Source organism: Phaeobacter sp. S60 (assembly GCF_000826845.1).
Classification (GTDB): Bacteria; Pseudomonadota; Alphaproteobacteria; order Rhodobacterales; family Rhodobacteraceae; genus Phaeobacter; species Phaeobacter piscinae.
The window spans coordinates 225,575-283,245 of the sequence record NZ_JSWJ01000003.1 but is presented as its reverse complement, the minus strand read 5'-3'; the positions used below and the strand labels follow the sequence as shown (position 1 = coordinate 283,245).

The following is a 57,671-nucleotide window of genomic DNA, read 5'->3' as shown; positions in this document are numbered from 1 at the left end:
GCCAGCCCAGCCCCATCGTCTGGCTAAAAATATCCCCACCGGAGGCGCGGCCCCTCAGGGCCGTCTCCAGCGGGCAGCACGCCTTAGACCATTGGCTGCATCAACTCCACCTCTTCGCCATCGCGAATGGCGGTGTAGAAACAGCTGCGCCGGTTGGTGTGGCAGGCCGCCCCGGTCTGACGCACCACCGCCAACAGGCAATCGCGGTCGCAATCCACCCGCAGATCAACCAGCTCCTGCACATGGCCGGAGCTTTCCCCTTTGATCCAGAACGCCTGACGGGATCGTGACCAATAGGTGACCCGGCGGCTCTCCAGCGTTTTCATCACCGCATCAGCATTCATCCAGGCCATCATCAGGACCTCGCCGCTGTCTTCCTCCTGTGCAATGCAGGGGATCAGACCGGCCTCATTATACTTTAGGCTAAGAGGATCAAACGACATGGCAAAAACCTTTTGCATCTGGGAACTGGCCCCCTATGTATTGGGAACAGCGCATAAGGGAAAGCCCGAGGTACCCCATGTCCGGCGAGACTGATCTGATAAAACTCTACTCCGCACGGATCCTGGCGCTGGCCGCCGATATTCCGCATCTGGACCGGCTCGACGCCCCGGATGTGACGGTGAAAAAACGCTCCCCCCTCTGTGGCTCGACCGTGACGGTGGATCTTCAGATCAAGGAGGGCGCCATCGCCGCCTTTGGACAGGATGTGAAAGCCTGCGCGCTGGGTCAGGCCTCCGCCGCAGTTGTGGGTGAGGTCATCCTTGGCCGCACCCTGCCTGAGGTCGCGCAGGCCCGCCAGCAGCTGAAGGCGATGCTGACCGAGGACGGGCCAGTCCCGGATGCACCTTTTGACGGGTTTGAGGTGCTGATCCCGGCGCGGGAGTTCAAGAACCGCCACGCCTCGATCCTGCTGGCGCTGGATGCCACCTTTGAGGCGATGCAGACCCATCAGGAACAGACCTGCGCCTAAGCGGTCTGCGCTCAAGCCTGACCACTGGCCTGCAAGTGCAAACGCGGCGTAGCGCCGACGGCCCTGACATCCGCGCGTAGCTGTCGTCGGATCCATATTCCACGAACCACACGAAAAAACCGCCGCACACCCGAACGGGTGGCGGCGGCAGTATGCTCTCTCATGCGGGACCCGAACGGGACCTGTTGACCTGAGGCAGGTCGGCCAGACCGGCAGGCAAACCGGGCAGGCTTGGGACAGGCGGCCCCGTCCGGCATAAAGAGTGCGATCAGGAAATCTAAAACCTCACAGCTGGCCGGTCGGTCGCATCACAGCAGGCCGGGCAGGTGCAAACCCGCCACCAGCATCACAACCAGCGCTGCCGCGCCGATGGCGTCCTGCAGCAGTGTCGATTGGGCATTCTGAACAGTCGTCTTGATTTGGGTCATCATGGTACGTCCTCCTGTCTGTCTTGCTATCGCTCTCTGGCGTCTTGTTGCCTATTTGTTCTCATATTCAGCAGAACCTGTAAAGAACTTTATGAGAACATTTGCGAACACGAAAGAACATGGAACAGGAACAGCGACAGAAACGCCGACAACGGATGCCGCGTTTTCTGTACTCCCTCGACGCTGAGACGAGATTAACCCACAGAAATCAAACGAATTGCTTGGTCCTGCTTCATCAGCCACAGAAGAACCCGCGCCGCCTGCCCTCGTGGGCTGGACAGATCAGGATCAGAGGCCAGCAAGGCCCGTGCATCACTTTGCGCCACTGCCATCAGGCCAGCCTGCCGATCCAGATCGGCGATACGGAATCGCGGCAAACCCGATTGCGCGGTGCCGATGACATCCCCCGCACCCCGCATCTCCAGATCGGTCTCGGCAATGCGAAAGCCATCCTCGGTTTCGCGCAGGATCTCCAGACGTTTCTGTCCGCCCTTGCTGAGCGGCGCTTGGTACAGCAGAAGGCAGGTCGAGGCCGCCTCCCCTCGCCCGACACGTCCACGCAGCTGGTGCAGCTGCGCCAGGCCAAAGATCTCTGCCCGCTCAATCACCATGATCGAGGCATTGGGCACGTTGACGCCCACCTCAATCACCGTGGTCGCCACCAGTACCTTGGTCTCCCCGGCTTGAAACGCCGCCATCGCCGCGTCTTTCTCTGCGGGTGGCATCTGCCCGTGGACCAGCCCAACCACATCGTCCCCCAACACGGCGCGCAGTTGCTTGAACCGCTCTTCGGCGGCAGTGAGGTCCATCACTTCGGATTCTTCGACCAGAGGGCAGACCCAATAGCATTGCCGCCCTTCGTCGATGGCCCGGCGCAGGTGGCTGACCACCTCCTGCATGCGCTCCGTGCTGATGACGGCGGTTTTCACCGGCTTGCGCCCGGGTGGTTTTTCATCCAGCACCGACACATCCATGTCGCCGTACTGCGTCAGCGCCAACGACCGCGGGATCGGCGTTGCGGTCATCACCAGAACATCGGCACCCTTGCCCTTTTCCGCCAGTTCCATGCGCTGGCGCACACCAAACCGGTGCTGTTCATCGACAATCGCCAGACGCAGATCCCGGAACGCCACATCCGCCTGAAACACCGCATGGGTGCCCACCAGAATCTGGATATCCCCCCGCGCCAGCGCCGCGCATTTCGCAGCCCGTTCCCGGCCTTTGTCACGGCCGGTCAGAATCTCCAGCACCACGCCAGCAGTTTCCGCAAGCGGGCGCAGCGCCTCCAGATGCTGACGGGCCAAAATCTCGGTTGGCGCCATCATCACGCCCTGCCCGCCCGCTTCAACTGCGACAAGCAAGGCCATGAAAGCAACCAGAGTTTTCCCGGCGCCGACATCGCCCTGCAGCAGGCGGTTCATGCGCGCATCCCGCGCCATGTCGGCGGTGATTTCATCAATGGCGCGGGCCTGCGCGCTGGTCGGACGATACGGTAAGGCCGCCAGCACCCGCGATTGCAAACTGCCATTGGCCAGACTGCTGCGCCCAGGCAGTCCACGATCCCGCAGCCGCGCCAGCGCCAACGTCAACTGATGGGCAAACAGCTCATCATAGGCCAGCCGTGTCCGCCCCGGCGATTCTGCCGCCAGCGCATCCATACCATCCGGCGTATGGGCGGCAATCAGCGCCTCCTGCCAGGTCGGCCACTCCTCCTGTCGGATCTGCGAGGGATCCGCCCATTCCTGAAGATCCGGCAGCCGAGACAGCGCGCTTTGCGCTGCCTTGAACATCGTCTTTTGCGAGACCCCATGGGTCAGATGATAGACTGGCTCAAACTCCGGGATATCACCCGCCTCTGCCACCGGCACCATGTGATCGGGATGCACCATCTGTGCCATCCCATCAAACAGCTCCAGCTTGCCCGACACCACCCGGCGCGCGCCCTCCGGCAGCTGCGCCTCCAGATAGCGGCTGCGCCCATGGAAAAACACCAGCTGGAACTCTTCCTCCGCATCGCTCACATGGATGCGGTAGGCGCCGCCCTTGTTGCGCGCAGGCCGATGGGCACCGATGGTGACCTCCACCGTGGCAACCGTCGGGTAATCAAGCCCGCGAATACTGTCGCGACGGCGGCGATCCACAATCGAATAAGGCAGCGAATACAACAGGTCACGCGGCGTCTCTATATCGATCTGCGCGAAATGTTGCGCCGTCTTCGGGCCGATCCCCTGTAGCGTTTCCAAGCCGGCAAACAGCGGAAACAGGATCTCTGGTCTGCCGCTCATACGCCTGCAATCAGCTCCAGCCAGCCGTCCTCATCCAGGATTCGCACCCCCAAATCGCGGGCTTTCTGCTCCTTGGACCCGGCACCGGGGCCTGCGACCAGAATATCGGTTTTCTTTGATACCGAGCCCGCCACTTTGGCACCCAGACCTTCAGCGCGGGCCTTGGCCTCTGCGCGGGTCATCTTCTCCAATGTGCCGGTGAACACCACTGTCAGCCCGGTGACGGGACTGTCATTCTGGGGCGCCTCTGGCGGAATGATGTCCAGATGGCCGCGCAGCGCATCAAAAGCCGCCCGCTCTTCCGTATTGGCAAAGGCATCGGACAGCGACAGCCCAAGCGTGGCGCCAATTCCGTCAATTCCTGTCAGGTCGTCCCATGCCGCGCGAGCCTCGGACGGCACGTTCAGCGCGGCGATGGCGCGGTCGCGTGCTTCCTTGATCCGGGCGCGGCGGCCCTCCTGCGCGGCCGCGATCCGTTCACGGTCCTCCGCCTCATCCGCCGCCCGCTGCGCCAGGGCGGCTGGACGCGCTATATCCACCGCCGCAGCCATCGCGTCCCAGTCACCATAATGCAGTGCCAGATCGCGCGCGCCGACCTCGCCCACATGACGGATCCCAAGGCCAAAGATCAGCCGTGCCAGCTCGATCCTGCGCTTTTCCTCAATCGCGGCAAAGAGATTCGCGGCCGAGGTCTCACCCCAGCCATCGCGGTTTTTCAACTTGGCGAGCGTCTTTGCATCCCGCGCCTGAAGGGTAAAGATATCGGCAGGCGTTTTGATCGCCAGCACCTCGTCACCGTAGAAGGCTTCGATCTGCTTCGCCCCCAGCCCGTCGATATCAAACGCCTTGCGGGAGACGAAATGCTTCAGCTTTTCAACCGCTTGCGCCGGGCAGATCAGACCACCAGTGCATCGGCGCACCGCGTCTCCCTCCTCGCGGACCGCATCACTTCCGCATTCAGGGCACACCGCAGGGAAGGCAAAAGGCACCGCCTCCTCGGGGCGTTTGGAGAGGTCCACATCGGCAATCTTGGGGATCACATCGCCTGCGCGATAGACCTGCACCCAATCGCCGATCCGGATATCCTTGCCGTTACGGATCTCGTCGCCCTTCGAATCCAACCCGGCGATATAGTCCTCATTGTGCAGGGTCGCATTAGAGACCACAACGCCACCCACGGTGACCGGCTGCAATCGGGCCACCGGGCTAAGCGCGCCGGTCCGTCCCACCTGAATGTCGATGCCGTCCAGTCGCGTCCACGCCAGTTCCGCCGGGAATTTATGCGCGATGGCCCATCGCGGCGTGGTTGAGCGAAAGCCGAGACGCGCCTGCAACGCCAGCGCATCCACCTTGTAGACCACACCGTCAATATCATAACCCAGCGTCGCGCGCTGTGCCTCAATCAGGCGATATTGCGCGATCAGCGCGTGCGTTGTGGTGCAGTGTTTGGTCAGCGGGTTGGTCTGAAAGCCCATCTCCCGTAACCGCGCGAGCGCCTCAAACTGCGTTTCTGCCAAAGGTTCCGACAGCTCCCCCCAGCTGTAGGCAAAGAACCGAAGGGGCCGCGACCGGGTGATCTCCGCATTCAGCTGGCGCAACGATCCCGCCGCCGCATTGCGCGGATTGGCAAATGTCTTGCCCCCCTGCGCAGCGTGGCGATCGTTCAGTGCCGCGAAATCCTCGTGGCTCATATAGACTTCGCCGCGCACCTCCAGCACCGCCGGCGCGGCACCGATCTCTTGCGGGATATCGGCAATTGTGCGGGCGTTTTCGGTAACATTTTCCCCCACTGCGCCATCCCCGCGGGTGGCGGCATGGATCAGTTTGCCGTTCTCATAGCGCAGCGACAGCGACAACCCGTCGATTTTCGGCTCCGCCGTATAAGCAAGTGGATCCGAGGCGCCGAGGCCTAAGTATTTGCGCAACCCTTTGTCGAAATCGCGCACATCCTCATCGTCAAACGCGTTGCCCAGTGACATCATCCGCTGCGCATGGGTGATCTTGCCAAAGCCGGAGGCCACCGGCGCACCAACCGTCTCCAGCGCGGTTGCGCCGTCTGCCAGTTCCGGAAATTGCTCGGCAAGTGCGCGATATTCACGTTTCTTGGCATCATAGTCGGCGTCGCTGATCTCTGGATCATCCGCCTGATGATAGGCAAGATCCGCCGCGCGCAGCTCGTCCTGCAATGCCAGAAATCGGCTGCGCGCCGCGTCGCTGGTCAAATCCTTAAGATCGTTCTTGCCTGACTGGGTCACGGTTCTCGCCTCGCTCTGTCTAAGCTAGGTGATAGGACGGTGACGCCATCGCGTCCAGCCGCAGCAAGGTTCGCGATATGAAAAATCCCGCCGCGGCGGGATCGTTCGGGTATCAAACTAGAGTGGTAAAGTGCCCTCTCAGGCTCCTACCGCCATCCGATGACCACCGGACATCTGGTCGTCCTGCGGGTCGCGCAGCACATAGCCCCGGCCCCAGACCGTTTCGATGTAATTGTCACCGCCCGTCGCCGTGCTCAGTTTCTTGCGCAGCTTGCAGATGAAGACGTCGATGATCTTCAGCTCAGGTTCGTCCATGCCACCATAGAGATGGTTGAGGAACATTTCCTTCGTCAGGGTGGTCCCCTTCCGCAGGCTCAGCAGCTCCAGCATCTGATATTCCTTGCCGGTCAGATGCACGGCCTTGCCACCAACCTCGACAGTTTTTGCGTCAAGGTTAACAGAAATCTTACCGGTATTGATAATCGATTGCGAATGCCCCTTGGAGCGACGGATGATGGCGTGAATACGGGCCACCAGTTCCTCGCGATGGAAGGGTTTCGTCAGATAGTCATCGGCCCCAAAGCCAAAGCCCTTGATCTTGTTCTCGGTGTCATCGGCACCGGACAGAATCAGGATCGGCGTCTCGATACGGGCCATCCGCAGCTGCCGCAGCACCTCGTGGCCATTCATATCGGGCAGATTAAGATCCAGCAAAATCAGATCGTAATCATAAAGCTTGGCCAGATCGATCCCCTCTTCACCGAGATCGGTCGAATAAACGTTGAGGTTCGCATGAGTCAGCATCAACTCAATGCTCTTCGCCGTTGTTGGATCATCCTCAACAAGAAGAATGCGCATATTATTTTCTCCGCCTGTACACTGTTTCCCTCAGGTCGAATTAACCTTGCTGGAAAAAAGTTAATGGCCCGTTACCATGATGGTTAATTTGCGCGATCACCTCAAGTGTGAATGATTTTTTTGTATCAGGATTTACGATAGTCCTTCAAACGGGTGGCTTTCAGGGCGTCCTCACCGAAGTCTGCGACGGCGGAAACCCAGCTGCGAAACTCCTCCTCGCTCAGGCTGTATCGGCGCAATGCCTCGCTCTGCGGGATCAAGCCGTAGAGCACACCGCGCACAACTGCCGCTTTGCGCGATGCCACCCAGCGCCGTGTGGTCTTTGGCGGCAGATCCGCGCGTGTCATCACCGTACCATCGGGCAGGGTCACAGCGCGGGGGCCATCGACTTTCTTCAAGAACATCTTCTCTTCCTTCGTGTGGAGCATCGAAATTGGTCCGTCCCAACATTTCGCGCAAACGCCTTAAGGAGGGATGAACCTGCCCCCTTGAGGATCATTAGGATTTTCCTATATTCTGCGGTGTCTTTCCTACATATCCGAGGAGTCGCCTGATGGCGCAGGATGCACATCCCCAATTGAATTCGCTTGGCTTTGCCAAACCACCCGCCGAAACTCGGGTGGTCGTGGCCATGTCCGGCGGCGTCGACAGCTCTGTTGTTGCTGCACATTTGGCCGATGAGGGCTATGATGTGGTGGGTGTGACCCTGCAACTTTATGATCATGGCGCGGCGCTTGCGAAGAAAGGTGCCTGCTGTGCCGGCATCGATATTCACGATGCCCGCCGCGTGGCCGAGGAGCGGGGCTTTCCGCACTACGTGCTGGATTATGAGAACATTTTTAAGGATGCGGTCATTGATGAGTTCGCCGACAGCTATCTGGCTGGCGCAACCCCGGTGCCCTGTATCCGCTGTAACGAACGGGTGAAGTTCAAGGATCTGCTGGAAACGGCCCGCGATCTGGAGGCCGATTGCATGGCCACCGGCCATTATATCCAGCGCAAGGACGGGCCAAACGGGCCGGAGCTGCACTCCGCCGAAGACGCCAATCGTGACCAGAGCTACTTTCTGTTCTCCACCACCCCGGAGCAGCTGGACTACCTGCGCTTTCCGCTCGGCCATCTGCCGTCAAAGGATGCCACCCGCGAGATGGCGTCTCAATACGGTCTGGCCGTCGCGGATAAGCCGGACAGCCAGGACATCTGTTTTGTCCCGAATGGCGATTATGCCAGCGTGATCGAAAAACTGCGCCCCGGTGCGGCAGACCCCGGCCAGATCGTCCATGCCGATGGGCGCGTACTGGGCAGCCATGAGGGCGTCATTCACTACACCATCGGACAGCGTCGCGGTCTTGGCATCGGCGGGCTGAGCGAGCCGCTCTACGTGGTGAAGCTGGATGTTGACACCAAACAGGTAGTGGTCGGCCCCAAGGAGATGCTGGCCACCCGTACGATCCCTGTGCGCGAGATCAACTGGCTGGGGGATGAGGCGTTCACCAGCCGCGACGCATGGCATCTGAAGGTCAAGGTACGGTCGACCCGCCCCCCGCGTGACGCCATCATCCGCCCGATTTCGGAGACCGAGGCGGAGGTCGAACTGTTGACCCCCGAGGAAGGCATCTCCCCCGGTCAGGCCTGTGTGTTCTACGCCGGTGAGGGCAGTCGTATTTTTGGCGGCGGCTGGATCTGGCGCGGCTACTGACAGGCACCTCTAAAAACCAAAATCGAGATAGTGTCTGAGGGCAGAGCTGCCCTCAGGCGCGGCTCTGCATCCGGCAGGCGTCAGGTCGGGGCGGAGGACTACGTCGGCAGACGATCCAACACGGCGCGGGCCGCGCGCAGGCCGGGATCTTCGCCGCCCTCACCCAACCGCTCCATCGTGGTGGCCATGGCAGAGGATTGCGCGGTCGGCTCCGCCTTCACTTTGATCAGCGCCTTTGCAATTGCCTCCGGCGTGCACTCAGGGCCAAGGCATTCCGGCACCACACGGGTGTCGCTGACCAGATTGACCAGCGTCACAGTATCAATCAGTGCCATCCGCCGCATGATGTGCCAGGTGAGCCACTGGAACTTATAGGCGATCACCATCGGGGTGCGCGCCGCCGCCAGCTCCAGCGAGACGGTGCCAGAGGCTGCCAATGCCAGATCCGCCGCTGCGAAAGCTGCGCGTTTGTGCGCCTTCGCCACCTCAGGCTCCAGCGTATTGGGGTCAATCACCACCGCCGTATCCGACCATTCCGCCAGATGGCTGCGGACCAGATCGGCAACCGGACCCGCAGCAGGCACCACAATCCGGTATTCCGGGTGACTGTCCTGAAACTGTTTGAGCGCGGCGCCAAACACCGGCGCCAGACGTGTCACCTCAGAGCGGCGCGACCCCGGCAGCGCCAGAACAGTTGGCGTATCGTCAAGCTGGTAGGCGCTGCGAAAACCGGCAATCTCTTCCGCCGATGCCTGTGGTTCGCCCACAACGGGGTGGCCAACAAAATCACACTCCATACCAGCCGCCTGCATATAGGGCGGCTCAAACGGCAAGAGCGCCAGCACATGGTCGATCACCTTGGCCATCTTCTGTGCGCGCTTGGGACGCCAGGCCCAGACCGAAGGCGCGACGTAATGCACCGTGCGGATAGTGCTGGCCTCTTTCACCAATCCAGCGACCCGCAGGGAGAAATCCGGGCTGTCGATGGTGATCATCACATCCGGCTTCATATCCAGCACTGCATCCGCAGTTTCACGAATGCGACGTTTCAGGTGACGGTACTTCGGCAGCACCTCCGCCAGCCCCATCACCGATAATTCCGACATATCGAAGCGCGAGACCAGCCCCTGCTCTGCCATCAACGCGCCGCCCACCCCCTCGAAACTGACATCCGGGCGAAGCTGGCGCAGACCAGCCATCAGGGCCCCTCCCAGCCGGTCCCCCGAAGGTTCCCCCGCGAGGATGAACACCCGCAGGCTCATGCGCTGCGCAGCCAGAGAAACAGGCCCAGGCGATTGCAGGTGGCCACCACATCATCCTGGTTCAGGACAATAACGCCCCCCGCTTCCAGCACGATCCCGGAGAGCCCGGCCTTCGCCGCCAGCTCAACCGTCTGCACGCCGATGGTGGGCAGATCTGCGCGGCGGTCCTGCCCCGGTTTGGGCGCCTTGAACAGCAGCCCACCGGTGCCATCCGGGCGTTTTTGCAGCGCGCTCAGCATCCAATCGGTACCAAAGAGGTTCTCCACCGCAATCGCCTGCCCCCGACGCACAGCACAGGACTGGCCCACATCGGCGCGGCTCATGGCGTCCACAACCTCGGCGCCACGCTCTGCATCGGGCTTGTCCAGTTCGCCCGGTTTGATCTCGGTCGGAATGCCTTCGGCCATCAGCAGATCCGGTGCCACCTCATGAGCGGCGCGCACGGTCATACCTGCCTGTTCAAAGATACCGATGATGGCCCGCAGCGCGCCGTCATCGCCGGCCGCCAAAGCGCCTTGAAGCACCGGCACCAGCGGCAGGGTCTCGGCGTCGATCTCGCCGGGCTCAATCGCCGGACGACGCACCGCCCCCGCAAGGCAGATCTCCGTCACGCCTGAGGCTGCCAACCGCGCGATAAAACTGCCGAGTTGTTCCAGACGAAAGGTCAATTCCGGCTCGATGTGATCCGGCTCCGATCCGCGCATCGCGCAGATCAGCGGTCGATCAGACAGGCGTGCGGCCAGTTCGGCAGGCAATGCGCCCTGCCCTGCAATCAATGCCAGCATTGTGATCAGCCCCCCGGCGTCAGGAAAGAGCGGTCGCTCTCACCGGTGATGAATTCGACGATTTCCTGCACGTATTCGCTGTCGCTTTCGGCACCCAGACGGCGCGCACGCTCCTGAAAGGTGCCTTCACCCTGTGCCAGCATCTGAAACGCGGCCCGCAGCGCGGTGATATCAGAGCGTTGCACGCCCCGGCGTTTCAACCCGACAAGGTTCAGCCCGTCCAGCTCCCCGCGCGGGGCCTGCACCAACCCATAGGGAATCACATCATTGGTCACCATGGTGACGGCCCCAACGATGGCACCGTGCCCGATCCGCACCCATTGGTGGATGCCAGACAGACCACCGATGATGACGTCATCTTCCAGCACGCAATGGCCCGCGACCGCGGCTGAGTTCACAACGATCACCCGATCCCCGACCTGCGCGTCATGGGCGATGTGACAGCCGGCCATGAACAGGCCATCGTCGCCGATTTTGGTAACACCGCCGCCGCCTTCTGTGCCGGCGTTCACCGTCACATGCTCACGGATACGGTTGCGCTTGCCGATCACGGTCTTGCAGCGCTCGCCCTTGAACTTCAGGTCCTGCGGGATCTCCCCCAGAACGGCGAAGGAAAACACAACTGTATCTTCGCCGATCTCGGTATCACCGGTCACCACAACGTGAGATTTCAGCTCCACCCGGTCGCCAAGCACGACATCAGAGCCAATCAGGCAGAACGGGCCGATGACGCAATCCGCACCGATCTTGGCCCCCTCTTCAATCACCGCGCTGGGGTGGATCCGGCTCATCTGGGTCAATCCTTTTGCACGTCGACCATAGCGGAGAATTCCGCCTCTGCCGCCGTTTCACCATCAACAGTCGCGACGCCCTTGAATTTGAAGATCTTGCCGCCGGGCTTGCCACGGGTGGTTTCCACGCGCATTTCCAGCACATCCCCGGGGATCACTTTGCGACGGAATTTGCATTTGTCGATGTTCATGAAATAGATCAGCAGCTCGGTGTCGATCATATCCATGCCAACGCCCAGCATCACCCCGGCGGTCTGCGCCATCGCCTCAACGATGGTGACGCCCGGCATGATCGGCGTGCCCGGGAAATGGCCCTGAAAATGCGGCTCATTCATAGTGACATTCTTGATGCCACAGGCCGAGGAATAGCCATCGATCTCGACGACCTTATCGACCAGCAAAAACGGGTAGCGATGCGGCAAAATCCGCTGGATCAGGTGAATGTCGGCGCTTTTCAGCTCGGTTGTCATTGCGGTTTTCCCGTTTTCTGAATGTTAGGTATGTCCTAGCAAGTGGCCACAGCTTCGGCAAGCCGCCGGGCAGGTCCGGGCAGATCTGACCTCTGCCAGACCTGCGATCTCCAAATCACTCGCTGTCGACCTCAGATTGACTGTCGCGACCATCGCCCAGAACCTCATTCACCCGCGCAATCGCCAGATCTGTCACATCCGCCGCATCGGCACTAAGGAACACGCTGGCATGCTCCAGAATGGCCCCGGCGCCCGCTTCCAGCATGATCTGCTGCAGCACGGGCAAGGACGCAGTGAAGAAATCGCGCCGCGCGTCTTCGCCCATCTGGTTGATATCACGCAGTTTCTGATCCTGATTGCGGCGGGTTTCCTGCACTTTCTTGTCAAAGGCATCCGCCAACGCGCGAAAGGCCTCGGGATCCATACTGCTGCGCCGCTCCGTCAGATCCAGCTCCTCCGCACGCAGCTCCGCCTCGATCCTGCGGTTCTCCGCCGTCAGCACCGCGCCCTCGGCGTCCAGCTCCTGCGTGACCCGTTGGCCAAAGGCACTCTCGGCATAGAGCCGCTCGGACTGGATGGTCAACAGCCCCGTCTGTGGCGACCCCAGTTGCAGCGTTTCCCCAATCGGAAACCCCGCCGCGGGCACCGTCGCCTCCTGCGCGATACCGGGCTGGCTCATCAACGGCAGCACGACAAGAGCGCGCAGAAAAGGCGCCAGCCAACCAGCCAGCGCCCCCCTGTGCCGTGTGTCCACAGCTTGTGTCATTGCGATCAGAACCGCGCCTGAAGTGTCAGGTCAAAGCTCTGCTCCTGGTCGAAGTCTTCTTTCTTCAGCGCCTTGGAGAAGTTGAAGCGCAAGGGCCCGAAACCTGTGGTCCACAGCAGCGAGAAGCCAACAACATGACGATAAGAGCCGCCGCGTCCAACGATATTGCCACCGGCAGCGCCGGTCTCGGCGTTGTTCAAACCCCAAAGGTTGCCAACATCATAGAACAGACCACCGCGCAGTCCGATCTCTTCGGGCAGGCCCAGCGGGAATTCCGCATCAAAACGCGCAGCTGCGTAGTAGTTGCCGCCGAGGAAGTCGTTGTAATTTCCGCCGCTTCCGTTCGGTGACTGATCCCGTGGGCCAATCCCACCGGGTTCAAAACCGCGCAGGATGCTGGGCGACAGAACAAACCGGTCGATGGAGCGGCTGAACCCGTCCCCTTGCCAGCTGAATGCACCCGCCTCGATGGTGGCGCGCAACGTGACCTCTTCGTTGAAGACACGACGCTGGGCGATGAACTTCGCAGTGCTGCGCAGATATTCAGAGTCTCCGCCAAGCCCTGCATAGTCAGCGCCAACCTGGATCAAATACCCCGAATTCGGGTCCAGACCGTTCAACCGGCTGTCCACCGTATAGGTAAAGCCGATGGTGCTGGCGTTGATAGCGCCCTGATTGATCTCGCTTCGGACAAGCGGCCCGGCCAGCGGGAAGCCAGAGGAATCGTCGCCCCGGCTGATCATCTCGTCCTCATCCCAAGTATAGCGCACCTGAAGATTGCTGTTTTCAGAGGTCTGGAAGGTCAGCGCAGGCGAGAAAAACGCCCGCTTGGTATCATAAAGGGCGAAACTGGAATCGGTCTCCGAAAAGCCCAGATCCAGATCGAACCGCAGGTCGCGACCCAACAGGTAGGGCTCTGTAAAGCCGAGAGTATATTCTTCTTTATCCTGCGCAGTGGAGATGTTGAACGACAGACGCTGGCCACGGCCAAGGAAGTTGTTCTCCGACAGGCCCAGGCTGATGCCGAAACCATCGTTGACCGAATAGGCCCCGCCAAGGCTCAGCGATCCGGTTGGTTTCTCTTCGACGTCCACATCGACAACCACCTCACCGGCGCTGCCGCCTTCACGAACGTCTACTTCTGCGGTCTCAAAGAACCCAAGCGCCCGGATGCGTTCTGCGCTCTCGCGGATTTCACGCGGGTTGAACGGGTCGCCTTCAACTGTGCGGAACTGTTGACGGATCACCCGGTCCAGAGTGGTTGTGTTGCCTTCGATATCAATCCGCTCAACAAACACGCGTGGTCCGCGGGTCAGAACAAAATCGACATCAAGGGTCAGATCCCGATCATTGCGGGTGATGCGCGGCTCCACCCGCAGGAAATCGATCCCCTTGCGGATGGCAAAGGTTTCCAGTCGCCGGATCGCATTTTCAACAACGCTTGGGGAATAGGTCACGCCGGGGCGCACTTTCAGCACCTTGCGGAACTCATCAGCGTCGGCTTCCGACATTTCGCTGGTGACCGAGATCTCACCGAACTCAAACTGCTGGCCCTCGGTGATATCCACCACCAGGAAGGCGGCGTCGCGTTCTTCGGTGACTTCGGCGTTGGTGCTGTTGATACGCACATCCACATAGCCGCGCGACAGGTAGAAATCGCGCAGAACCTGTTTGTCGAACTCAAGGCGGTCTTCAATCAGCGTATCCGCCCGAATGAAGGTCCGCAGCAGACCCGCCTGTTTGGTTTCCAGCACGCGACGCAGGCGACGGTCGGAATAGACCCGGTTGCCCACAAATGACACGCGCTCCACCTCAATGGTATCGCCTTCGGAAATTTCGAACACCAGATCAACGCGGTTGTCGCTGCGCCGGATGATGCGCGGTGTCACGGTCGAGGCCAGACGCCCCTGCGCGCCGTAAGCTTCCGCGAGGTTGGAGGCATCCCGTTCGGCAACTGTCGGGTTAAACACCCGGCGCGGCGCTGATTCTATCAGCGCCAGCATTGCATCATCTTTGATACGGCGATTGCCTTCAAAGCTGATTTTGTTGATGGTCGGGAATTCGGTCACCTTGATCACCAGCGTGTTGCCCTGCGGCACGATCTCGACGGTTTCAAAAACACCACTGTCGAGAATACGCTGATAAGCATCATTGAGCTGACCGGCACTGACGGATTTGCCCCGTTCAATGCCTGTATAGGCCACAATTGTTGAGGTCTGGATACGTTGATTGCCCTCGACCTGAACGTTTGTGAAACTGTAGCTCTGCGCCACTGCGACCTCTGGCGTCAGGACAAACCCCAATGCAATTGCCAGCGCCGCGGCAGATACGTTTCTATACAAAATATGGGCACCCAATTTGCGCCCCCCACAGGATGTACCCGTGTGCTTCCCCCGAACCATCAGTCAAAACCCGATTTTTTTACAGCTTAATCCGTGCGTATCGGGTTTATCGGCGCTTGTCAAAAACAACAAAAAGGCGCGCGGGATCACCCCACACGCCAGATCGCTTACAACAGCTTGAAAACTCAGAGACTGCCGATCCAGGCACCGGCGGCAAGCGCGCCCAAAATCGTCGCCGCAGACATGGCGCGATCCCAGTTGAGGCGCATAAATAGACCAAATCCAGTATTGGTAATCTGCAGGGTGCTCATGGCGTCCACTCTCCCACTATCAATAAAGATCCCACATCCGCCACAACCTTGCCGCGATCTGCGACGCCGTTGCCCACTGGCGGCTTACCAAAGGATTAACAAAGGAATGTGGCGACAGTTGGGCGCGCCAACCCGTCACAGGATCCGGACCCGGATCACAGCGCCAACCGGGCCATCCCCGGTCGGCGAAAAAGCGCTTAGCAGAAGATGTCGTTAAAGAGCGCAAACATCATCAGGCTGAGAATAGCAGTGATCCCCACAGTCATCAGGATCCGCATCACCGCGTCATTGGGCGGTTTCCCGGTGACGGCCTCATAGGCGTAGAACACCAGGTGGCCACCATCCAGCGCCGGGATCGGGAACAGATTCAGCAGCCCGACGGCGGTGGACAGCACCGCGATAAACCGGATGAAGCTTTCGGCCCCCTGGCTCGCCATCGCGCCGGAGGTCTCAGCAATGCCAATTGGACCGGAGAGGTTACAGGTGCTGATCGCGCCGGTGATCATATGCCCCAGCCCAGAGAGTGACATTTCAACCACGCCCCAGACCTGCGCCGCGCCACCGCCGAGGGCCTCGCCGACACCAACCGTCTCCGTCGCCGGGTCAAAGGCAAGACCACCGGCAATCCCCATGCGCCAGCGCGTGGCGAACCCGCCCTCTGGCTGTGGCTCATCGACACGCCGTGGCGCCAGCGCCATCTCAAACTCTTCGCCCGCGCGCCAGACATCCAGCAGCAGGACCTTGCCCTCCGCGCTTTCGACCGCCCGTTTCAGCTGATCGAAGGCAAAGATCGGCGTGCCATCAACGGCGGTGATCACATCCCCCGGCTGCAGGTCGATATCGGCGGCGGCACTGCGCGGCGCCACACCGCGCACATGCGGGGGCCAGGGATACGGGCCATCGACCTCGACCTCCCGCTCATCCCGCAGCACAGTATAGGTCAGCGGTTGCTGCTCCGGCACCGCATCGCGGAAGGCGGTGAAGGCGGCACCGTCCTCCAGAGAGGGCACATCGACCCCTTCGATCTGCAACAGCGCGTCGCCTTCGCGCAGCCCCGTCTGCAGCCCCGGCAGCGGCACCAGCCGCTCCACGGTCAGCGGATCGCGCATAGTGCCTTGCAGCATGAACACACCCGCAAAGATCAGCGCCGACATGATGAAGTTGAACACCGGCCCCGCCGCAACCGTTGCCGACCGCGCCCAAAGCGGCGCGCCATGCATGGTCCGGCGCAGGGCGACCGGATCAGCGGCAGCATCTGCCATCGCATTCGCATCTTTGCCCGAGGCCGCATCGGCATCCCCAAGGAACTTCACGTAACCGCCAAACGGCAACAGCGCCACCTGCCAGCGGGTGCCGCGTTTGTCGACGCGGGAGAACAGCACCGGGCCAAACCCCAGTGAGAACACCTCAGCGTGGATCCCGGACCAGCGCCCGACGATATAGTGGCCATATTCATGCACAGCGACAATCACCGACAGCGCCACCACAAAACTGGCAATCACATAGAGATACCCGCCAAGCTGCGGAAGAAAGGAGACGAAATCCAAGGGCTTACCTTACATAGTCTAAAATTGCGTTGTCGGCTTCCATACGGGCGAGATGGTCGGTCCGGCTCACCGTATCAAGGGTCATTGCCTCATCTAGCCCGCGATCCGCGCTGTCAAACTGTGTCAGCACCCGCGCGACCACCGCCGCCATATCCAGAAACCCGATGCGCCCGGCGATGAAATGATCCAGCGCGCGCTCCTTGGCGGCGTTGAACACCGCCCCCATCAGGCCGCCCCGGTCCATCACGTCATAGGCCAATTGCAGGGCCGGATACCGTGCCGGGTCAGGCGCGCGGAATGTGAGCGTTGCCAACCGCGCCAGATCGAGCCGCTCAACCGGCAGCTCCCGCCGCTCCGGCCAATGCAGCGCATAGCCGATGGCATGGCGCATATCCGGCGCGCCCAGATGCGCCATCAGCGCCCCGTCGCGAAACCCGACCAGCGCATGAACGATGGATTCAGGGTGAACGACAACCTCGATCTGCTCAGGCGCCACGCCAAAGAACTCACGGGTTTCAATAACTTCCAGCGCCTTGTTGAACATGGACGCGCTGTCGATGGTGATCCGTTGCCCCATGTCCCAATTGGGATGGGAGGAGGCCTGCGCCACCGTGGCTGTCTTCAGCTGCTCCTGCGGCCAATCCCGGAATGCCCCGCCAGAGGCGGTGATCACCACCCGCTCTACGGCGGAGATATCCTCGCCGACCAGCCCCTGAAATACCGCCGAATGCTCACTATCGACCGGCAACAGCCGCGCGTTGTGGCGCCGCGCCGTCTCCAGCAGCAGCGCCCCCGCGCAAACCAGCGATTCCTTGTTGGCCAGCGCCAGCGTGGCGCCCTGTTTCAGCGCCTCCAGCCCCGGTGCCAGCCCGGCCGCGCCAACAATGGCCGACATCACCCAATCCGCAGGACGCGCCGCCGCCTCAGCAAGCGCCGCCTGCCCTGCGGCAGCGGCCACACCTGACCCGTCCAAAGCGGCCTCAAGCGCAGACAGCTGGTCATCATAAGCGGTGACAGCGATATCCGCCTTCAGCGCAATCGCATCCTGCGCCAGCCGGGCAATATTGGCGCCACCAGTCAGCGCCACCACATCATAATCGCCGGGCGCCCGCCGGATCAGGTCAATCGTGTTCTGACCAATGGATCCGGTGGCCCCGAAAATCGAGATCTTCCGCATTACATCGTCCCGCCGGGCAGACCCCAAAGGCTGAGCACCAGAAGCACCATCGCGGCTGCGCCCAGCATCCCGTCAAACCGGTCGAACAAGCCGCCGTGGCCGGGGATCAGCGCGCTGGAATCCTTCACGCTCATCTTGCGCTTCAGCGCGCTCTCGGCCACATCACCGGCCTGGCTCGCCATGGAAACCAGAACCGACAGCACCACCACGCCAAAGCCCAGCCCCGCCTGCGCTGCAAAAATCGCGCCGACAATCGCCGCCGCGACCCAGCCGGCAGAGGTGCCGGACCAGGTTTTCTTGGGGCTGACACGGGGCCAGAATTTCGGCCCGCCAAAGGTTTTACCGGCAAAATAGCCCGCGACATCCGTAGCCACCACGACCGAGATCAGCCAGACCATCCAGTCCAGGCCCAATGTGCTGCGCATCCAGATGAAGGCATAGGCGGCGAACAGCACCCAAAGCGCAAAGCCAAGGTAAATGCCGCGGCGAATATCCAGCGCAACCGCGCCGAGGATGGCCGGGATCAGCAACAGACTCACGGCCCCGCTGCCCGCCATCAGAGCCGCCGCCAAAACCGCGCCCATCGACAGGACACCCAGCGGCAACGCCACCCCCTGACGATGCGGCGCAACCATGCGCAAAAGTTCCCAGATCATGCCACCACCGGCCGCCGCGATCAGCAGGTCGAAGACCACGCCACCACGCCAGACAGCCCAGCCGCCCACAAGGATCATCACCACGGCAGAAATCAGCCGGGGCATAAGGTCGGCCCAACGCCCTGCGCCGCTCATGTTTTCACCGCGCCAAACCGGCGATCCCGCTGCCCGTAGCTGCGACACAGCCGGTCCATTTCCTCAGCAGTGAAATCCGGCCAAAGCGTATCAATGAATTCATATTCTGCATAGGCCGACTGCCACAGCAGGAAGTTGGAAATCCGCGCCTCCCCGCTGGTGCGGATCACCAGATCCGGATCCGGCAGCACATGGGTATCAAGATAACGCGGCAGAGTTTCCTCATCCACATCCGCAGGGTTCAGCCGCCCGGCCGCCACATCTTCGGCCAGCCGTTTGGTGGCACGCGCCACCTCATCGCGGCTGCCGTAATTCAGCGCGATAGTCAGATGGGTGCCGTCATTACACGCGGTTTCCTGTTCCAGCTGATCCATCAGCGTGACCAGTTTCTTGTCCAGCCGAACCCGGTCACCGATGAAGCGCACCCGCACGTTGCGCTGCGACAGCGCCTTCATCTCTTTGGAAATGTACCGCCGGAACAGGCTCATCAGGCCTGCCACCTCAACCTGTGTGCGTTTCCAGTTTTCCGTCGAGAAGGCAAAAATGGTGAGGTATTTCACCCCCAGTGCCGGGCAGCATTCCACCACCTCACGGACGCGTTTGGCGCCCGCATGGTGGCCGAACAGCCGCGGACGGCCCCGCGCCTGAGCCCAGCGGCCATTGCCATCCATGATGATGGCCACATGTTTGGGACCGCGTTGCGGGGCAGGCTCGCCCTCACTCGGCGCCAAGGCGGTGTCTGTGCTCTGTGACATCTGCAGGTGTCAGACCTGCATGATTTCGGCTTGTTTGGTTTCCAGCGCTGCGTCAACGACCTTGATCATCTTGTCGGTCAGCTCCTGAACTTCGCCTTCCCACAGCTTCTGGTCGTCCTCGGACATGCCGTCAGCCTTGGCTTTCTTGATCTGGTCCATACCGTCGCGACGCACATTGCGGATCGACACGCGGGCGTGTTCGGCATATTGGCCGGCCACTTTGGTCAGATCCCGGCGGCGCTCCTCGTTCAGCTCGGGGATCGGCAGCATGATGATGGTGCCGTTGAGCTGCGGGTTGATGCCCAGACCGGATTCGCGGATCGCTTTTTCGACCTTGCCGACCAGACCTTTGTCCCAGACGTTGATGGTGACCATACGCGGCTCGGGCACATTGACAGTGCCAACCTGATTGATCGGTGTCATCGACCCATAGGCATCCACCATAACCGGCTCCAGCATCGACGCGGAGGCGCGACCGGTCCGCAGCGACGCAAATTCGGTCTTGAGGTTGGCCATGGCGCCATCCATGCGGCGCTGTAGATCATCGGTATCGAGAATAAAATCGTCAGACATTCTGCTCTCCCCTGACTTGAGGCGGTGTTTGTATTGCTCATAAGACATTGACGGGGGGTTGTATAGCGATCTTGCCGCAGTTTTGAAGCGCCGGCCTGCCCCGCCGCATGGCCCGCCGCGCTCAGGGATCTGCCATCAAACACGCCCTCGGCGCCTGGTTCAGCCCCCGGCACACCCCCGTCACAACAAAGCCGCGCGCTGGATTGATCCAAACGCACGGCCCGTTTCTGTCTCACCCGCAGGCCGTACGGCCCGGACTGAGCGCCCTCAAATAATGGAGAGGGGTGTTAGCCATGCACCTTGGTATAGGTGCCCTTCCCGGCCAGAATACCGCGGAACCCGCCGGGTTCATCCAAGGGGAACACCATCAGCGGCAGGTTATTGTCGCGCGCCAGCGCAATGGCCGAGGCATCCATCACCTTCAGACGCTTGGCCAGCACCTCATCGTAGGTGATATCATCGTAGCGCACCGCGTCATCATGCTGCGCCGGGTCCTTGTCATAAACGCCATCGACGCCGTTCTTGCCCATGAAGATCGCCTCACAGGCCATCTCATTGGCGCGCAGGGTCGCGGCGGTGTCGGTGGTGAAATAGGGATTGCCTGTCCCGGCGGCAAAGATGCAGACCCGTTTTTTCTCCAGGTGGCGGACCGCGCGGCGGCGGATGTAGGGCTCGGCCACCTCATCCATGCGAATGGCGGAGATCACACGGGTGAACACACCCAAACCTTCCAGCGCCGACTGCATCGCCAGCGCATTCATCACCGTGGCCAGCATCCCCATGTAATCCGCCGTGGTCCGCTCCATCCCCTGGGCAGAGCCGGACAGGCCGCGGAAGATATTGCCGCCGCCGATCACCATGCAGATCTCCACGCCCATATCACGCACGGATTTCACTTCCTGGGCAATGCGCTGGACGGTCGGCGGATGCAGACCATACCCTTGGTCCCCCATCAGTGCTTCACCTGAAATTTTCAGCATGACACGTTTATAGGTTGCCGCCGGCGTGGCCTCCGGCTGATCGTTGGTAAGGGGCATGTTGCGCTCCGGAATATGACGGGGTTACTTTGCGCGCAAAATGAAGCAAATCGGCGGCAGGATCAATGCGGCCTGACATGTTTTTCGGCGCCGCCCTGCTGCTCTGCCCGGCGCGCCGGGGAACATCCGAAGAACAGGACGCCCTGCATGACCGACTTGACCGCGCTGCCAGAGATCCCAGCCCACCAGCCGGTGCTGATCGCCGGGCCAACCGCCTCCGGCAAATCCGCACTGGCCCTGCGGATTGCCGAAACTCAGGGCGGGGTGATCGTCAATGCCGATGCCAGTCAGGTCTATGACTGCTGGCGGGTGATCACCGCCCGCCCCTCGCCTGAGGAAGAGGCGATGGCGCCACATCTGCTCTATGGTCACCAGCCCTATGATGCCGACTATTCCGTCGGCCACTGGCTGCGTGAGGTGCTGCCGCTGCTCAGCGACGGCCCGCGCCCGATTATTGTCGGTGGCACCGGGCTGTACTTCGCCGCGCTCACGCAGGGGCTGGCGGAAATACCCGCCACCCCCGCAGAGGTCCGCCAGCAGGCCGACACGCTGTCGCTCGCGGAGATGTGCGCGGCGCTGGACGCGACCACCGCCGCCCGGATCGACCTGCAAAACCGCGCCCGTGTGCAGCGCGCCTATGAGGTGCTGACCGCTACCGGGCGCGGGCTGGCCGACTGGCAGGCAGACACGCCGCCGCCGCCACTGCCGCTGGATCACTGCACCGGAATTGTCTTTGACACCGACAAGGACTGGCTTGAGGCGCGCATTCGCCGCCGCTTTGATGTGATGATGGATATGGGGGCCATGGCGGAGATCGCTGCCATGCAGGACCGCTATGATCCAACCCTGCCCGCCTGCCGCGCCATCGGAGTGCCGGAACTGATGGCCCATCACCTTGGCGACCTGCCCGAAGACGAGGCCCGCGAGCGTGCGGCGGTCGCCACCCGGCAATTTGCCAAACGCCAGCGCACTTGGTTCCGCGCCCGGATGAAGGGCTGGCACTGCCACCGCCCCGACTAGCTGCCACCGCGTGCTCAGTGCGAGCCCAATGCTACTCTGCGCCCCGGCCGAGCCTCGCTCTGGGCTGCACACTCAGCCAAATTGTCCGTATAGAGGCGCTTCACCTCGAACAGCTTGGACAATCCGTCCCGCTGACTGTGCGGAATGCGCGCAATGTTGCTCAAAACCCATGCGGCGGCTGCGATTCGACTAAATCCTTACGCATTTTTCGGCAAAAACTTGCCAGAATCAGTTTTTCATGGCCATTTGCGCGCACGGAAAATTACGAGCAGCACATACCATATCCATCCTATGCCATTTGACCCCACCCATATCGGCGAGATCACTGTCGCACCGCTGTCGCAGCTGACCCCCGATGGATCTTGGCAGGTCGAATTGGCGCATGATCTCACCGAAAACTTGCTGATCTGGATCACCCGTGGTCAGGGACGGGTTTTTCTGAATGGTCAACAGCGAGGATTTGGTCCCAACAGCGCGATCTTTGTACCTGCTGGCACATTGTGGTCGCTGGAACTGGGCCGTCAGTGTATCGGGCAAGTGATGACAATCCCGGCCTCAACGCCGATGGATTTCCCTGAAAGTGCCGACACATTGCGCATCCCGGACGCGCAGGATCAGGCGGTGATCAACAGCATGTTTCAGGCCATGCAGGCCGAGCAGCAGGATCGCCCGGCGCTGTGGTATCGCGCCATGCAGGCCCATGGCACGCTGATTGCAATCCATGTGAGACGCCTGATGGCGGCACGCAACAGCGCCATCAGCAAACCCACCGCGGCCCAGAGACTTGCGCAGGGCTATTGCGGCCGGATTGTCGAATGCTATGCCCAGCACGCCAGCATGGCGGATCACGCGGCAGCGCTGAATGTGACGCCCACTCATCTGACCCGTGTCTGCAAATCCGAGACCGGCAAGACCGCAGGCGCTCTGCTGACCGAACGCCAGCTCCACGCCGCGCGCAGCCTGCTGATCACCTCTGAACTACCGATGCGCGATATCGCGGCCACGCTTGGCTTTGGCAGTGCGGCCTATTTCACGCGGTTCATCACCCAGCATACCGGCGAAACACCGAGCCGACTGCGCAAACAGGCCCGGGACAAACTGAAGCGCAGCGCCTGATCCGGCAATTTTGGTGCCTCCCTCCAGCCGCTCCAGGTCGGCCGAATTTCACCATCCAACCAACCTTTGACCAATATGGATCTACCCGCACGCGACAGGCTGCGCTTTCTGCAAAGCCATGTCGCGAGTCACCTTGGCAAAGGAGACATGGCAGGACATTGCACTGGGCACTTATGCCCAGTACTAAGGCTTTCGAACGGGCCTTTCAGCACTCAAAATCAAAAAACGACATTCAAAATGTCGTAAAATACATAAGAAAGGTCGATAACCTACATTGACCTACCCCGCGTTCTGGGGCCGAATGGTCATACGGGGAAACAATCGTGAACACAGCACCACAAACGGCACTCGCCAGATCCGACTGGCCCGCCGTCCCAAAAGACAAAATCTTGCGGTGCAACAGGGAGAGCCACATGACAAAAGACACCACCACCGGGACCGATCTGCACCCGGCAGCAAAGATGTATGCGTCAGAAACCCTTGCAGGGAAGATGGACCGCCGCGAATTCATGGCCCGCGCCACTGCGCTTGGCCTCAGCTCGGTGGCGGCATATGGCCTCCTTGGGCTGGACGCACCGGTCCAGGCCGCCGGAGATATGCAGGATGGCGGCACCATGCGCATGCAGATGCTGGTGAAGCCACTGAAAGACCCGCGCACCTATGACTGGTCCGAAATGGGCAACCAGAGCCGCGGCACGCTGGAATATCTGGTCGAATACAACAACGATGGCTCCCTCTCCGGCATGTTGCTGGACAGCTGGGAGATAAATGAAGACGCCACGGTCTATACCCTTAACGTCCGCAAAGGCGTGAAATGGAACAATGGCGATGATTTCACCGCCGAGGATGTGGCCCGCAATATCGCTGGCTGGTGTGACAAGGGCATGGAAGGCAACTCCATGGCCGGCCGTTTTGGCTCATTGGTTGACGAAGCCTCCGGTCAGGCCCGCGACGGTGCAATCGAAGTGGTGGACAGCCACACCGTCCGCCTCAGCCTGCCGAACTCGGATATCTCGCTGATCCCCGGCATGGCCGACTATCCCGCCGCCATTGTCCACTCCAGCTTTCAGACCGACGATTTCACGGCCAATGTTGGCACCGGCCCCTACAAGCTGACCGAGCTTGAGGTCGGCGTGAAGGCCACGCTGGAGCGCAACGAAGATCACACATGGTGGGGCGAAGCCGTCTTTGGTCGTCCGGCGCTGGACCGGATTGAGTATATCGACTTTGGCACCGATTCCTCTTCCTGGCTGGCAGCACTGGAATCCGACGAGGTGGATCTGCTTTATGAATCCGTGGGTGAGTTCATCGACGTCATGGATGGGCTTGGATACCAGAAGTCTGAAGTTGTCACCATGGCCACCATCGTTGTCCGGCCAAACCAATTGGCGGAAGTGGACGGCAAGCAGCCTTACGCCGATAAACGTGTGCGCCAGGCGATTTCCATGGCCGTGGACAATGCGGTCTGCCTGGAACTGGGCTACGGTGGCCGCGGTGAAACTGCCGAAAATCACCATGTTGGCCCAATCCATCCCGAATATGCCGAACTGCCCGCCCGCAAGGTCGACGCTGCCGCGGCAAAGGCTCTGATGGAAGAAGCCGGGATGATGGATTTCGAGCATGAAATCATCTCCATTGACGATGACTGGCGCAAGAACACCACCGATGCGGTCGCAGCGCAGTTGCGCGATGCCGGCTTCAAGGTCAAACGCACAGTGCTGCCCGGCTCCACCTTCTGGAACGACTGGGTGAAATACCCATTCAGCTCCACCAACTGGAACCACCGCCCGCTCGGCGTGCAGATCCACGCGCTGGCCTATCGCTCGGGCGAGGCCTGGAATGAATTTGGCTGGTCCAACGCAGAATTCGACGGGCTGCTGACTGAGGCGCTGGCTATTGCGGATGCTGACAAGCGCCGTGAGGTCATGGCCAAGATGGAAGCGATCATCCAGGATGAGGGCGTGACCATCCAGCCTTACTGGCGCTCGCTCTACCGCCACATGCGGGAAGGCGTCGTCGGCGCGGATATGCACATTTCCTATGAGCATCATCACTACAAATGGGGCTGGTCGGCCTGATCCTGCCAACTCACCTATCCCGCATCTGCCCCGTCACCGGGGCAGATGCTGCCAGCGCAGCTGCCACAGCCGCCAGCTCACCCGCCGTCGGACCTCAGCTCTAGCGCAGCCTCTGCGCTGCCTCCGATCGCGCATGGCAGACCAACCGGACTTTGCCAACAGGACTTTGCATGGGACTTTTTATTCTGCGCCGAACGGGCGTGATGATCCTGACGGCGCTCTGCCTCACCTTCATCGTGTTCATTCTGACCAACCTCTATCCTAATCTTGAAAAACTGGCCAAGACCGAGGGCAACTTCCGCATGTCGGATGAGGCCGTCGCCAGCTGGTTGGACAAAAACGGCTATCTGCAGCCAATGCCGGTAAAATATGGTCAATGGCTGGGGGTGCTCCCCGGCTGGCGCACCATCACGGATGAGGGTGTCACCGGCCGCTGCATCACGGGCGTTGTCACCGTGGAGGAGGCCGAGGACGCCCCGTCATTCTGTGGCGTGCTGCAGGGGGACTGGGGCTATTCCACCCGGTTCAAGGATGAAGTCTGGACCATTATTCAGACCCGGCTTGGCAATACCGCCTTCCTGATGATGTGGGTGTTGATCCTTATGGTGCCTTCGGCGCTGCTGATCGGTGTTCTGGCAGGTATGCGCGAAGGCTCTGTCACCGACCGGTCCCTCTCCACCGCCTCCATCCTGACAACCGCCACCCCGGAATATGTCTCCGGCGTGATTTTCATTGCGGTGTTCACCTCCTCCGCGGTGGGGCTCAAATGGTTCAAGGGCACGGCGACCTCTGCGATGAAGGACGCCAATTTTGAGAATTTCTTCCTGCCGGTGCTGACCATCGCCCTTTATGGGATCGGCTATATCGCCCGGATGACCCGCGCCTCCATGACTGAGGTGATGACCGCGCAATATATCCGCACTGCCCGGCTGAAGGGCGTGAGCTTTCCGAAGATTGTCATGCGCCACGCCCTGCGCAACGCATTGATTGCCCCCTTCACCGTGATCATGCTGCAGTTCCCATGGCTGCTGAATGGTGTGGTGATCGTGGAGACGCTGTTCAACTACAAAGGCTTCGGCTGGGCCCTGGTGGAGGCGGCAGGCAACAATGACATCGAACTGCTCCTCGGCATTTCCGTGGTCTCCGTCGTCGTGGTGCTGCTCACCCAGCTGATCTCCGATATCGGCTATGTCTATCTCAACCCCCGCATCCGGATTTCCTGAAGGAGGAACGCACTATGGACCCTCTCAGCTGGACCGGGAGCCTCTCTTTTCTCACCCCTGTGCTGATGCTTGCCCTGGTGGCGCTTGCCGCCTCTGTGATCGCCTGGCTGGTGCTCAGCATTATGACCACAAGCCCCACAATGGCGGTGAACGCCCACCGCAGCGCTAGTCTCGCCACAACGCCGGATGTGCTGGCCGGTATCGCCGTGCGCTACAGTTTTCTCGCGGTGATCGTGCTGATCGTCATCTACATTCTGTTTGGCGTCATCTTCGGCGCCTCCGGTGGCATCGTTGGTGCCATGGCGCAGTTGCTCTTGCCGGTGTGGAGTGCATTGATCGCACTTTTTGCCGTCTCCATCACCTTCAAGCGGCGTCTGGGTCTCTACGGGAAACTGTTTGACAGCCCCATCGGCATGATCGGCTTTGCGCTGGTGATGTTCTGGGTCTTTACCGGGGTGCTTGGCGCGATGGATCTGATCGCACCACATGACCCGCTGGCGCAGGTTTCCGGCCTCAAGAACAAACTGCCCGGCACCCCGCTGCCGGGTGCCGAGGCCGATGCAGGCATCGCGGCCTGGTATCTGCTTGGCGGTGACAATCTGGCGCGTGATGTGTTCAGCCGCCTGATAGATGGCGCCTGGGTGGTGGTGCAGATCGCGCCGCTGGCGACGCTCTTTGCCTTTATGGTGGGGATCACGCTGGGGCTGCCTGCGGGGTATTACGGCGGCCTATGGGACACGGTTCTGTCCTTCCTTGCCAACCTGATCCTCGCCTTCCCGGTGATCCTGCTGTTCTACCTGCTGGTCACGCCGGAGATCATCGAAACAGGCCTGCCGCAATATATCGCCGTGGTGCTCTTTGCCTTCCCGCTGATCTTTGTTGCGGTGCTGATCCATTCACGCTTTCGCACCCGCCCGCAACATAATGCCATCTGGCTGGCCATTGTGCTGGTCCCCGGTCTCCTCGCCTATCTGTCGCTGATCAATGAACCCGGGTCGAAGATCACCTTCTGGCCACTGGATCTCTTTGACGTGCCGGGCGGTATTCTGGTGGTCTTTGTCTCCGTAGTGTTTGTGAATTCGCCCACAGTGTTCCGCATCGTGCGCGGCCTGACCATGGATATCAAAACCCGCGACTATGTTGCCGCCGCCCAGACCCGGGGGGAGCGCCCGTGGTACATCATGCTCTGGGAAATCCTGCCCAATGCCCGTGGCCCGCTGATCGTCGATTTCTGCCTGCGCATCGGTTATACCACCATCCTCCTCGGAACCTTGGGCTTCTTTGGGCTAGGGCTGCCGCCGGAAAGCCCGGACTGGGGCAGCACGATCAATGACGGGCGTAAGCTGTTGTCGATCTATCTGCATCCGCCGCTGCCCCCAGCGCTGGCGTTGCTGAGCCTTGTTCTAGGCCTCAACCTGCTGGCGGATGGCCTGCGCGAAGAAAGCCTGCGCGACTGATATGACCCTCTCCGGGGGCGCTGCCCCCGGACCCCCGAGATATTTGGAGCCAGAAGATGCCTTTCACGGCGTCAACCAGCCCTCCAGGGAGACCAAGATGAACAAACTCGCAGAGTATGACGGCCCGATCCTGGAAATCGACAAACTGTCGATCTCCTTCTTTACCCGGCTGCGGGAAATTCCTGCGGTGATGGATTTCTCCGTCTCGGTGATGCCCGGTGAAGCCGTGGGACTGGTCGGTGAAAGCGGCTGCGGCAAATCCACCGTGGCGCTGGGTGTGATGCAGGACCTCGGCAAGAACGGCCGCATTGTTGGCGGATCAATCAAGTTCAAGGGGCGCGATCTGGCGGAGATGTCGGCGGACGAGCTGCGCGACGTGCGCGGCAATGAGATCGCGATGATCTATCAGGAGCCGATGGCCTCGCTTAACCCGGCGATGAAAATCGGCAAACAGCTGATGGAAGTGCCGATGATCCATGAGGGCGTCAGCAAGGAAGAGGCCTACAGGCGCGCTCTTGAGGTGGTCACCGATGTGCGCCTGCCTGATCCCGAACGGATGCTCAATTCCTTCCCGCATCAGCTGTCCGGCGGCCAGCAGCAGCGCATCGTGATCGCCATGGCGCTGATGTCGAAACCCGCCCTCCTCATCCTGGATGAGCCGACCACCGCGCTGGATGTGACCGTGGAGGCCGCCGTGGTCGAGCTGGTCAAGGATCTGGGCAAGAAATACGGCACCTCGATGCTGTTCATCTCCCACAACCTCGGTCTGGTGCTGGAAACCTGCGACCGGCTCTGCGTGATGTATTCCGGTGAAGCGGTGGAGCGCGGCTCCATCCATGATGTGTTTGACGAGATGCAGCACCCCTATACGCAAGCGCTGTTTCGCTCCATCCCGCTGCCGGGCGCGGACAAAAACGCCCGCCCGCTGGTGGCGATCCCCGGTAATTTCCCGCTCCCGCATGAGCGCCCGCCCGGCTGCAACTTCGGCCCGCGCTGCGATTATTTCGAGGCCGGGCGTTGCGATGCGCAGGACATTCCGATGGTGCCGGTGCATGGCAATGACCGCCATCACACCCGCTGCCTGCGCCATGATGAAATCGACTGGAACGCGCCGATCACAGTTGGTGAGCAGAAGGAAAAACCCGAGGTTGGCGAGGTTGTTCTGAAAATCGACGCGCTGCGCAAATATTATGAGGTCTCCGCCAATGCGCTGTTTGACAGTGGCGCGCGCAAGGTGGTGAAGGCCAATGAAACCCTCAGTTTCGAGGCCCGCGAAAGCGAGACGCTCGCCATCGTTGGCGAGAGCGGCTGCGGTAAATCCACCTTCGCCAAGGTGCTGATGGGATTGGAGACAGCAACCGCGGGCGCCATTCAGCTGGATGGCAAGAACATCGAAACCACCCCGATTGAACAGCGCGACACCCGCACGGTGTCGGATGTGCAGATGGTGTTCCAGAACCCGTTTGACACGCTGAACCCGTCGATGACCGTGGGCCGGCAGATCATGCGGGCGCTGGAGATCTTTGGCATCGGCGACAGCACCGCCGCGCGCAAGGAACGGATGCTAGAGCTGTTGGATCTGGTGAAACTGCCGCGCGCCTTTGCCGACCGGATGCCACGGCAGCTGTCAGGCGGGCAGAAACAGCGCGTCGGCATCGCCCGCGCCTTCGCCGGTGGCGCGCGTATTGTGGTCGCCGATGAACCGGTCTCGGCGCTGGATGTGTCGGTGCAGGCGGCGGTGACCGATCTGCTGATGGAAATCCAGCGCAAGGAGAAGACAACGCTGCTGTTCATCTCCCATGACCTCAGCATCGTGCGCTATCTCAGCGACCGGGTGATGGTGATGTATCTGGGCCATGTGGTCGAGCTGGGCACCACCGATCAGGTTTTTGCCCCGCCCTATCACCCCTATACCGAGGCACTGCTGAGTGCAGTGCCGATCGCCGATACATCGGTTGAGAAACGCCACATCGTGCTGGAGGGCGATATCCCATCGGCGATGAACCCGCCGCCCGGCTGCCCATTCCAGACCCGCTGTCGCTGGAAATCCAAAGTGGCCGGCAACCTCTGCGAGGCAGAGGTTCCGCCGGTGCGCACCCTCGCAGGCGGCCATCAGGTGAAATGCCACCTCAGCGATGCCGATCTGAAAGAAATGGAACCGGTCATAAAAATCGCCGCCGAGTGATCGGCGGCGCGATTTGACCGGTGCTGGATCGGGGCTGCTGGCGGGATTATCCCAAGAGCAGCATCACGATGATCAGCAGGTTCATCGACGCAAACTGCATCAGGCGCGGCATGTCGTGACGGCGCAGCACGGCATAGGCGGCCAGCGCCAGTGACAGGCCCGCGCCAGCCATGGAGGCACCGCCGATCAGCAGACCGGTCAGGCCGGTGTTCGGCCCCCAGGGCGCGCCGGGGGTATAAATCCCCTTCAGGCCCACCCCGATCAGGATCCCCAGGATGGCACCGGCCAAGGTGAATTCCACCCCCCGCACCGCCAGCGGCGGGCGGTCGGCCATCACGCTGTCAACGATCTGTGGCGACGGGCCGGACTGGGGCTGCCACTGCATCTGGGTAAGACGTTCGTCAAAGCGTTTGAAAGACACCGGGATATTCCTCTTCTGAAGCTTCCCACTAGGTGCCAAGAGATTAAGGCAACTTTCTGGCAGACAGACGGAGTTAACACGGCATTAAGGAAGATTATCAGCAGATTAACGCCGATCCCCGGCGCAATCGGCAATGCGCTGCCGAAACGGCACCCAAACATCAGGACGGGTGAGAAAAAACGCCGCCGCATCAGGACAGCTTGGAACCACAGATCTGCGCGCAGGGGGTCAAACCTCCCCCGCCAGATACATGCCTGTTTCCGCAGCAGTCTGGCAGCGCCGATGTCAGCTGCCCCAGATCTTCTTCACGTAATTCTGGGTTTCGCGGTAGGGCGGCACGCCGCCGTGTTTACGCACCGCCTCAGGCCCTGCGTTATAAGCCGCCAGCGCCAACCGCCAGGAACCGAACTTGCGGTATTGCCGCGCCAGATACCGCGCGCCGCCTTCTAGGTTCTGCTTGGGATCGGACGCATCCACCCCCAGCGCCTTGGCGGTGGCGGGCATCAGCTGCGCCAGTCCTAATGCGCCCTTGTGGGACTTCGCCGTGGGGTTCCAGCCGCTCTCCTGCTGCACCAGTCGCAAGAACAGATCTTCGGGCACGCCATGTTTCTGCGCCGCTGCCCGCGCGACATTTAGATATTTGCCGCGGTATTTGCCACTATAGGGAAGGCTGCCGTATTTCGACGGTGTGTGAATGGTCGGCGGCTGCAGGCGGATCGAATTCTTGTACTGCCCAGACGCCCGTTCATCCAACACCCGCGCCTGCGAAGCAAACAGCTTGCGCTGGCTCTTTGTGCTGAACATATCCGCAGTTGCAACCTGACCCGACAGAACCCCGGTCACCGCAACCCCCACCAACAGTTTACGCATTAAAAACGCCTTGTCCCGCCCCGGTTTCCCTGTCCTTGATTGCGCGAAACTATAGCCGGATTGACTAAAAAGAAAAGCACCATCGCATATTCCCGTCCGCCACCGCCCTGCCTCACGGCGCGCCTGCGCAAAATCTGTGGATGATCCCAGATATCCGGGCCTGCCGACTTTCATGTGGCGACCTTGGGCGGTACTGTGGCCGCCAACCCGGCGCGACCAGATTCGGACCGGACAGAATTCATACCCCGACGGGGTCCGCTGAAACCGCTGAGCTGGAAGGGAAGACCACCTGGCTTTGGCTGATTTTCGCGGCTTCGAACGACCAGACCAAGAGGACAGACCCATGGCAGGCTCAGTCAACAAAGTAATCCTGATCGGCAACCTCGGCCGTGATCCCGAAGTGCGCAGTTTCCAGAACGGCGGCAAGGTCTGCAACCTGCGGATCGCCACCTCGGAAACCTGGAAAGACCGCAACACCGGCGAGCGGCGCGAGAAAACCGAATGGCATTCGGTCGCCATCTTCTCCGAAGGTCTGGTCCGCGTGGCAGAGCAGTACCTGCGCAAAGGATCCAAGGTCTATATCGAAGGCCAGTTGCAGACCCGTAAATGGCAGGACCAGAGCGGCCAGGACCGCTATTCGACCGAGGTCGTCCTGCAGGGCATCGGCGGCACGCTGACCATGCTCGATGGGCGCAATGACGGCGGTCAGGGCGGCGGCGGTGGCGGCTACGGTGGTGGCAGCGGCGGCGGCTATGGTGGTGGCGGTGGTGGCTACGACAGCGGTCAGGGTGGCGGCAATCAGGGCGGTGGCTTTGGCGGCGGCAACCAGGGTGGCGCGTCACACAACATCGACGATGACGAGATCCCGTTCTAAGGACGAATCACCTCTTCATCCGGGCGGCAACGCCCTGATACAAACACACCAAAAAAGTGCAGGCCTCGACCAGGCCTGCACTTTTTTAGTGTAAACCTCTGAATTTTAAAAAGGAACGACCTTGCGTTTTCAGCGACGTCACCTGCCTTAAAAATACGGGTATTTTGCATGTATCTTTTATTTGAACTGCTCCAAAGCGTTTCAAATACACATTCTATTAGGGTCTCAAACACTACAATTTGTGCAGTATTAACGTTACGCCGGAGCGCAGAGTATGATCACCCGCCTGTTACAAAAAATATCCATCCGTACCAAAATACTGACCATGATAGGGTTGCCCCTCCTAATCATTGTCGGGATGTCCGGGGCGGTTTTATACTCGCTCAATAAGCGCGCCAGCTTTGATACATCACTAACGCGGGACATCATGCTGACGGTTGGAGATCTCGTCCATAATCTGCAGCTGGAGCGGGGGCTATCGGCGACATTTCTGACCGGTGACTCTTCTGCCGTACCACAGACACTAACCGAACAGCGGCAAAAAGCGCAGGATCTGCGCCTCCATATGCTTGAGGTAATCGAATCTGCGGATCTGTCACAGCTGCACGAAAACACCCGCGGCTTCGTCGAACTCGCCCACGATGAATTGGAAGCCTTGGACGGCATCCGCACCCAGATCGAAAACCGCAGCATCAGCGCGCCCGAAATGATCGATTTCTACACCGAGGTGAACATACATCTGCTGGAAACTGCTCTGGCGTTCGAGGTGCTGGTACCCGATACCGAACTGGCGGAACGCGCGATGGCCTTCACCTATTTTCAGATGGCTAAAGACGCCTATGGGATCCAGCGCACGATCGGTGCAGAGGGCTTTGCACACGGTTGGAGCGACATGCTGCGCTCCCGGATGACTGTATCGTATCTGCAATCAAAAGAGAGAATGCGGGTGTTCCACGAGCTTTCAGACAGCAAAAGCGCGCATCTCTTCGACGACCGCGCAGAAGGCGAGGTTTATCAGAGCTTCGACAGGATCCGGGCGGCCGCTATCGACAACAATGCGCCGGAAACTCTAACCGCGCAGCAATGGGTCAAGCTCGCAACCGCGGCGATCGAGGTTGTCGTAGACGTCGAATCCGAGATCCGCAGAGAACTTCTGGCCGACTTCCAAACTTTTGACACCTACAACAAAAATGCCTTCTACTCGGCGCTGGTCGGCCTTTTGCTGGTGCTTGTGTTCATTGGCCTCAGCGCTACCTTGATAGCCCGGGACATCGCCGGCGGCGTGCGCATGGTCACCTCCGCCCTGGAGCGGATCAGCGCTGGTGAACTGGATGAAGATATCTCCGGTAAATCGCGCCGGGATGAGGTCGGCAGCATCGCCCGTCAGGCTGAAATCCTACGTGGATACGCGGTCGAGAAGCGAGAGGCTGATGAGCAGCTCAATCGCGCGATGGCCGAGCAGAAACAGGTCTCCGACGCCATCGCCACGGCGCTGAATCAGCTTAGCAATAAAGTTCTGGTCTATCGTCTGGACGATAACTTTCCTGAGGAATTCAAGAAGCTTCAGATCGATTTTAATGATCTGGCCCAATCGCTTGAGGATGCCATGGGCACGGTGCGCAGCACTGCGCTCACGGTCGGGGATGACAGCCAGACCATCGCGGCGAATATGGATGACCTGTCCCGCCGAACGGAATCGCAAGCCGCTGCACTGGAGCGGTCGACCCAAGCGATGAACGAAATCACCACCAGTGTCGGCGAATCCGCCCGCAACGCCAAAGATGCCGAAACCATCGCAGGCACCACCCAGGACAAGGTCAACGATTGCGAAGACATCGTGCAGAAAACCGTGACCGCAATGGAGGAGATCCGAGCCTCCTCGGATGAGATCTCCCAGATCACCAAGGTGATCGAGGATATCGCCTTCCAGACCAATCTCCTTGCGCTCAACGCCGGGGTTGAGGCCGCCCGCGCTGGAGAAGCCGGACGTGGCTTTGCCGTTGTCGCCAGCGAAGTGCAGCGCCTGGCGCAGCGTTGCTCCGATGCGGTGTCGCAGATCGACGAGATCACCGCCCGCAGTTCGTCTCAGGTCAATACGGGCTCCACCCTTGTTGGCTCCGCCGGAACGGCAATGGCCGATGTCAGCACGCAGGTGAGCGCGATTTCCGAGCTGATCGTCTCCATCGCCAGGGGGTTGGATGCCCAGTCCTCACAGCTGAGCGAAGTCAATCACGCCGTCGGCGAGATGGAGCAGATGACCCAGACCAATGCCGCCATGACCGAGGAAACCACCGCCTCCGCCACCCAGCTGTTCCAGCAGGCGCGTGAGTTGAACACCATGATCGGCGCCTTCCAGCTGGACGGTCCCGCCACCTCCTCGACACCGGAAGAGATGGCGCACGATGCTGAGATGGCGGCACAGATGCAGGCCACCGGCGACGGCGCATCGGATGTTTCCAATGAGGGCAGTTTCGACACACCGGACGACGAATCCTGGGTGGCCTGAGCTCCTCTCTCCCCGATCACGACAAACGACAAAAGCCCTCGCGCTCTGCGGGGGCTTTTGTCATGTGACGGTCAATAAAGTGCACGCCTTGGCAGATCTTGGTCCTGTCGTTTTCTCAGACTGTGGGAACCGCTACGGGGTAAGCGACTATTTCACAGCCAAAGCGTCCCGCAGTACATCCAGCACCGCCGCTTGCGGTACATCCCCGGTGACAAAGGCCTGACCGATGCCGCGTGCGAGGATAAAGCGCAGCTGACCGTCAACCACCTTCTTGTCCTGCCCCATCAGCGCCAGCAGCGCCTCGGCATCCGGCAGTTCGCCTGGAATATCCGCAAGATCGGTCTTCATGCCCATCGCCTTCAGATGGGCCCGCACCCGGCTGGGATCCTCCTGGCTGCACAGCCCCAGCCGCGCCGACAGCTCAAACGCCAGCGCACAGCCAATCGCGACCCCTTCGCCATGCAACAGCCGGTCGCTATAGCCCGTTGCCGCCTCCAGCGCATGGCAGAAGGTATGGCCAAGGTTCAGCAGCGCGCGGTCGCCCTGCTCGGTCTCATCGCGCACGACAATATCGGCCTTCATCTGCACCGAGCGTGTCACCGCCTCGACCCGCGCTGCCATGTCACCCGCCGCCAGTGCCGGGCCTTGCGCCTCCAGCCAGTCAAAGAACTCCGCATCGCCAAGCAGCCCGTATTTCACCACTTCGCCATAGCCGGCCAGAAAATCGCGCGGGGTCAGCGTACCCAGCAGCGCTGTATCCGCCAGCACCAGCGAGGGCTGGTGAAAGGCGCCGATCAGGTTCTTGCCCTGCGGCGCATTGATGCCGGTCTTGCCGCCGACCGAGCTGTCCACCTGCGCCAGCAGCGACGTCGGGATCTGCACAAACCGCACCCCGCGCCGCAGCACTGCCGCCGCAAAGCCTGCAAGATCGCCAATCACACCACCGCCAAAGGCGATGACAATATCGCCGCGCTCCACTTTCTGCGCCAGCAGCCATTCCACCGCGCGGCTGAACTGCGGCCAGGCCTTGGTGCTCTCCCCCGGCGGCAGCGCCAGCGCCGCCATCTCGATCCCGGCGGTCGCCAGGCCTGCGCGCAACCCCTCAAGGTGATGCGCCGCCACGGTTTCATCGGTCAGCACCGCCACCTTTGGACGGCGCAGCATCGGTTTCAGGCGTGCGCCCGCATCTGCCAGCAGATCCGGCCCGATCACCACATCATATGCGCGCGCTCCCAGCGCCACATGCACGCTGCGTTCCAGCATTGCCTGCTCCATCACACCCACTCCGTCACACCCACTCAAGCACATCCGGGCGGGCGCGCAGCGCCTCGACAACCCGGTTTACCATTTCATCAATCGACGCCTGCCCATCCGACTGCACCGTCAGATCCGCCTGCGCATAATAGGGCACCCGCTCATGATAAAGCGCCGACAGCGTCGCATGGGGATCCTCAGTGCGCAGCAGCGGCCGGGTGTCGCGATGTTTCACCCGGTTCCACAGCACCTCAAGGTCGGCATTCAGCCAGATCGCAACACCGCGCTCCGAGATGATCTGACGGTTTTCCGCCGCCAGAAACGCGCCGCCGCCTGTAGACAGCACACCGCGTTCCTCATCCAGCAACCGCCGGATCACCTGACGCTCCTTCTGTCGAAAGAACGGCTCGCCATCGCGGGCAAAGATTTCGGGAATCGTGCGGTTGGCCGCGGCCTCGATTTCATGGTCACTGTCCAGAAACGGGGCCTTCAGACGGGCCGCCAGGGCACGGCCCACCGCCGTCTTCCCTGCCCCCATCATGCCCACCATCACGATGGTTTTTTTCAGCGCACCGGGCACCCGGCGGTCACCCGCGCCACTGAGTGTTTGCTCTTTTTCGCTCATTCTTCAGTGAATGACGTGATATTGCTAAAAAGGCCATATATAACTTGCACAAAAGCCAAAGAAGCAGTGAGCGGACACCCATGGGGCGATTGATCAAATACTTCCTTTATTTAGTTGTTCTGGCAGCGATCGGTCTGGTGATCTATGCCTATGTGGGACCGTGGTTCGGGGCGGATTTCGACGCCCCCACCGCAGAGGCCCGCAAACCGGTGGTTCTGAATGCCGACTAGACAGCGGCGTGGTGAGTCGGCTCGGGCAGCTCCGGCGGCTCTGCTTGCGCGCAGCACCTCTGCCAGCGCAGCCCCCCGGCCCAATCATCTGATGAACCACCTGCTGGCGCTGGGGCTTGGCGTCGCGACGTCCGGGTTTGCTGCGGCGGCCACCGCCCAGACGCCAGCCGCTCCTGCGGCCTCACCTGTGGCGCAATCCGGCCCGCCCGGCACGGCGACCAGCCGCGGCACCCCCCGCGCGGGCAGCGGTACAGCCAAGCCCGACGACCCGCTCGCCGCCATCGACTGGCTGGCCACACCGGCGCCTGATGCAGGGCTGCCGGGCACCGTCCTGCTGGAACCACCCGTCGCAGGTTCCGCCCGCCGCCCGGAGGTGACCGTCACCCCGCTGGCCAGCCTTGTGGCGCCCATCGGCCTGGTCAAACCAGCCTCCACCGGCCTGCCCGTCGATCTCTGGCGCGGCAGCAACGCCGAGGCGCTCGCCACGCTGCTGGCCTCCGTTCCCGTGCGCAAATCCCCGGCGATGCAGTCGCTGATGTTCACCTTGCTGCTGTCGGAGACCCGCCCACCGGTTGAGGGCGGCGAAACCCTGTTGCTGGCACGGCTGGACCGGCTGATGGATCTGGGCGCGCCGGACCCTGCACAGGCACTGGCCGAACAGGCGGGGCCCACCCGCAGCAAGGCACGATTCAAACGCTGGTTTGACGCCACCCTCTTGACCGGCGACGAGCAGCAGGCCTGCAGCGCGCTGCAGGATCGGCCGCATCTGGCGCCGGATTATGCCGCCCGGATCTTCTGTGCCGCCCGGCTTGGCGATTGGCCCACCGCCGCGCTGCTGCTGGAGGCCGCCCACGCGCTGGAGCTGGTGGACAGCCGCCAGCTCGACCTACTCGACCGGTTCCTGAACCCCGATGTGTTTGAGGATGCACCGCCGCTGCGCGCGCCGAAATCCCCGGACCCGCTGACCTTCCGCCTCTATGAAACCATCGGAGAACGTCGTCCCACCAGCAACCTGCCGCGCGCCTTTGCGGCGGCGGATCTGCGCGACATCGCCGGCTGGAAGGCCCAGCTTGAGGCGGCGGAACGGCTGACCCGGATCGGTGCGCTGAACCCCAATCACCTGCTCGGTCTTTATACCGAACGCAGCCCCGCGGCCTCCGGCGGTATCTGGGATCGGGTTGCAGCACTACAACGCTTTGAAACCGCACTGGAAACCGGCAGCGCCGAGGCGGTGAGCAAAACCCTGCCCAAAGTCTGGCGCGCCATGCAAGCAGCGCAGATCGAAACCGCCTTTGCCGATCTCTTTGCCGATCAGCTGGCGCGCATCCCGCTGGAGGGTCAGGCGGCCAATCTGGCCTGGCGCATTCGCCTGCTCGCCCCAACCTATGAAACCGCCTCTCACAGTCCGCCCCCGTCGCAGGGACGCAGCGCCTTTGTTGCCGCCGTGGCGCAGGGGGTGCCCACGCAGGAGTTGGCCCGGAACGGTGTCGAACAGGCCATCGCCGCCGCCTTTGCTGCCGATAGTGCCGCGCCGCGCAAATTGCAACGGCTGCTCGACAACGGCCAGCTGGGTGAGTCGATCCTGCGCGCGATGCAGCTCTTTGCACAAGGCGCGGACGGCAATCTTGGCGATCTGACCGATGCACTGGCCACCTTCCGCGCTGTCGGGCTGGAGGACACCGCCCGCCGCGCCGCGCTTCAGCTGTTGTTGCTGGACCACCGTTGACGGTCCCCGGCATGACATGAAACACCCCCAGCCATGACCCCACCCATCGCCCAGCCAGCCAACGCCCCGCAGGATGATCTGCAATGGATCGCCACCTTTCTGGATGCGCAGGCCGCCGATCTTGGTGCGGCGCGCAACACGCTGCTGGCCTATGGTCGCGACCTGAAGGATGTGGCCAGTTGGCTTGCGCATAAAAACCGCGCCTTTGGCAGCGCCTCCCGCGAAGATATCGAGGCCTATCTGATCGCCTGCGACGCCGAAGGGCTGGCCCGCGCCACCCGCGCCCGTCGTCTCTCCGCAATCAAACAGATCTACCGTTTCGCCTTCGACGAGGGCTGGCGCAGCGACAACCCTGCCATCCAGATCAAGGGACCGGGCCGCAAAAAGGCGCTGCCCAAAACGCTGGAAGTGATCGAGGTGGACCGGCTTCTGGATGCGGCGCGCCAATCCGGGCGCAGCACCGCCGACCGGCTGCGCAACACCTGCCTGATGGAGCTGCTTTATGCCACCGGTATGCGCGTGAGCGAACTGGTCGGTCTGCCCGTCGCCGCCGCACGGGGTGATCCGCGCATGTTGCTGGTGCTGGGCAAGGGCGGCAAGGAACGGATGGTGCCGCTCTCTCCCCCCGCCCGCGACGCGCTGGCCGCCTGGCTCACCACGCGCGATGCCGCTGAGGAGGCCGCCGTGGCCAAAGGCGCCGCCCCTTCGCGCTTCCTGTTTCCCTCGCGTGGCAAATCCGGCCACCTGACCCGGCACCGCTTTTATCTGCTGATCAAGGAGTTTGCCGTCACTGGCGGCCTCCCGCCCGAGGCTGTCTCGCCCCACACCCTGCGCCACGCCTTTGCCACGCATCTGCTGACCAATGGCGCTGATCTGCGGGCCATTCAGGCGCTGCTGGGCCACGCTGATATTGCCACGACGGAGATCTACACCCATGTGCTGGACGCCCGCCTGAGTGAATTGGTGCTGGAACATCACCCGCTGGCGCGCAAAGACACCGGATCAGACACCCCCCCGCAGCCGGGCGACGACGACGCGACAGACTAATCATCCCCAATAATCGCCCCAAGGTGCGACAGCTCGGCACCTCCCCCTTGCGACAGCGCGGCAGGCACCCCATAACCATGGGGATCTCAACATTTCTTTCGGGACTCTGATGGACAGCACCACGACCTTTGTCGATTCCACCTTCTGGACCACCGCCGGCGCGATTGTCTTCCTGCTGGTGCTCTCCGGTTGCTTTTCCGGCTCTGAAACCGCGCTCACCGCTGCCTCGCGCGGCAAGCTGCGCAGCCAGGCCGACAAGGGCTCCAACGGCGCCAAACGCGCGCTTGCCATCACCGAGGACAGCGAACGGCTGATTGGCTCGATCCTTCTGGGCAACAACCTGGTCAATATCCTCGCCACCTCGCTCGCCACCGCGCTGTTCACCCGTGCCCTCGGCGAAAGCGGTGTGGCGCTGGCGACGCTGGTGATGACCCTTCTGGTGCTGATCTTTGCCGAAGTTCTGCCCAAGACCTACGCGATCTCCAACGCCGAGAAAGCCGCCGCCGCGGTCGCCCCTCCGATTGGCATTCTGGTGACTGTACTGGCCCCGGTGGTGGGGGCCGTCCGCCTGCTGGTGCGCGGCGTCCTGCGTCTGTTCGGGGTGCGGATTGACCCCGACAGCCACATCATGGCCGTGCGCGAGGAAATCGCCGGCGCCCTGCATCTGGGCCACTCCGAAGGCGTGGTCGAGAAGGAAGACCGCGACCGCATCCTCGGCGCGCTTGATCTCTCCGACCGCTTTGTTGAGGAAATCATGCTGCACCGCTCCAACATCGAAATGGTCGATGCCAATCTGGACCCGCAGAAGATCCTCGAACAATGTCTGACCTCGCCCCACACCCGCCTGCCGGTGTTCAAGGATGAGCCGGAGAACATCATCGGCGTGCTCCATGCCAAGGATCTCCTGCGTGAGATGTATGCCCAGATCGGCGGCCCCGATGGCGATGCCTCCCTGCTGCGCAACTTCAACATCACCAGCGTGACCAAGCCGCCGTATTTCGTGCCGGAAACCACCACGCTGGATGATCAGATGCGCCAGTTCCTGCGCGCCCGCACCCATTTTGCGCTGGTTGTGGATGAATACGGCACCCTGCAGGGGCTGATCACACTGGAGGACATTCTTGAAGAAATCGTCGGCGAGATCACCGATGAATTCGACCCGGATGAGGAAACCGTCGTCACCAAGACCAGCGATGGCAACTACCTCGTTGATGGCGCCACCACCATCCGCGACCTCAACCGTGCCACCGACTGGTCACTGCCCGATGATGAGGCCAATACGATTGCCGGCCTGGTCATCCATGAGGCCCAGACCATCCCCATTGTCGGACAGGTGTTCTCGTTTCACAACTTCCGCTTTGAGGTCACCGCCCGCGAGGGCAACCGCGTCACCGAGCTGAAAATCCGCCCGCTGCACTGATCCTGCCTCAGCGCCGGAAAGATCAAAGGCCGCTGCCCCGCCGGGCGGCGGCCCTGTCGTATTTGCCCATCCCCAACGCGAATTCACCGCCAGAGCGCCCATTCCCGACCCTGCGTGTCGCAATTTCACTGGACTACTGAACACATCTGTCCAGAATGAAGCGAGATAGCCAGTGAGGGATGACAAGATGAAGACGACAACACGGGTAGCAGTGATCGGCGGCGGCGTTGTGGGTTGCTCGGTGCTCTATCACCTGACCAAGCTGGGCTGGTCCGATGTGATGCTGCTGGAACGCTCCGAACTCACGTCCGGCTCCACCTGGCACGCGGCAGGCGGCTTCCACACCCTCAATGGCGACACCAATATGGCCGCGCTGCAGGGCTACACCATCAAGCTATACAAAGAGCTGGAAGAGATCACCGGCATGTCCTGTGGCCTCCACCACGTCGGCGGCGTCACCCTGGCTGAAACCCAGGAACGGTTCGATATGCTGAAGGCGGAGCGCGCCAAACACCGCTTCATGGGGCTGGAGACGGAAATCGTCTCGCCCGAGGAAATCAAGAAGATCGCCCCCGTGACCAATATCGACGGCATTGTCGGCGGATTGTACGACCCGCTCGACGGTCACCTCGATCCCTCCGGCACAACCCACGCCTATGCCAAGGCCGCGCGCATGGGTGGCGCCACCATTGAAACCCACTGCAAGGTGGTGGAGACCAACCAACGCCCCGATGGCACCTGGGATGTGGTCACCGACAAGGGCACAATCCATGCCGAACACATCGTCAACGCCGGCGGGCTCTGGGCGCGCGAGGTGGGCGCCATGGCGGGCGTCTACTTCCCCCTGCACCCGATGGAACACCAGTATATCGTCACCGATGAGGTACCGGAAATCGCCGGGATCATCGATGCAGGCGGCGAGCATCCGCATGTGATGGATCCGGCCGGTGAAAGCTACCTCAGGCAAGAGGGTCGCGGCCTCTGCATCGGGTTCTACGAACAGCCCTGCAAACCCTGGGCCGTGGATGGCACCCCATGGGAGTTCGGCCATGAACTTCTCCCCGATGATTTCGACAAGATCGAGGACAGCATCGCCTTTGCTTACAACCGCTTCCCGGCGCTGGAACGCGCAGGCGTCAAATCGGTGATCCATGGCCCCTTCACTTTTGCCCCCGACGGCAACCCGCTGGTCGGCCCGGTTCCCGGCATGCGCAACTACTGGTCCGCCTGCGCCGTCATGGCCGGCTTCAGTCAGGGCGGCGGCGTCGGGTTGATGCTGGCGCAATGGATGGTGGAGGGCGAATGCGAGCGCGACACCTTTGCGATGGACACCGCCCGCTTTGGCGACTGGATCACGCCGGGCTACACGCGACCTAAGGTGATTGAAAACTACCAGAAACGCTTCTCCATCGCCTACCCGAACGAGGAGCTGCCCGCGGCCCGCCCGTTCCGCACCACGCCGATGTACGACATCTTCGATGGCATGGGCGCGGTCTGGGGTGCGCAATACGGCATTGAAGTCCCGAACTACTTCGCGGAAGGCGACGAGCCGCGCTACGAGACCCCCTCCTTCCGCCGCTCCAACGCCTTTGACGCCACCGCGCGCGAGGTTAAGGCGGTGCGTGAGGCCGTCGGCATCAATGAGGTCCATAACTTCGGCAAATACCTGGTCAAGGGTGCGGGTGCCCGCCAATGGCTCGACCGCATCATGGCCGGCCGGGTGCCACAGCCGGGCCGCCTGTCGCTGACCCCGATGCTGTCCCCCAAGGGCCGGCTGATCGGTGATTTCACCATCTCCTGCCTCAGCGAAGAAGAGTTCCAGCTCACCGCCTCTTACGGCTCGCAGGCCTACCACATGCGCTGGTTCCTGCAGAACCTGGACGACGGCGTCAGCCTTGAAAACATCTCTGACACCTGCAACGGCTTCCAGATCGCAGGCCCCAAAGCACGTGAGGTGCTGCAGGCCTGCACCCGTCAGGATATCTCCGACCTGCGTTTCATGGATGTGCGCCGCATGACCGTGGGCATGGCCGACTGCATTGTGCAGCGGGTCAGCTATACCGGCGATCTGGGCTATGAAATCTACTGCGACCTGCCCTCGCAACGCGCGCTCTGGGATGCGCTCTGGACCGCAGGCCAGCCGCACGGCATGAAACCCTTTGGCATGCGCGCGATGATGTCACTCAGGCTCGACAAGTTCTTCGGCTCCTGGCTCAGTGAGTTTTCGCCCGATTACACCGCTGCGGAAACCGGCTTGGATCGCTTCATCTCCTTCAAGAAAGATGTCGATTTCATCGGTCGTGCCGCAGCGGAGGCCGAGCGCGACGCAGGCCCCGCCCGCAAGCTCTGCGCCTTTGAGGTGGCGGCCGAGGACGCCGATGTCACCGCCTATGAACCCATCTGGCACGATGGCGCTGTGGTCGGCTTCTGCACCTCCGGCGGCTATTCCCATCACGCGCAGAAATCCATCGCCTTCGCCCTGATCCCCCGCGATCTGGCGCAGGACGGGCTGGAGGTGGAAATCGAAATCCTCGGCGAACTGCGCGCCGCACGGCTGATCACCACACCGCTGTTTGACGCCGATGGCGCCCGCATGCGCGGCTAATATCATAGGTGGGTCAGATGAGCTGACCCACCTCACCCCCTGTTGCGCGCCCCGCGCGCGCCGAGCTGCTGATAGCACGCAACACTTAGGGCATATATCGGCCCCAATGTTTCGCACGCGAAACATCCCGTCAGCCTCTCTGACCTATTATCGCCGCTTTTGCTGGACCCGCCCCCGCTTCTGGCTCAAAATATCCCCGCCGAAGGCATCCAACAGCCCAAGCAAACGCCGGGGAGGCGACAGATATGACCGCCATCGCCGCTCTCATCCTCGCTGCGGGAAGATCTTCCCGGATGCGGGGGCGCGACAAGCTGCTGGAGCCGGTTGACGGCACCCCGCTTCTGGCCCGGATCTGCGCAGCGGCAACGCAGAGCGCAGCGACGACCTATGTCACCCTGCCAACCCCCGACCACCCCCGCGCCGCAGTGATCCGCGACCACTGCCAAGGGGCCAGACCTGTCTATGTGCCAGACGCAGAGGAGGGCATGGCCGCCTCCATCCGCGCAGGCATCGGCGCGCGCTCCCGGGAGTATGATGCGGTGATGATCCTACCTGCGGATATGCCGGAGCTGACGGCCAAAGACCTCGCGCGGGTGGTGGCGCAGGCCAGCAGCACCCCGGATCAGATCCTGCGCGCCACCGGTGCCGACGGGACATTTGGTCACCCGGTGGTGTTCCCGCGCCGATACTTCACCGCACTCAGCCAGCTGACCGGCGATCAGGGCGCGCGCGCAATCCTAAAGGCGGCACAGCATCAGGGGGAGATCATCCGCCCGGTCCCCTTGCCCGCGTCCCATGCGCTCACCGATCTGGACACGCCAGAGGCCTGGGCCGCCTGGCGTCAGGCCCGCAAGTCAGCGTCAACAGAATAACAAGATCCGCCTCAGTGGATGAACCACTGCACCCCGTCTTTGCCACCGCGCGGAGATCCAACCGCTGATGTTGCCATGGCGGATGGCTGCGCCTGCAACTCGGGAAACAGCATCAGCACCTCTTCCCGCTGGGCCCGGTCCAATCCGCGCTGGGATTGATCGGCCGGCTGAAAACATTCGATCCACGCCCCGTCCGCACAAACCACCTCATGGCCCGCACAGACAAAATGGATGTAATCGATAGACGACGTCTCCACCGCATCCACCCCAGACAATCCGGTCAAATGTTTCGCCGCGACCAGAATTTCGCGGCCCTCAAAATAGAAGGCCGTCTTGTCATTGGTGATCAGCACGCGGTGGTTGGGGCTGAGCAGCAGATCCCGCTCCGGCATTCCATTGCCAAGCGCCCCCTCCGCAACCAGAACCGGCTGCAAATGCGCCGCCCCCTGCAAGGCCGCGCGGTCCAGCTGCCGCTGCCCGATCCAGCGAATGGGCTGCAGACCATTGTCGCGGGTCATCACCCGGTCGCCGACGCTCAGATCCTCGACGGCGCAGGCCCCATAGGGGGTTGCAATGGTTGTTCCGGGCGTGAAGCAGGGCACGTTGCAGTCTCCGTTCCAAAGCCGCCTCCACCGGTCGCAAACCTCGTGCAACCGGCCATGGCCTGCTTTGGTGTCATTAAATCGAACCGCATCTGTCGGCACGGCGTAGAAGAGAGCGCCACGCATTCTGTGGCAGCATTAAAGGTATCCTACGCAGCCCCCTGCGCCCAAAAAAGAACAAAATCTTAATCAGCATCCCGTCGCCGACCAGCCCCAAGCGGGACATGCTGGTCTCTGAGGCGTGCGCGGGCGTGATTGTTTCCGCGCGAAGGTTGCGTTGGCCCTGATCCGGCCCAAATCCGCCACGCGGGCCTCCAAACCACCGCCCGTTGTTGCGTCAATGCGAACAATTGAGCGCCAGCTGTTCCGACAGATCACCTCGGACGGTTTGCGCAGCCCGTCAGGATGGACCTGAGGTTGTCCCGCGACGCGCAACAATATGGAAAATTTAAGGCAACTTGTCGTGAACCGCGCCAAAGGATCCGATTCGCGGCCCACGGCACGTTTCGCGCCATCCGCAAAGCTACCGCAGGGTCAACTTTGCCCCGCGTTTTCGAAACGCGGCATAGCCTGCCTCATAGCTGTCGCGCAGCTGCGGATCAGGCGGAACGGTCATCGCACGCTCCGGTGCGGTCAACACTTCGGCCGGGTCCTCGCCGGTGACGGCCAGTCGCGCCAGCCGGGCCGCGCCAAGGGCCGCGCCAAATTCCCCATCCTTGGGCAATTGCAGCGGCAGGTTGAGAATCGTGGCCAGCAGCTTGACCCAATAGGCGGATTTGCTGCCGCCGCCGATCACCTGGCAACTGTCAAGTTGCGCACCGGTCTTGCGCAACGCCTCCAGACAGTCCCGCAGACCGTAAGAGACCCCTTCCATCACTGCGCGCGCCAGATCCTCAGCCGTGGTGGCGATGGACAGCCCGTCAAACCCGCCACGCAGGTTGGCCGAGTTATGCGGCGTCCGCTCACCTGAGAGATAGGGCATGAATGTCACCTCCCCCGGTGGCCGCAGCTGATCGCCAAGGCCTGCCGTCAGATCGGCAGGGCTGCGCCCGGTGATACGGCCCAGCCAATTCAGGCAATCGGTCGCCGACAGCATAACACCCATCTGATACCAGCGCTCCGGGATTGCATGGCAGAAGGTATGCACAGCCGTGGCCGGATCGGGGTGAAACCCGTCGCGCGCCGTCAGCACCACACCAGAGGTGCCAAGCGAGACAAACCCCTGCCCCGCGGTCATCACGCCGGTGCCGCAGGCCGCAGCGGCATTGTCACCTGCGCCCCCTGCAATTGTAACAGGCCCGGTCAGCCCCCAGCGAGAGGCCAGTTCAGGACGCAAGCGACCCGCCGCCGCGCAGCCCTCGACCAGATCCGGCATCTGATCGCGCCGCATCTGTCCGGCCTCCAGCAGATGATCGGACCAGTCCCGCGCGCCGACATCCAGCCAGGACGTGCCGGCACTGTCGGACATATCCGCGACATGCCGCCCGGTCAGATGCAGGTTGAGGTAAGCCGCAGGCAGAAGAACCTTGGCGGTTCTGGCAAAGATCTCCGGCTCATGGCGCTGCACCCACAGGAGCTTTGGCGCAGTGAAACCGGGGAAGACGATATTGCCGCTGAGATCACGGACCTGCGCTGTGGCATCCAGTTCTGCCGCCTCTGCCGCCGAACGGGTGTCATTCCACAGGATGCAAGGCCGCAGCACCTGATCGCCGCTATCCAGCAACACCGCACCATGCATGTGACCTGCGACCGCAATCCCGCGAATATCGCTGTATCCGGGACTGCCCTGCAACTGCGCCATCGCCTGATCCAGCGCGGTGATCCAGTGGCTTGGATCCTGCTCCAACCAACCGGGATGGGGGGTCTGCACATCATACTGGGCCTCTGCCGAGGCAACGGGCCTGCCGGTGTCATCCGTCAGCAAGGCGCGCAGCCCCGATGTGCCTAGATCAATGCCAAGATACATATCTGTCCCCTCTCCCGTTTGGTGCTGCCCGCTCTGCCGCCTTAGACGAAGCGGTTGACCAGTGCCTCCAGCTGTTCCTGACGGCCAGAAACCGGCTGCGGATTAAGCGCCTTGGCCTCAGCCTGATCGGCGATGGCGTCCAGCGTGGCCCCCTCCGCCAGATAGGCCTGCGCCTCGGTGCTGTTCCAACCGGCATAACGATCCCGGCGCTTGGCCTCGAGACTGTCGCTTTCCAGCATGGCCGCAGCGGCACGCAGGCCGCGTGCGCAGACATCCATTGCGCCCACATGGGCGGCGATCAGATCCTCGGCATCCAGTGACTGACGGCGCAGTTTGGCGTCGAAATTGGTGCCGCCAGTCGTCAGCCCGCCACCGCGCAGGATTTCGTAATAGGCCAGCGCCACCTCCGGCACATTGTTGGGAAACTGATCGGTGTCCCAGCCAGACTGATAGTCATTGCGGTTCATGTCGATGGAGCCAAAGATCCCCAGCGCATTGGCCATGGCGATCTCATGTTCAAAGCTGTGCCCGGCCAGGATCGCATGGCCCTGTTCGATATTGACCTTCACCTCCTCCTCAAGACCAAAGCGTTTGAGGAAGCCATAAACAGTGGCGACATCATAGTCATATTGGTGCTTGGTCGGCTCCTGCGGTTTGGGTTCAATCAGGATCGCGCCTTGGAAGCCGATCTTGTGTTTGTAGTCGACCACCATCGACAGGAAGCGGCCCATCTGCTCCAGCTCACGCGAGAGATCGGTGTTGAGCAGGGTTTCATATCCCTCGCGCCCACCCCAGAGCACGTAGTTCTCACCACCCAGACGATGGGTCAGATCCATGCAGGCGCGCACGGTGGAGGCGCAATAGGCAAAGACATCAGGATCCGGGTTGGTGCTGGCGCCAGACATATAGCGGCGATTGGAGAACATATTGGCGGTCCCCCACAGAAGTTTGGGGCCACCATCGGCCATCTTCTGTTCCAGCACATCGCCCATGGCGTTGAGGCGTTTGTGGCTTTCGGCGAGGCTGTCGCCCTCTGGCCGGATATCGTGGTCATGAAAACAGTAATACGGCACGCCAAGGATGCGGAACATGTCAAAGGCGGCATCGGCCTTCATACGCGCCAGATCCATGGTATCGGCGGGGAACCACGGGCGCTGGAACGTCTGGCCGCCAAAGGGGTCGTTCCCCTCCCACACAAAATTATGCCAGTAGCAAACGGCAAAGCGCAGGTGGTCCTCCATCCGCTTGCCCATGATCATTTCATCGGGATTGTAGTGGCGATAGGCCAGCCCGTCGCTTTCCGGGTTATAGGTGATTGCCGCGATGTCATCGAAATAGCCAGCCATGGTCAGGCCCCCTCTTCTGGCCCGACCGCAGACTGCGGGGGCATGTTGTGTTTGAAATGAACGGCCGGGGTGATTTGCCCCGCCAATGGATCAACCGGCTGCCCGTCACTGAGGGCGACAAGCGCGGCCAGGGCGGCGGTGATTTCCTGCGCCGGTTTCTGATCAATCACCGCATCAATGAGGCCCTGCGCTACCGCATCGCGGGTGGCCGGGCAGAGTTCGTGGCTGATCACCACCGGCTTGTCGCCTGGCTGTGTCGTCGCAAGCGCCGAAATCAGACCCGGAATACCCGCCCCCAGATTGTAAATGCCGGTGATATCGGGGTTGGCACGCAGCGCGTGGCGCAAGGCCTGTTCAAGGATCTCCGGATCATCGCCGGTTTCCAGCGGCGGCAGGATGCGCAGATCTGCGGCCACCACATCACAAAAGCCCGCATAGCGGTCGGCGTGATCGCGGGCGTTGAGACTGCCGGTGATGGGTAGGATCTGACCCTGAGGGGCTGCAGCACCACGATGGGCCAGCCGCATCAGATCACCAGCGGTGCGCCCGGCCCTGCGGTTATCAATGCCAATATAGGTATCGCGGGTCTGCGGCGCGCTGTCCGCAACCAATGTCACCACGGCCATTCCCTGCGCCCGCAGCCGGGTCAGCGCGGCTTCGACGTCCGGATCCTCAACCGCGACAAGGCAGACACCATCGTAGCCCTCTGCGGCGCGGCCTTCTATCGCGCGGGTCAGCGCTGCGGCGTCGAAGGGCGGCACGCGGGTTATGCTGATCTGCTGGCGGGCCTGAGAGCGGGCGGCCACCTCCTGCTCCAGATCAGCGTTGAGCGCGGCAAAGAACCCCTCCCGCGCCGCAGGCAGCAACACCGCAAAGCGGTACTGACGGCGGCGCGACAGATTGGCGGCGGTGATGTCACGCTGGTAGCCCAGATCAGCAATCGCCGCGCGCACCCGGTCCTGAGATTTCTTTGCCACGCCGCCCCGGTTGTTCAGCACCCGGTCCGCCGTCGCGTAGCTGACCCCCGCCGCAGCCGCGACATCATGTAATGTGGGTTTTCCCATCCTTGCGGCGCCTCTGCGTTCGTGAGTTTTGATAGACGTATATCATTTCCTGATAGACGTCTATCATTTTGTCATGCAGGTAACGGCCACCCTGATGTGACGGGTTGCATGGCGGATCGCAGATCGACGGTGAAAATGCAAAAAGCCACCACATGCGGTGGCGGCTGTCACAAAATCATCTTGGTCTAGATGTTATGGCGGAGAGACAGGGATTCGAACCCTGGAGACGGTCTCCCGCCTACACACTTTCCAGGCGTGCGCCTTCGACCACTCGGCCACCTCTCCGTTGGGCGGACTTTTGACGGATCACGGGGGCAATTGCAAGAGCGAAAACAGCAAAAAATTCACTCTTGCCCAAACTTATTTTCGCGCCCCGCTCAGCCCCCCAGATGCAGGTAGACCCGGCGGTTCTGTTTTCCCTTTTTTTCAACCTTTCCAAGGCGGATAGGACCAATCTCGGCGGTGCTGCGCACATGGGTGCCACCGCAGGGTTGCAGGTCAATCTGCTCATCAGCGCTGCCAATCCGCACCAGACGAATGCGGCCAGTGCCTCGGGGCGGCGCCACCGACATGGTTTTCACCAATTCAGGGTTTGCATCCAGCTCATCCTCAGTGATCCAGCGCTCACTGACCGTCAGGTCGCGGGCGATCAGCGCGTTGAGCGCATCCTCCAACGCCTGCTTGTCCTCAGGCGCCTCCGGCATGTTGAAATCAAGCCGGCCCTTCTCGGCGCCGATGGAGCCACCGGAGACCGGCAGCGGGATCACCACCGACAGCAGATGCAGCGCCGTGTGGACGCGCATATGGCCAAAGCGGCGGTCCCAATCGAGGGTCTGCACCACCTCCTGGCCGACAGCTGGCAGAGGCTGCCCCTCGGCGGGGATCAGGACAATGCGGCCCGCCTCCCCCTTTACCGTGTTGATAATGGGCAGGTCATGTTCCCCTGCCCCATCGGACCAGTTGAGGCGGCCGGTGTCGCCCGGTTGCCCGCCCCCAGTCGCGTAGAAGACGGACTGGTTCAGAACCAGCCCGCCTTCTGTTGTGTGTTCGGTTACGTGTGCCGGGGCCTCTTGCGTATAGGCGTCGGTCAGGAACAATTGTTCGGTCATCGATCGGCGTCTCCGTCTCCGTCTTCGCTGCCTTCCCCGTCGTCGCCGCTGGACAGATCGTCAAGATCAGGACGATCCGGGCGTTTCTTGGCCGGGGATGGGGGTGGATTTGAGGCTGCCACCGATGCCTCAGGGGGCGCGATACCCTGCGCGGCCTCGGTTGCGGCGGTGGCAAGCGCATCGGGATTGCGGATCCAGATATCGCGCTGGGCGAAGGGGATCTCGATCCCGGCCTCTTCAAAGCGGCGGGCGATGTCGTAGTTCATGTCGGATTTCACCGACAAGACCCAGTTCACATCCCGCAGGATGGCGCGGATCTCAAAGTCGAGACTGTCGGCGCCAAAGCCCTGGAACACCACCGAGGGCGCCGGATTCATCAGCACCATCGGGTGATCCTTAGCCACCTCCATCAGAATCGCCTCCACCTTGCGCGGATCGGTGCCGTAGCTCACACCAACGGGCACAATCACCCGGCCCACGGTATTGCCGCGGGTGTAGTTGGTGACGGTGCCGGTGATCAGGTCCGAGTTCGGCACGATCACATCAGTGCGGTCGAAGGTTTCAATCCGGGTGGAGCGCACCGAGATGTCGCGCACATAGCCCATCAGGCCACCGACCTCGATCCAGTCACCTTTTGAAACCGGGCGTTCGACCAGCAGGATGATGCCAGAGACAAAGTTTGACACGATGGTTTGCAGGCCAAAACCGATACCCACAGACAGCGCACCAGCCACAATGGCGAGGGAGGACAGATCAAGCCCCGCCATCGAAATCGCCACCAGAGCCGCGAGAAAGATCCCGACATAGCCCATCCCGGAGGCAATGGCGTTCTGACCGCCGATATCAATGCGGGTTTTCGGCAGCAGCGCATTGCGCAAGCTGCCCTGCACCAGTCGGGTCAGGCCGTAGCCAACGGCAAAAATCGTCACGAAGGTGAGGAAAGCCGTGGGTGAAATCCGGGTGTCCCCGATCTGAAAACCTTCGAGGAAGTTCGACCAAAGCTCGGTCAGATCCGCCACCCGCGCGCCCCAGATCAACGCCAGCAACGGCAGCGCCAGAAGCGCCAGCGCAAAGCCGATCAGCGCGGCAAAGAGTGAGTCGCGTGCCGCTGTGCCCTTGCCGCTGACAAATCCATAGAGATCACCGAGAAAGCGGTGCAGAACAAACAGCCCGGCCAGCACGGCGAGCGTCAGCATTGATGGATAGATCAATGCCTCAGCGGCGTTAAGATAGCCAATTGCTGCCAGAACGGGACCGGCGAAACCAAGCAAGTAAATGCTGCGCCGCAGCACAGCGATAATCCGGTTGGCGCCCGCGGCAATCGCGCCCTCCTCGCTGTCTTCATCATCCTGTGCCTGACGCTGTTTGGCTCCGATCCGGTGTAGCCGCAGTAGGATCAGTGCGGCGCAGGTGATCAGCGGGAAAGCGTAGACGGCGGCGCTGCTTTCGGGGATGTTCTGGATTCTCACAATCGTGTCGAATGCATCCTGAAGCACCAGGATCACCGCCATCATGTCGATCAGAAAGCGGGTCTCGGCCTGATTGTTTTCCTGAACCGGCAGCAGATCGTTTTCAATCTGATTGGCGTAGAGCTGCTCACCCAGCCAATGGAAGGACAGAATAATGAACGCCCAGGCTGGAACGGAATCCAGAATGATACTGCCGCGCACGCCAAGGATGCCCGAAAGATCAATCGCCGCTGCCAGAAAAATCACACCAATAAGCGGCAGCAGCACCTGAAGGAGCGAGACGACGAAGGTCCAAACCCCGGTCCCACGCGCACCGTAGCGGCGCAGATAATCGCCAGCCCGATGGGCCCATGAACGTCCGCGCGTGATCAGAAGCAGACCGATGAACAACACCGCAAGCAGCCCGATCAGATCACCGCTGATGCGTTCACTGGTGGTGTCATTGCGCAGCTGCGACAGGGTTTCATTGCCCACCGCACGGCTGGCATGGAGCATATCCCGCAACGCTCCGGGCCAATGTTCGGGGTTGAGCGGCGAGGTGCCGCGTTCAAACAGACGTTTGGTCAGGCGCTCGCGGACGATCTTGTCGATCTCGTTGATGAGGCCATCGGCGCGGCTGTAAGCTTCCTCGGCGACGATGCGCGGAACCTTGAGCTGATTGAGCTGCTGGGTCAGCGAGGCACGCAGATCTGCAATATCTTCGGGCTCTTCCTCCCCCTCGCCGGGAGCGGGACCTAGGGCATCGAGCTGGCCCTGTAGCGTTTGAATGCGCTCGCCATTTTCACCACGCTTGACCTGGAAAGTCTGCCGAAAATCCGCCAGCTCGCTGCGCAGCTGTTCCAGTGCGAGATTGGAGGCGCGGCTGGCGTCAATGACGGTCTCGGCCCGGTTGGCGGTGCGCAGCCAGTCCTCATAGTAGGACTTGGCGCGCGCATCGAGCTGGGCCAGAGCGGGAAAGGCCAGGCTGATCAGCAGAACCAGCCCGGCCAGACATTTCACAATACCACGCATGACGGGGATCATACGTCCTCAAACACGCCGGGGATAGAGGCCGGGGTGTGGGTCATCCAATCGGGAACCGGCAGGTCCTTTTCACGCAAGAAGTCGGGATTGAACAGCTTCGACTGGTAGCGCGTGCCATAGTCGCACAGCACGGTAACAATGGTTTTGCCCGGACCCATGTCCTTGGCCATGCGCACGGCGCCAGCGATATTGATCGCCGAAGACCCGCCCAGAACCAGCCCTTCATCATGCAAGAGGTCAAAGACATACGGCAGCGCGTCGCGGTCTTCGACCTGATAGCAGAAATCAGGCTTGAACCCTTCGAGGTTCTTGGTGATGCGGACCTGACCGATGCCTTCGGCAATGGAGCCGCCTTCGGTCGCGATCTCGCCGGTGGTGTAATAGGAATAAAGCGCGGCGCCCATCGGGTCCGCAAGACCGATCTTCACGCCCTTGGGCTGCAGTGCATCCGCGACACCGGCCAATGTACCGCCGGACCCAACGGCGCAGACAAAACCATCAACCTTGCCCCCGGTCTGGTCCCAGATCTCCGGTGCGGTTGTCTCAACATGGGCCTGACGGTTGGCGACATTGTCGAATTGATTGGCCCAGATTGCGCCATTGGGTTCGGTCTTGGCCAGTTCCTTGGCCAGACGCTCCGAATACCGTACGAAGTTATTGGGGTTGCGATAGGGCGCTGCGGGCACCTGCACCAGCTGAGCGCCGGCCAGCCGCAACATGTCCTTTTTCTCTTCGGACTGGGTTTCGGGGATGACGATCACCGTTTTGAACCCCATCGAGGCGCCAACCAGCGCCAGACCGATCCCGGTGTTGCCGGCGGTGCCTTCGACGATGGTGCCGCCCGGTTTCAGATCCCCGCGGGCAATCGCATCCTTGATGATATAAAGTGCCGCGCGGTCCTTGACCGACTGGCCGGGGTTCATGAACTCGGCCTTCCCCAGAATCTCACATCCGGTTTCATCGCTGACGCGGTTCAGGCGGATCAGAGGCGTGTGGCCGATCGCGTCGGCCAAGTCATGTGCAATGCGCATGGTATCCCTTTCGATCATTCCCGTTGAGGTGTAGCCAAGGCATTGGACAACCACAAGCCGAGATGCAGATCACATGCCGGGTTGCCCGCCGCCTTGTCAGGGTTCGCCGTGGCGCAGCCGGTCACGATGACGTGACAGCCAGAGTGCGGCGGTGACCAGTGGCATGTCCTGATAGCTGTGATCATCAACACCGCGCATCAGGTCATCATAGGGGATGATCTGGCTGCGGATATCCTCATTCTCGCTCTCTAGCCCGCCGCCGCCTGCGATGTTGTCAAAATCGCAAACGCCCACAAAGATGTGCAAAAACTCGCCCGACGCGCCGCTGGACGGATAGACCCGTGTCACGGTTTCCAGCTGGTCGATGGTCAGGCCGGCCTCCTCCATCGCCTCGCGGTGGGCCGCCTGTTCGGGCGTCTCGCCGGGATCAATAAGCCCAGCCACCGGTTCCCACATCCACGGGCGCCGGTTGCCTGCGATATAGGTGGCCGCGCGAAACTGTTCGATCAGCAGCACCGCGTCGCGGCGCGGATCATAAGGCAGCACCACCGCCGCCTGCCCCACCAAGGCCGCGCCCCGGTTCACCACCGGGCTGAGGCTGCCGTCGTAGCGGCGGAATTGCAGGTCCATCTCCTCCATGGCGAAGAAATTCACATAAGCGCGCTTATGCTCATGCACGACGACATCGCGGGTCAGATCGTGATCGGGATCCTCGGCCCGGTTCTGCGCCGCCAACCACGCGGCAGCGCGAATACGGATCGGGCGAAAACGGGCTGCAACCTCAGCCGGGGTCAGTCGGCCACGGTAGGCCATGACCTCCTCTGCGGCGCGTAGGGACAAGGCGCCCCAGTCGGCCTGCCATGCGGCCAGATCCCATGGCGCGCCGGTCTGCCAGAGGCCCGGATCGGGGAAATAGACATCCGCCGGGGCGCTGCCGCCTGCGTCCAACTCCACCGTGACGCGGCGCAGCGTATAGTCGAACCCGCCTTCGTAGAAATTCAGCGCGTCGATATCGTCCTGCGTGAGGCCCCGCAGCAAGAGCCCCGGGGCGCGGTGTCCGGCGCGGGCCTCAATCGCGGGAAAGGGCTGATCCACCACCGCAAAGGCGCCGTGGTCCGGCAGATGCGCCGACACGGCATCCAGCGCGGCACCGGACCGCCCCAGCACCAGTTCAAGCAGCGGCAGATGGCGCAGGGTGCCATAGACAAAAAGATCAACCACGGTCTGTATCCTATTGGAAATATGTTGTTTCAGCGCCAGCGTCTTGCGGCGTTCTCGGTCACCAGGCCAGAGAAGATGCCGCCAATCACCAGCGCCAGCAACACATGTGGCACCGCCATCACAAAAAAGAAATCCAATCCGATGACAAAAATTGCCGAAAGCGCCTCAAACGGGCCGTCGTAGCGATTGCGCATGGCGAGGCGGAACATCTCCCACGCGCCCTGAAAGAACAGCCCCCAGAGCACCAGAAGCGCGGCACCGGTCAGCCCGTTATTGATGGCATTGACCACCCCGCGCCCCACATGGCGCCCCACCCAGACCCAGCCAATCAGCACGCCAAGCGCGGCATTGAAGGGCACGAAATAGCCAAAATCCGTGCCCTCTGGCATCAGCGGCATGATCAGGAAGGAGACGGCGATGGCGACAAGAGCCATGCTAAGGGCGGCAATCAATCGGGCGGCGGTGGGCATATTCGGGGCTTTCGGTCAGCGGTGGGCAAGCGTGATCTGGGTGACATCGCAGGTCTCAGCCTTGAACGCGGCCGCGCAGGAGGTGAGGTAGAAATTCCACATTTTCCTGAAGCGATCATCAAATCCCATGGCAGCAATCTCGTCCCAGCGGTTGTTGAATGTGGCGTGCCAGCGCCGCAACGTCTGATCGTAGCTATCACCGAATTCGAGCGATTTCATGACCTGCAGCCCGGCAAGTTCCACCTGTTGGCGCAGGATCTTTGGCGCGGGCAGCATCCCGCCCGGGAAAATATGTTTCTGAATGAAATCGACGCCGCGTTTATAAACGGTCCAGCGCCGGTCCGCGACGGTGATGATCTGCAAGGTCGCCTGCCCGCCCGGGCGCAACCGGTCGTGGATCATCTGGAAATAGGCGGGCCAGTATTTTTCGCCCACCGCCTCAAACATCTCGATGGAAGCGATACCGTCAAAGGTGCCCTCGCAGTCGCGGTAGTCCTGCATCCTGAGTTCGACCTGATCGGAAAGTCCAGCCTTTTCAATGCGCTGACGGGCGTATTTCAACTGCTCTTCGCTGATGGTGAGGCCAGTGACACGCAAGCCCCGCTCGCGGGCGGCGTATTCGGCAAAACCGCCCCAGCCGCAGCCAACCTCCAGCACATGGTCGCCGGGCTTCACCCCCATCTGATCCACCATGGAGGCGTATTTTGCGGTTTGCGCGGCCTCCAGACTTTCCTGTCCGGTTTTGAACAGGGCACTGGAATAGGTCATCGTGTCGTCCAGCCACAGCCCGTAGAAGGCGTTACCAAGGTCATAGTGGTAGGAGATATTCGCCTTGGCCTGGGCGCGGTGATTGCGTTGCAGCCAGAAGCGGAACTGCTCATAGGCGCGGATCAGCCCGCGTCCCGGAAAGCCGTCGTAAACGGTTTCCGATCCGAGATGGATCAGATCCATGAAAGCCTGCAGATCCGATGTGCTCCACCAGCCGTCCAGATAGGCATCGGAAAATCCCAGATCGCCCTCGCGGATCAGCCGGGCAAAGCAGTCCGGATTGTGGATGCGCAAATCGGCCACCGGGCCGGGCCGTTGGCCACTGACGCGAAACACCCGCCCGTCCGGCAGGTGGATGTCCAGCTGCCCCACCTCCAGCGCGTGCAGCTGGTCAAAAATCGCTGCGAAGTAGCGCGGCAGATTGGCCTGTCCGTCGGTCGTTGTGAGCGCCATTCTGTCCTCCCCAAGACGTGCCCACCCAAAAGGCTAGGCCAAATCAGGCGCTTCTGGCAAGGGATCTGTCAGTCGTCAGGCAGTTCCCGCTGGCCGTAGACCTCCAGCGCGCGGGCGCGGCCCTCCTTCAGATCAAGGAACGGCTCAGCGCGTTTGTCCTTTGGCGACAGCTGCCAGGACAGGGGTGTGGCGCGGTAGAAATCCAGCGCGGTCTGCGGCGGATTGGCCTGCCCTTCGGCGATCCAGGCGGACTGGTAGCGGCCTTTGGCGTCGAATTTCTCCAGCTGGCCATCGGGGTTGAAAATCCGAAAGAACGGCGAGGCATCAGGGCCGGAGCCTGCCACCCATTGCCAGCCCATGGCGTTGGAGGCCGGGTCCCAGTCCACCAGACACTCCTCAAACCACTGCTGACCGATGCGCCAATGGGTGAGCATATGTTTGGTCAGAAAGCTGGCCACAATCATCCGGGCGCGGTTGTGCATCTTGCCGGTCACATAGAGTTCGCGCATGGCGGC

51 protein-coding genes and 1 tRNA gene (2 of these 52 running past the window's edge) are annotated in these 57,671 nt (G+C 61.6%); 17 read left to right on the top strand and 35 right to left on the bottom strand.

Translation table 11 applies throughout. The features are described from left to right. Nucleotides 1-27 carry the 3' end of a tRNA glutamyl-Q(34) synthetase GluQRS gene (gluQRS, locus tag OO25_RS02885; RefSeq protein ID WP_040178382.1) on the top strand. 849 nt of this gene lie to the left of the window's left edge, so only the last 27 of its 876 coding nucleotides appear in the window; its start codon lies beyond the left edge, outside the window; its stop codon occupies nucleotides 25-27. Nucleotides 28-83: 56 nt separating this feature from the next. On the opposite strand, the gene hisI is transcribed toward gluQRS, so the two are convergent. Then, nucleotides 84-461 carry a phosphoribosyl-AMP cyclohydrolase gene (hisI, locus tag OO25_RS02880; protein WP_040168941.1) on the bottom strand — a complete coding sequence of 126 codons (378 nt, stop codon included), beginning with the start codon at nucleotides 459-461 and terminating at the stop codon, nucleotides 84-86. A gap of 59 nt (nucleotides 462-520) precedes the next feature. On the opposite strand from hisI, the gene OO25_RS02875 reads away from it, so the two are divergent. Further along, nucleotides 521-973, top strand: a complete 453-nt coding sequence (locus OO25_RS02875) for an iron-sulfur cluster assembly scaffold protein (protein ID WP_040178380.1) — start codon at nucleotides 521-523, stop codon at nucleotides 971-973. A 308-nt stretch (nucleotides 974-1,281) separates the two neighbouring features. Here OO25_RS02875 and OO25_RS23325 read toward each other — a convergent pair whose 3' ends face one another. The 5 genes from OO25_RS23325 to OO25_RS02855 all read right to left on the bottom strand — a co-directional run bounded on the left by OO25_RS23325 (nucleotide 1,282) and on the right by OO25_RS02855 (nucleotide 7,203). Continuing rightward, entirely contained in the window at nucleotides 1,282-1,404 is a 123-nt protein-coding gene (locus OO25_RS23325) for a hypothetical protein (RefSeq protein WP_024097384.1), read from the bottom strand. A 191-nt stretch (nucleotides 1,405-1,595) separates the two neighbouring features. After that, nucleotides 1,596-3,686: an ATP-dependent DNA helicase RecG gene (recG, locus tag OO25_RS02870; RefSeq protein WP_040178379.1), complete on the bottom strand. Its 2,091-nt coding sequence runs from the start codon at nucleotides 3,684-3,686 to the stop codon at nucleotides 1,596-1,598. Further along, nucleotides 3,683-5,941 (bottom strand): NAD-dependent DNA ligase LigA, encoded by a 2,259-nt coding sequence (ligA, locus tag OO25_RS02865; RefSeq protein WP_040178376.1) that lies wholly within the window; start codon nucleotides 5,939-5,941, stop codon nucleotides 3,683-3,685. Before ligA ends, recG begins: the two co-directional genes overlap by 4 nt. 138 nt (nucleotides 5,942-6,079) lie before the next feature. Next, entirely contained in the window at nucleotides 6,080-6,799 is a 720-nt protein-coding gene (ctrA, locus tag OO25_RS02860; protein WP_014874550.1) for a response regulator transcription factor CtrA, read from the bottom strand. A gap of 125 nt (nucleotides 6,800-6,924) precedes the next feature. Further along, on the bottom strand, nucleotides 6,925-7,203 hold the full coding sequence (locus OO25_RS02855) for a DUF1153 domain-containing protein (protein WP_040104126.1): 279 nt from the start codon (nucleotides 7,201-7,203) through the stop codon (nucleotides 6,925-6,927). A gap of 149 nt (nucleotides 7,204-7,352) precedes the next feature. Between OO25_RS02855 and mnmA the strand changes: the two genes are divergently transcribed. Continuing rightward, complete coding sequence (mnmA, locus tag OO25_RS02850; protein WP_040168934.1) at nucleotides 7,353-8,498, top strand: tRNA 2-thiouridine(34) synthase MnmA; 1,146 nt, start codon at nucleotides 7,353-7,355, stop codon at nucleotides 8,496-8,498. A gap of 98 nt (nucleotides 8,499-8,596) precedes the next feature. On the opposite strand, the gene lpxB is transcribed toward mnmA, so the two are convergent. The 13 genes from lpxB to pyrH form a co-directional block, all read right to left on the bottom strand. Then, nucleotides 8,597-9,760, bottom strand: coding sequence for a lipid-A-disaccharide synthase (gene lpxB / locus OO25_RS02845; protein WP_040178374.1), 1,164 nt, complete (start codon nucleotides 9,758-9,760; stop codon nucleotides 8,597-8,599). Then, complete coding sequence (locus OO25_RS02840) at nucleotides 9,757-10,545, bottom strand: LpxI family protein (protein ID WP_040168931.1); 789 nt, start codon at nucleotides 10,543-10,545, stop codon at nucleotides 9,757-9,759. Before OO25_RS02840 ends, lpxB begins: the two co-directional genes overlap by 4 nt. A gap of 5 nt (nucleotides 10,546-10,550) precedes the next feature. Then, nucleotides 10,551-11,336 carry an acyl-ACP--UDP-N-acetylglucosamine O-acyltransferase gene (gene lpxA, locus OO25_RS02835; RefSeq protein WP_040178372.1) on the bottom strand — a complete coding sequence of 262 codons (786 nt, stop codon included), beginning with the start codon at nucleotides 11,334-11,336 and terminating at the stop codon, nucleotides 10,551-10,553. A gap of 5 nt (nucleotides 11,337-11,341) precedes the next feature. Beyond that, nucleotides 11,342-11,806 (bottom strand): 3-hydroxyacyl-ACP dehydratase FabZ, encoded by a 465-nt coding sequence (gene fabZ, locus OO25_RS02830; RefSeq protein ID WP_024097392.1) that lies wholly within the window; start codon nucleotides 11,804-11,806, stop codon nucleotides 11,342-11,344. A gap of 115 nt (nucleotides 11,807-11,921) precedes the next feature. Further along, nucleotides 11,922-12,572 carry an OmpH family outer membrane protein gene (locus tag OO25_RS02825; RefSeq protein ID WP_040178370.1) on the bottom strand — a complete coding sequence of 217 codons (651 nt, stop codon included), beginning with the start codon at nucleotides 12,570-12,572 and terminating at the stop codon, nucleotides 11,922-11,924. A 5-nt stretch (nucleotides 12,573-12,577) separates the two neighbouring features. Then, the gene (gene bamA, locus OO25_RS02820; protein ID WP_040178368.1) at nucleotides 12,578-14,974 is read right to left on the bottom strand and encodes an outer membrane protein assembly factor BamA; all 2,397 of its coding nucleotides are present in this window, start codon (nucleotides 14,972-14,974) and stop codon (nucleotides 12,578-12,580) included. A 125-nt stretch (nucleotides 14,975-15,099) separates the two neighbouring features. Further along, complete coding sequence (locus OO25_RS23320; RefSeq protein ID WP_255352585.1) at nucleotides 15,100-15,225, bottom strand: hypothetical protein; 126 nt, start codon at nucleotides 15,223-15,225, stop codon at nucleotides 15,100-15,102. Between the two features lie 197 nt (nucleotides 15,226-15,422). Beyond that, nucleotides 15,423-16,772, bottom strand: coding sequence for an RIP metalloprotease RseP (gene rseP, locus OO25_RS02815; RefSeq protein WP_040178366.1), 1,350 nt, complete (start codon nucleotides 16,770-16,772; stop codon nucleotides 15,423-15,425). 4 nt (nucleotides 16,773-16,776) lie between these two features. Continuing rightward, nucleotides 16,777-17,949 carry a 1-deoxy-D-xylulose-5-phosphate reductoisomerase gene (gene dxr / locus OO25_RS02810; protein WP_040178365.1) on the bottom strand — a complete coding sequence of 391 codons (1,173 nt, stop codon included), beginning with the start codon at nucleotides 17,947-17,949 and terminating at the stop codon, nucleotides 16,777-16,779. Next, nucleotides 17,949-18,740, bottom strand: a complete 792-nt coding sequence (locus OO25_RS02805; RefSeq protein ID WP_040178363.1) for a phosphatidate cytidylyltransferase — start codon at nucleotides 18,738-18,740, stop codon at nucleotides 17,949-17,951. Before OO25_RS02805 ends, dxr begins: the two co-directional genes overlap by 1 nt. Further along, entirely contained in the window at nucleotides 18,737-19,495 is a 759-nt protein-coding gene (locus OO25_RS02800) for an isoprenyl transferase (protein ID WP_040168920.1), read from the bottom strand. Before OO25_RS02800 ends, OO25_RS02805 begins: the two co-directional genes overlap by 4 nt. Before the next feature lie 9 nt (nucleotides 19,496-19,504). After that, nucleotides 19,505-20,068, bottom strand: coding sequence for a ribosome recycling factor (frr, locus tag OO25_RS02795; protein WP_014874537.1), 564 nt, complete (start codon nucleotides 20,066-20,068; stop codon nucleotides 19,505-19,507). A gap of 287 nt (nucleotides 20,069-20,355) precedes the next feature. Beyond that, a complete protein-coding gene (pyrH, locus tag OO25_RS02790) occupies nucleotides 20,356-21,105 on the bottom strand; it encodes a UMP kinase (protein ID WP_040168918.1) in 750 nt (249 codons plus the stop codon). Nucleotides 21,106-21,252: 147 nt separating this feature from the next. Between pyrH and miaA the strand changes: the two genes are divergently transcribed. From miaA to OO25_RS02760, 6 genes are all read left to right on the top strand, one after another. Continuing rightward, entirely contained in the window at nucleotides 21,253-22,125 is an 873-nt protein-coding gene (gene miaA, locus OO25_RS02785) for a tRNA (adenosine(37)-N6)-dimethylallyltransferase MiaA (protein ID WP_040178361.1), read from the top strand. Nucleotides 22,126-22,416: 291 nt separating this feature from the next. Further along, nucleotides 22,417-23,241: a helix-turn-helix domain-containing protein gene (locus OO25_RS02780; RefSeq protein WP_040178360.1), complete on the top strand. Its 825-nt coding sequence runs from the start codon at nucleotides 22,417-22,419 to the stop codon at nucleotides 23,239-23,241. Nucleotides 23,242-23,654: 413 nt separating this feature from the next. Continuing rightward, nucleotides 23,655-25,319, top strand: coding sequence for an ABC transporter substrate-binding protein (locus OO25_RS02775; RefSeq protein ID WP_040178359.1), 1,665 nt, complete (start codon nucleotides 23,655-23,657; stop codon nucleotides 25,317-25,319). A gap of 170 nt (nucleotides 25,320-25,489) precedes the next feature. Next, entirely contained in the window at nucleotides 25,490-26,542 is a 1,053-nt protein-coding gene (locus OO25_RS02770; protein WP_040168913.1) for an ABC transporter permease, read from the top strand. Between the two features lie 14 nt (nucleotides 26,543-26,556). Beyond that, a complete protein-coding gene (locus OO25_RS02765) occupies nucleotides 26,557-27,999 on the top strand; it encodes an ABC transporter permease (protein WP_040178358.1) in 1,443 nt (480 codons plus the stop codon). 97 nt (nucleotides 28,000-28,096) lie between these two features. Continuing rightward, nucleotides 28,097-30,184, top strand: a complete 2,088-nt coding sequence (locus tag OO25_RS02760; protein WP_040178723.1) for an ABC transporter ATP-binding protein — start codon at nucleotides 28,097-28,099, stop codon at nucleotides 30,182-30,184. A 46-nt stretch (nucleotides 30,185-30,230) separates the two neighbouring features. On the opposite strand, the gene OO25_RS02755 is transcribed toward OO25_RS02760, so the two are convergent. After that, nucleotides 30,231-30,605 carry a hypothetical protein gene (locus tag OO25_RS02755; protein ID WP_024097407.1) on the bottom strand — a complete coding sequence of 125 codons (375 nt, stop codon included), beginning with the start codon at nucleotides 30,603-30,605 and terminating at the stop codon, nucleotides 30,231-30,233. Between the two features lie 285 nt (nucleotides 30,606-30,890). Further along, on the bottom strand, nucleotides 30,891-31,475 hold the full coding sequence (locus tag OO25_RS02750; RefSeq protein WP_024097408.1) for a lytic transglycosylase domain-containing protein: 585 nt from the start codon (nucleotides 31,473-31,475) through the stop codon (nucleotides 30,891-30,893). A gap of 343 nt (nucleotides 31,476-31,818) precedes the next feature. Between OO25_RS02750 and ssb the strand changes: the two genes are divergently transcribed. Then, nucleotides 31,819-32,349, top strand: coding sequence for a single-stranded DNA-binding protein (gene ssb / locus OO25_RS02745; RefSeq protein WP_040168907.1), 531 nt, complete (start codon nucleotides 31,819-31,821; stop codon nucleotides 32,347-32,349). A 427-nt stretch (nucleotides 32,350-32,776) separates the two neighbouring features. After that, nucleotides 32,777-34,855: a methyl-accepting chemotaxis protein gene (locus OO25_RS02740; protein ID WP_242406969.1), complete on the top strand. Its 2,079-nt coding sequence runs from the start codon at nucleotides 32,777-32,779 to the stop codon at nucleotides 34,853-34,855. A 147-nt stretch (nucleotides 34,856-35,002) separates the two neighbouring features. Here OO25_RS02740 and aroB read toward each other — a convergent pair whose 3' ends face one another. Then, nucleotides 35,003-36,115 carry a 3-dehydroquinate synthase gene (gene aroB / locus OO25_RS02735; protein WP_040178722.1) on the bottom strand — a complete coding sequence of 371 codons (1,113 nt, stop codon included), beginning with the start codon at nucleotides 36,113-36,115 and terminating at the stop codon, nucleotides 35,003-35,005. 28 nt (nucleotides 36,116-36,143) lie between these two features. After that, entirely contained in the window at nucleotides 36,144-36,734 is a 591-nt protein-coding gene (locus OO25_RS02730) for a shikimate kinase (RefSeq protein ID WP_040178356.1), read from the bottom strand. Between the two features lie 80 nt (nucleotides 36,735-36,814). Here OO25_RS02730 and OO25_RS22915 point away from each other — a divergent pair, with 80 nt between their 5' ends. From OO25_RS22915 to OO25_RS02705, 6 genes are all read left to right on the top strand, one after another. Further along, a complete protein-coding gene (locus OO25_RS22915) occupies nucleotides 36,815-36,964 on the top strand; it encodes a hypothetical protein (protein WP_175304794.1) in 150 nt (49 codons plus the stop codon). After that, the gene (locus tag OO25_RS02725; protein ID WP_139044745.1) at nucleotides 36,954-38,690 is read left to right on the top strand and encodes a hypothetical protein; all 1,737 of its coding nucleotides are present in this window, start codon (nucleotides 36,954-36,956) and stop codon (nucleotides 38,688-38,690) included. The genes OO25_RS22915 and OO25_RS02725 overlap by 11 nt, the downstream gene beginning before the upstream one ends. Before the next feature lie 33 nt (nucleotides 38,691-38,723). Continuing rightward, nucleotides 38,724-39,737 (top strand): site-specific tyrosine recombinase XerD, encoded by a 1,014-nt coding sequence (locus OO25_RS02720; protein WP_040178355.1) that lies wholly within the window; start codon nucleotides 38,724-38,726, stop codon nucleotides 39,735-39,737. Between the two features lie 109 nt (nucleotides 39,738-39,846). Further along, nucleotides 39,847-41,157 (top strand): HlyC/CorC family transporter, encoded by a 1,311-nt coding sequence (locus OO25_RS02715; RefSeq protein WP_040168899.1) that lies wholly within the window; start codon nucleotides 39,847-39,849, stop codon nucleotides 41,155-41,157. A 187-nt stretch (nucleotides 41,158-41,344) separates the two neighbouring features. Next, the gene (locus tag OO25_RS02710) at nucleotides 41,345-43,762 is read left to right on the top strand and encodes an FAD-dependent oxidoreductase (protein WP_040178352.1); all 2,418 of its coding nucleotides are present in this window, start codon (nucleotides 41,345-41,347) and stop codon (nucleotides 43,760-43,762) included. Between the two features lie 245 nt (nucleotides 43,763-44,007). Beyond that, the gene (locus OO25_RS02705) at nucleotides 44,008-44,634 is read left to right on the top strand and encodes an NTP transferase domain-containing protein (RefSeq protein ID WP_040178351.1); all 627 of its coding nucleotides are present in this window, start codon (nucleotides 44,008-44,010) and stop codon (nucleotides 44,632-44,634) included. An 11-nt stretch (nucleotides 44,635-44,645) separates the two neighbouring features. Here OO25_RS02705 and OO25_RS02700 read toward each other — a convergent pair whose 3' ends face one another. The 12 genes from OO25_RS02700 to OO25_RS02645 all read right to left on the bottom strand — a co-directional run. Next, nucleotides 44,646-45,362, bottom strand: coding sequence for a Hint domain-containing protein (locus tag OO25_RS02700; RefSeq protein WP_242406968.1), 717 nt, complete (start codon nucleotides 45,360-45,362; stop codon nucleotides 44,646-44,648). Nucleotides 45,363-45,759: 397 nt separating this feature from the next. Beyond that, nucleotides 45,760-47,202 (bottom strand): xylulokinase, encoded by a 1,443-nt coding sequence (gene xylB, locus OO25_RS02695; protein ID WP_040178350.1) that lies wholly within the window; start codon nucleotides 47,200-47,202, stop codon nucleotides 45,760-45,762. A 41-nt stretch (nucleotides 47,203-47,243) separates the two neighbouring features. After that, nucleotides 47,244-48,548, bottom strand: coding sequence for a xylose isomerase (xylA, locus tag OO25_RS02690; RefSeq protein ID WP_040178347.1), 1,305 nt, complete (start codon nucleotides 48,546-48,548; stop codon nucleotides 47,244-47,246). 2 nt (nucleotides 48,549-48,550) lie between these two features. After that, entirely contained in the window at nucleotides 48,551-49,612 is a 1,062-nt protein-coding gene (locus OO25_RS02685; protein ID WP_040178346.1) for a LacI family DNA-binding transcriptional regulator, read from the bottom strand. Nucleotides 49,613-49,807: 195 nt separating this feature from the next. Further along, a tRNA-Ser gene (locus OO25_RS02680) sits at nucleotides 49,808-49,897 on the bottom strand. A gap of 92 nt (nucleotides 49,898-49,989) precedes the next feature. Further along, nucleotides 49,990-50,721, bottom strand: a complete 732-nt coding sequence (locus OO25_RS02675) for an alanyl-tRNA editing protein (protein WP_040178344.1) — start codon at nucleotides 50,719-50,721, stop codon at nucleotides 49,990-49,992. Then, nucleotides 50,718-53,213, bottom strand: coding sequence for a DUF3772 domain-containing protein (locus OO25_RS02670; RefSeq protein WP_040178343.1), 2,496 nt, complete (start codon nucleotides 53,211-53,213; stop codon nucleotides 50,718-50,720). Before OO25_RS02670 ends, OO25_RS02675 begins: the two co-directional genes overlap by 4 nt. Next, on the bottom strand, nucleotides 53,210-54,244 hold the full coding sequence (locus tag OO25_RS02665) for a cysteine synthase A (RefSeq protein WP_040178719.1): 1,035 nt from the start codon (nucleotides 54,242-54,244) through the stop codon (nucleotides 53,210-53,212). The genes OO25_RS02670 and OO25_RS02665 overlap by 4 nt, the downstream gene beginning before the upstream one ends. A 96-nt stretch (nucleotides 54,245-54,340) precedes the next feature. Next, the gene (locus OO25_RS02660; RefSeq protein ID WP_040178341.1) at nucleotides 54,341-55,465 is read right to left on the bottom strand and encodes an NUDIX domain-containing protein; all 1,125 of its coding nucleotides are present in this window, start codon (nucleotides 55,463-55,465) and stop codon (nucleotides 54,341-54,343) included. 29 nt (nucleotides 55,466-55,494) lie between these two features. Next, nucleotides 55,495-55,935: a TrgA family protein gene (locus OO25_RS02655; protein ID WP_040178340.1), complete on the bottom strand. Its 441-nt coding sequence runs from the start codon at nucleotides 55,933-55,935 to the stop codon at nucleotides 55,495-55,497. 15 nt (nucleotides 55,936-55,950) lie between these two features. Beyond that, nucleotides 55,951-57,156, bottom strand: coding sequence for a cyclopropane-fatty-acyl-phospholipid synthase family protein (locus OO25_RS02650; protein WP_040178338.1), 1,206 nt, complete (start codon nucleotides 57,154-57,156; stop codon nucleotides 55,951-55,953). Nucleotides 57,157-57,224: 68 nt separating this feature from the next. After that, a protein-coding gene (locus tag OO25_RS02645) for a deoxyribodipyrimidine photo-lyase (RefSeq protein ID WP_040178337.1) crosses the window boundary here: on the bottom strand, nucleotides 57,225-57,671 show its final stretch. 993 nt of this gene lie beyond the right edge of the window; only the last 447 of its 1,440 coding nucleotides appear in the window; its start codon lies off the right edge, out of view — the gene reads right to left on this strand; its stop codon occupies nucleotides 57,225-57,227.

Excerpts from the sequence above, each read along its gene's own strand:
- OO25_RS02655 (WP_040178340.1), bottom strand. The coding sequence starts at position 55,935 with ATGCCCACCGCCGCCCGATTGATTGCCGCCCTTAGCATGGCTCTTGTC.
- hisI (WP_040168941.1), bottom strand. The coding sequence starts at position 461 with ATGCAAAAGGTTTTTGCCATGTCGTTTGATCCTCTTAGCCTAAAGTAT.
- OO25_RS02750 (WP_024097408.1), bottom strand. The coding sequence starts at position 31,475 with ATGCGTAAACTGTTGGTGGGGGTTGCGGTGACCGGGGTTCTGTCGGGT.
- ssb (WP_040168907.1), top strand. The coding sequence starts at position 31,819 with ATGGCAGGCTCAGTCAACAAAGTAATCCTGATCGGCAACCTCGGCCGT.
- OO25_RS02805 (WP_040178363.1), bottom strand. The coding sequence starts at position 18,740 with ATGAGCGGCGCAGGGCGTTGGGCCGACCTTATGCCCCGGCTGATTTCT.
- OO25_RS02705 (WP_040178351.1), top strand. The coding sequence starts at position 44,008 with ATGACCGCCATCGCCGCTCTCATCCTCGCTGCGGGAAGATCTTCCCGG.
- OO25_RS22915 (WP_175304794.1), top strand. The coding sequence starts at position 36,815 with ATGGGGCGATTGATCAAATACTTCCTTTATTTAGTTGTTCTGGCAGCG.
- lpxA (WP_040178372.1), bottom strand. The coding sequence starts at position 11,336 with ATGAGCCGGATCCACCCCAGCGCGGTGATTGAAGAGGGGGCCAAGATC.
- xylB (WP_040178350.1), bottom strand. The coding sequence starts at position 47,202 with ATGTATCTTGGCATTGATCTAGGCACATCGGGGCTGCGCGCCTTGCTG.
- OO25_RS02725 (WP_139044745.1), top strand. The coding sequence starts at position 36,954 with ATGCCGACTAGACAGCGGCGTGGTGAGTCGGCTCGGGCAGCTCCGGCG.
- OO25_RS02875 (WP_040178380.1), top strand. The coding sequence starts at position 521 with ATGTCCGGCGAGACTGATCTGATAAAACTCTACTCCGCACGGATCCTG.
- OO25_RS02675 (WP_040178344.1), bottom strand. The coding sequence starts at position 50,721 with ATGACCGAACAATTGTTCCTGACCGACGCCTATACGCAAGAGGCCCCG.
- frr (WP_014874537.1), bottom strand. The coding sequence starts at position 20,068 with ATGTCTGACGATTTTATTCTCGATACCGATGATCTACAGCGCCGCATG.
- recG (WP_040178379.1), bottom strand. The coding sequence starts at position 3,686 with ATGAGCGGCAGACCAGAGATCCTGTTTCCGCTGTTTGCCGGCTTGGAA.
- OO25_RS02710 (WP_040178352.1), top strand. The coding sequence starts at position 41,345 with ATGAAGACGACAACACGGGTAGCAGTGATCGGCGGCGGCGTTGTGGGT.
- OO25_RS02855 (WP_040104126.1), bottom strand. The coding sequence starts at position 7,203 with ATGTTCTTGAAGAAAGTCGATGGCCCCCGCGCTGTGACCCTGCCCGAT.
- OO25_RS02800 (WP_040168920.1), bottom strand. The coding sequence starts at position 19,495 with ATGTCACAGAGCACAGACACCGCCTTGGCGCCGAGTGAGGGCGAGCCT.
- pyrH (WP_040168918.1), bottom strand. The coding sequence starts at position 21,105 with ATGCCCCTTACCAACGATCAGCCGGAGGCCACGCCGGCGGCAACCTAT.
- OO25_RS02650 (WP_040178338.1), bottom strand. The coding sequence starts at position 57,156 with ATGGCGCTCACAACGACCGACGGACAGGCCAATCTGCCGCGCTACTTC.
- bamA (WP_040178368.1), bottom strand. The coding sequence starts at position 14,974 with ATGGTTCGGGGGAAGCACACGGGTACATCCTGTGGGGGGCGCAAATTG.
- ctrA (WP_014874550.1), bottom strand. The coding sequence starts at position 6,799 with ATGCGCATTCTTCTTGTTGAGGATGATCCAACAACGGCGAAGAGCATT.
- xylA (WP_040178347.1), bottom strand. The coding sequence starts at position 48,548 with ATGGCTGGCTATTTCGATGACATCGCGGCAATCACCTATAACCCGGAA.
- fabZ (WP_024097392.1), bottom strand. The coding sequence starts at position 11,806 with ATGACAACCGAGCTGAAAAGCGCCGACATTCACCTGATCCAGCGGATT.
- OO25_RS02685 (WP_040178346.1), bottom strand. The coding sequence starts at position 49,612 with ATGGGAAAACCCACATTACATGATGTCGCGGCTGCGGCGGGGGTCAGC.
- dxr (WP_040178365.1), bottom strand. The coding sequence starts at position 17,949 with ATGCGGAAGATCTCGATTTTCGGGGCCACCGGATCCATTGGTCAGAAC.
- mnmA (WP_040168934.1), top strand. The coding sequence starts at position 7,353 with ATGGCGCAGGATGCACATCCCCAATTGAATTCGCTTGGCTTTGCCAAA.
- miaA (WP_040178361.1), top strand. The coding sequence starts at position 21,253 with ATGACCGACTTGACCGCGCTGCCAGAGATCCCAGCCCACCAGCCGGTG.
- OO25_RS02780 (WP_040178360.1), top strand. The coding sequence starts at position 22,417 with ATGCCATTTGACCCCACCCATATCGGCGAGATCACTGTCGCACCGCTG.
- OO25_RS02760 (WP_040178723.1), top strand. The coding sequence starts at position 28,097 with ATGAACAAACTCGCAGAGTATGACGGCCCGATCCTGGAAATCGACAAA.
- OO25_RS23320 (WP_255352585.1), bottom strand. The coding sequence starts at position 15,225 with ATGAGCACCCTGCAGATTACCAATACTGGATTTGGTCTATTTATGCGC.
- lpxB (WP_040178374.1), bottom strand. The coding sequence starts at position 9,760 with ATGAGCCTGCGGGTGTTCATCCTCGCGGGGGAACCTTCGGGGGACCGG.
- OO25_RS02840 (WP_040168931.1), bottom strand. The coding sequence starts at position 10,545 with ATGCTGGCATTGATTGCAGGGCAGGGCGCATTGCCTGCCGAACTGGCC.
- OO25_RS02740 (WP_242406969.1), top strand. The coding sequence starts at position 32,777 with ATGCTGACGGTTGGAGATCTCGTCCATAATCTGCAGCTGGAGCGGGGG.
- OO25_RS02770 (WP_040168913.1), top strand. The coding sequence starts at position 25,490 with ATGGGACTTTTTATTCTGCGCCGAACGGGCGTGATGATCCTGACGGCG.
- OO25_RS02665 (WP_040178719.1), bottom strand. The coding sequence starts at position 54,244 with ATGCGCATTGCACATGACTTGGCCGACGCGATCGGCCACACGCCTCTG.
- OO25_RS02700 (WP_242406968.1), bottom strand. The coding sequence starts at position 45,362 with ATGCGTGGCGCTCTCTTCTACGCCGTGCCGACAGATGCGGTTCGATTT.
- OO25_RS02670 (WP_040178343.1), bottom strand. The coding sequence starts at position 53,213 with ATGATCCCCGTCATGCGTGGTATTGTGAAATGTCTGGCCGGGCTGGTT.
- OO25_RS02825 (WP_040178370.1), bottom strand. The coding sequence starts at position 12,572 with ATGACACAAGCTGTGGACACACGGCACAGGGGGGCGCTGGCTGGTTGG.
- OO25_RS02775 (WP_040178359.1), top strand. The coding sequence starts at position 23,655 with ATGACAAAAGACACCACCACCGGGACCGATCTGCACCCGGCAGCAAAG.
- OO25_RS23325 (WP_024097384.1), bottom strand. The coding sequence starts at position 1,404 with ATGATGACCCAAATCAAGACGACTGTTCAGAATGCCCAATCGACACTG.
- OO25_RS02730 (WP_040178356.1), bottom strand. The coding sequence starts at position 36,734 with ATGAGCGAAAAAGAGCAAACACTCAGTGGCGCGGGTGACCGCCGGGTG.
- OO25_RS02765 (WP_040178358.1), top strand. The coding sequence starts at position 26,557 with ATGGACCCTCTCAGCTGGACCGGGAGCCTCTCTTTTCTCACCCCTGTG.
- OO25_RS02720 (WP_040178355.1), top strand. The coding sequence starts at position 38,724 with ATGACCCCACCCATCGCCCAGCCAGCCAACGCCCCGCAGGATGATCTG.
- OO25_RS02715 (WP_040168899.1), top strand. The coding sequence starts at position 39,847 with ATGGACAGCACCACGACCTTTGTCGATTCCACCTTCTGGACCACCGCC.